Origin of the sequence: Arthrobacter globiformis (genome assembly GCF_003261175.1) — a bacterium.
Taxonomy (GTDB): domain Bacteria; phylum Actinomycetota; class Actinomycetes; order Actinomycetales; family Micrococcaceae; genus Arthrobacter; species Arthrobacter globiformis_A.
The window spans coordinates 1-56262 of the sequence record NZ_QLNP01000098.1 but is presented as its reverse complement, the minus strand read 5'-3'; the positions used below and the strand labels follow the sequence as shown (position 1 = coordinate 56262).

Sequence of the window (56262 nt, the reverse complement as noted above, 5' to 3'; positions counted from 1 at the left end):
CCGCCACCCGGAAACAGGGCGAAGAGGTTGCCGGGATGGGCGCGTCGGCGCACGCGTCGTGCAACCGCACGTGCGAACTGGGAATGACTCGGGCAACGGGCAAGGACTATCGGCATGTGCTGGAACTACTGGAGGAAGTGACGCGCTGACGGACCACGCCGGGAGGGGACCGATGCCGGACATGCTCAGCAGCCTGAGTGTGCTGGTGTTCGGTGACTTTCTCGCTGAGCATCCCATCCAGTTCGGGCAGTTCCTCGTTCAGGGTAGGGATTTCTCCGGTGAGCGCGGGGACGTATCCCAGCAGCTGCGTCTCCAGGCGGTTCAGCGTCCGGACCGGTGCGCCGCCTTGTCGGCGCACCGGCCTGTGAGAGCGGAACCCAGGGCCTCGATACGGTCAACTACAACTGGTTTTGAGCAGCGGAGCCTCCCCTAGCTCCCAGCGAACCGCCGGCCAACACCTGCGGACGACTTCAGGCCCCACCGCGACAAGCCGCGCCTCTCCTCCTACACCCGGAGCAGACGCTCGAGGCCGCCCTCATCCTGAAGAATTGGCATCCGACGAACGGTGCGGACGCGCTCATCTCGATTCGCCTACTGCGGCTGAAATCACAACAGTGTTGCACCCACAGCAACGCCGCCTGGCCAGTTCGAGGACGCAATCAGATGGACCAGTCAATGGCCGAACCCCGAAAGGTACAACAAAATACCCATTGACGGGCGAGCTGTGTCACGCCTACTCTGGTGCAACAGCGTTGCAACAGAAGCAACCCCAAGTTTATTGGTGGACACATGGAACACCCGATAACCCAACCGGCCGGAGCAGCAGAGCCGCTGACCAGCCAGCCCAACAGCAGCACAGCCCACACCGGCGACGACGTCAGCAAGGACACCCGACGCCGGGTCATCACCGCGAGCTTCATCGGCAACTTTGTCGAGTGGTTCGACTACGCCGTCTACGGCTACCTGGCCGGCATCATCTCCGCTGTCTTCTTCCCTGAAGCAGACCGCCAGACAGCGCTCCTGGCAACCTTCGGCGTCTTCGCCGTCTCCTTCTTCGTTCGGCCCCTGGGCGGCTTCTTCTGGGGCCACATCGGCGACCGGCTCGGACGGCGGAAAGCACTGTCGCTTTCGATCGTCATCATGTCCGTGGCCACGTTCTGCATTGCCCTGATCCCCGGCTACGGCACCATCGGCCTGCTGGCGCCGGTCCTGCTCCTGCTGGTCCGCGTCGTCCAGGGGTTCTCCGCCTCGGGCGAGTACGCAGGCGCCTCCGCCTTCCTGGTGGAGTATGCACCGGCACATCGCCGCGGACTCTATGCCGCCGTCGTACCCGCAAGCACCGCGGCGGGCCTGCTCCTCGGCAGCCTGCTGGCCGCACTGCTCACGTCAGTCCTCAGCGAATCCCAGCTGCACGACTGGGGATGGCGCCTGCCGTTCCTGCTCGCCGCGCCCATGGGCCTCATCGGCCGGTACATCCGGACCAAGCTCGAGGACACCCCCGCCTTCCGCGCCCTCGCCCAAGAGGACCACGGGACCAAAAAACCCGCCAGGGACATGTTCCGGAACAACCGGAAGCAGCTCATCATCGCCACCGGCGCGGTGCTGCTGAACGCCGTGGGCTTCTACGTCATCCTCAGCTACATGCCCACCTACCTCTCCGAGGAACTGGGCTTCGGCGCCAGCGAATCCTTCCTGGCCACCACCATCGCGCTGGCCAGCTACATTGGCTTCATCTTCCTCACCGGCATCGCCTCGGACAGGTTCGGCCGCAAACGGATGCTGATCACCGCCTCCGTGCTGTTCATGCTGCTGACCGTGCCGGCTTTCATGCTCCTGGACACCGGCAACTTCCTGGTGATCGTCCTGGTCCAGATCCTCCTGGGCGGCATGCTCACCCTCAACGACGGCACACTCCCCAGCTTCCTGGCCGAACTCTTCCCCACGAAGACCCGATACACCGGCTTCGCCGTCAGCTTCAACCTCTCCAACGCCCTGTTCGGCGGCACGGCCCCGTTCATGGCCACCCTCCTCATCGGCCTCACGCACAACAAGCTGGCCCCCGGCTGGTACCTCGTGGCCGCCTCCCTGGTTTCCCTCATCGCAGTGCTGTTCGCCGCGGAGACTTCCAAGAAGCCCCTGCAGCAGCACTGACAACACCCACCCAAGAAAGAAAAGGAAAAACCGCATGACTATCACCGAGAACGACGCTGTCAACGACGTCGCCAAGCTCGAGCGCCTCAAGGTCCTCAACAACGGCGAGAAGGTCGCCCTGACTTTCTCAAATGAAGAGTTCGAGCGCCGACTCGCAGGCCTGCGCAGCATCATGGTGGAGAAGGACCTGGACGCCGTCGTCCTGACCAGCTACCACTCGATCAAGTACTACTCCGACTTCCTGTTCACCTACTTCGGCCGCTCCTACGCCATGGTGGTCACCAAGGAGGACACAGTCACCGTCACCGCAAACATCGACGCCGGGATGCCCTGGCGCCGCAGCTACGGCGAAAACCTGGTGTACACGGACTGGCGCCGGGACAACTACATCCACGCCATCCAGGAAATCCTGCGCACCCGCGGCATCAACGTCCGCCGGCTCGGCGTCGAGGACGACTCCCTGCCGTTGGACAGCCGCAACAAGATCCAGGCCGCCTTCGCCTCCGCCACCTTGGTGGACGTGGCCCAGGCCGCCATGCGCCAGCGCATGATCAAGTCCGCCGAGGAAATCGAGGTCATCAAGCACGGTGCCCGGATCGGCGATCTGGGCGGCGAGGCCATCCGCAACGCCATCACGGCCGGCATCACCGAGTACGAGGTGGCCCTCATCGGCACCGAGGCCATGGTGCACGAGATCGCCCGCACCTTCCCCAACTCCGAGATCCGCGACACCTGGGTCTGGTTCCAGTCCGGCATCAACACCGACGGCGCGCACAACTGGGCCACTACCCGCAAGATCCAGGAACACGACATCCTGTCCCTGAACTGCTTTCCGATGACCTCCGGCTACTACACGGCCCTGGAGCGGACGCTGTTCTACGGCGAACCGGATGCCCGCTCCCTCGAGCTGTGGAACATCAACGTGGAGGTCCACCGCCGCGGCCTGGAACTCATCAAGCCCGGCGCCGTCTGCAAGGATATCGCCGCGGAGCTGAACGAGATCTACGTGTCCCACGGCCTGCTCGCCAACCGCACCTTCGGCTACGGCCACTCCTTCGGCGTCCTCAGCCACTACTACGGCCGCGAAGCCGGACTCGAGCTCCGCGAGGACATCGACACTGTGCTCGAGCCGGGCATGGTGGTCTCCATGGAACCGATGATCACGGTCCTCGATGGCCAGCCGGGCGCCGGCGGCTACCGCGAGCACGACATCCTGGTGGTGGGCGAGGACGGCGCCGAAAACATCACCAAGTTCCCCTTCGGCCCTGAGCACAACATCATCAGCGCCTGACACCCGGGCAACTGGGGCATGCCCTCCTCCGCCGTCCGTTGCCAGCAAGGCTTTCGTTTTGGCAGCCTTGGGTTAAGTACGACGACGGCGGGCGGCCGGGAGGGCATGCCCGCCCCCGCTTCCGCGTGGCAAATGGACCGGAAGCACAACAGCGAAGAAATATAGTGAACACCATGACTCCCCCGGCAACACCCGCGAACCCCGCCCCCGCAAGCGGCGGCCCCGAAGGCAAAGACGCAGGCAACGGAGATGCCCGCGGTGCCTCGGTGATCGTCAACGCCATCGCCGTGCTGCGCAGCTTCACCGCCGACGAGCCCATGCTCGGCGTCACCGAGATCGCCAGCCGCGTGGGCCTGCACAAGAGCACCGTGTCCCGGATCCTCGCCACGTTCGAGCAGGAACACCTGGTGGAGCGGGACCCGGACACGCGGCGCTTCCGGCTGGGCCTGGGCCTCATCGCGGTGGCCGGGCCGTTGCTGGCCGAGCTCGAGGAGCGCCGGGTGGCCTATCCGGTGTTGCGGGAGCTGACCGAACGCACCGGTGAGACCAGCGCGCTCATGGTGTGGAACGGCACCGAGTCCATGTGCGTGGAACAGATCGCCAGCCGGCAGCAGGTCAAGCACACAGCCCCGCTCGGTGCCCGCTACAACACCGCGCTCAGCGCCTCGGTCCAGATTTTCCTCGCCGCCGAACAGCCCGAGCGTGTGAGTGCCCTGCTCCGGAGCGGCAACATCACCCTGCCCGGGCTGGACGACCAGTCCCTTGACGCGTACGTGCAGCGGCTCGAGGAAGTCAGCACGCGCGGCTGGGCCATCAACTATGGCGAGACGTCCATCGAGGAAGTGGGGATCGCAGCCCCCGTGTACGACCACCGCGGCGATATCGTGGCTTCGGTCCTCATTCCGGCCCCCAAGTTCCGGGTCTCCCCGGACACCCTGCAAAGCCTCGGCGAGGCCTGCGCCGCAGCAGCCCGGCAGGTCACGCAACGCCTGGGCGGCGCGGCGCCCAAGGAGCGCAGAAGCGCGTAGCTGCCGCATCGCATGGGCGCCCCGCCCCCCACCGAGGCGGAGGCAGCACCTTGTCGAGGGCTGCCGTGGAGTTGCGGGATTGCGGGCCTACGAAGCCAACCGCTCACTTGCGTTGCGCCCGGAGCCCGCTGGTTCAACACCGGGTTCGGGCTGGTTCATCGCGGCCCACACGGCGTCGAGTGAAAGCCCCAGGACGTCCGCGATCGCAGCGATCGTCTGGAAGGCAGGGGTCGCTACCCTGCCAGACTCAATCTTGCGGAGGGTCTCCGGTGAGACACGGGCATCGAGCGCGGTCTCCAGCATCGAGCGCCCTCCCCTGGCACGACGCAACAGGGCACCGAGACGCTGTCCGCGTTCGACTTCTTCGGATGTGAGCGGCAACCTGACCATGGCTCCAATACTAATACCGGGATAATATGGCCGGTATAGTTATTGGTAGACGAGAAGGGCCGCCGCATGATCGAGATCCTCAACCCCGCCGAACTGGCCCGAGCAAAAGAGTCCGGCGCCTTGGTCGCTGACATTCTGCACACGCTGAAGAGCCGCAGCGCGGTGGGCACGAACCTCCTGGAGATCGACCGCTGGACCCAGGACATGATCCGCGAGGCTGGAGCGGAGTCCTGCTACGTCGACTACGCGCCTTCCTTCGGACGCGGGCCGTTTGGCCACTACATCTGCACGGGTGTCAACGACGCCGTGCTCCACGGGCTGCCACGCGACTACACGCTTGCCGACGGCGATTTGCTGACGCTCGACCTCGCCGTCTCCAAACACGGAGTCGCAGCAGACGCCGCCATCAGCTTCATCGTGGGTGAATCAAAGCCCGCGGAAAGCGTCGCGATGATCGACGCGACCGAACGCGCGCTGAGCGCAGGGATAGCAGCCGCCGGACCCGGGGCCCGCATCGGCGACATTTCCTATGCAATCGGCTCGGTCCTCGGCGAGGCGGGGTACCCCATCAACACCGAGTTCGGCGGTCATGGCATCGGATCAACCATGCACCAGGACCCGCACGTTCCAAATACCGGGCGACCCGGCCGCGGATACAAACTGCGGCCAGGGCTGTTGCTCGCGCTCGAGCCGTGGGTCATGGCGGACACGGCCCAGCTCGTCACTGATGCCGACGGGTGGACGCTCCGAAGTGCGACGGGCTGTCGGACGGCTCACAGCGAGCACACGATCGCCATCACGAACGACGGGGCCGAAATCCTCACCCTGCCGAGGGGCAACTAGCCTGGTCCTACTCGGCGATGTCCTCTGCCCACAGGTCCGGGTTGTTGTCCTGAAAGGTGCGCATCATGTCCACGCAGCGCTGATCGTCCAGGACCAGCACCTCAACGCCACGTGATCGCAGAAGCTCGAATTCGCCGTCGAACGTGCGCCCTTCACCCACCACCACGCGGGGAATCTTGAACTGGATAATGGTCCCGGTGCACATGGCGCACGGGGCGAGGGTGGTGTAGAGCGTGGTGTCCCGGTAGCTCGTCTGCCGGCCGGCCGCGCGAAGTGCTGACATTTCGCCGTGCGCGATCGGATCCCCGTTCTGGACCCGTTCGTTGTGTCCGCTCGCGATGACCACGCCGTCGCGGGCGAGGGCTGCTCCGATGGGGATGCCGCCTTCGCGGAGGCTTTTTTGGGCGGCTTGGTAGGCGGCTTCGAAAGCGGTGTGGTGCTGTTCGTGGGTCATGCGGTCATTTTCGCAGGTGCAAGACCAGCGCCAAGTGTCCGACCCACCGATAGCTCGGCTTCATCAGGTCAACCTTCTTGGCGCGGTCTTGCCACCCGCTCGGAGCTGCACTGGTTTAAGGTGCCGGAGCCGCCACAGGAGCCGGAGCATCAGCGGGTGCCGGAGCGGGCTCAACCACCGGAGCCGGCTCAACGACAGGAGCCGGCACAACCACTGGAGCCGGCACAACCACAGGAACCGACACGACGACCGGCGCAGGAGCCGGAACGGCCACGGGAACCGGCGCGACAACCGGAGCGGGATCAACCGCAGGAGCTGGCACGACGACCGGCGCCGGAGCTGGCACAACAACTGGAGCAGGCGCCGGCACGACGACGGGAGCAGGAGCAGGAGCAACCACAGGAGCCGGCACAACAACTGGGGCCGGAGCCGGAGTAACCACAGGAGCTGGCGTTGCCGGCTTGGGCGCGACAACCGGTGCCGGAACCGGCTTGGGCGCGACAACAGGTGCCGGGACCGGCTTGGCGGGCTTGGGCTTGGGCGCGACGACCGTCGGTGCGGGAACCGGCTTTGCCGGCTTGGGCTTAGGCGCGACCACCTTCGGTGCCGGAACCGGCCTTGCTGGCTTGGGCTTGGGCTTGGGCGCGGCCACCTTCGGTGCGGGAACCGGCGTTACCGGCTTAGGCGAGGCCACCCACTGCGCCGGACCCGCGGCCCACGAGTATGAAGGCTGCGCTGCGGAAACAGACGCGGCGGCAGCAGAGGAAGACCTAGCCGCTGAAACGGCAACGGCAGGCGATTCATGCCCTTCGACTGGCGCTGCGCGGCGGGCGCTGGCCTCCACCGGAACAGCCCAGGAGGCAGTCTCCGCAGCGGTGCCGGCCTTCCCGTAGTCGGTCATCTTGACGTTGGCAACGGGCCCCGAATGACGCAGCCGCAGCAGAGTCCAGTTGTCGGGGTCGGTGTGTTTGCCGTTCAGAATCGTTTCGAAGTGCAGGTGGCATCCGGTTGATGACCCCGTGGTTCCGACCTTGGCGATAAGTTGCCCCACCTGGACCGATTGGCCCTTCTTCACACCGATGCCCTCAAGGTGGTTGTAGGTGGTGATCAGGCCGTTGCCGTGGTCGATTTCCACCCTGTTGCCGCCGCCCCACGGATGCCACCCCACGGTCCGCACCACGCCGGAATCCGCAGCATACACGCGCGTTCCGCAGGCGGCGGAGAAGTCCTGGCCCCAGTGAAACTCACCTACGGAACCGGTGATGGGACTCGTCCGCAGACCGAAGTGCGAGGTGGGGGTAAGGACCTCCAACGGTGCCATCAGAGTTCCTGCCGCGGGGCGTTTCACCTTGCTTGATGCAGCATGGAGTTTCTGGCTCACCGGCTTTGCCGCGGTGAAGACCACCGTACGGCTGTAGGACACATACGCATCCGCCGAGGCCGACACGGCACCGGCGGTTGAGACGAAGGCGCCTGAAACGGAGCCCTCCCCAGCCGAAGCAACTGCAGCCGAGGCCAGCGTGACCGAACCGAGGGGCACGCCGACTGAGGCGTCACCGTGCACGCCTGCCGCCACCTGCCCGGAGGACACACCGGACGAAAGAACTGGGCCAGCGCCCTGGAATCCAAAAGCGTAGACCGCCAGGAATGCCGCGCCTGCGCCTATCCGGACGGCACGGCTCAGAACGGGACGGCCCAGAACGGCATGACGTAGGTCCTGAGGCGTGCGCCGGACAGCGGCAGGTGCCAGATGCTTTGACATTAGATCTCCCCATAAAAGGCCGCCGGATGCTGGAGGATGGCGGCATGCTCCTACCATGGGAGCATGCCGGGCAGGCCAACGAAACCGATTCGCCCGCACATGTGGATAAGCTCAGAAGATCTTGACCGGGCCTTTCCTTAACTGCGCAAATCTTCAGCTGAGGTTGAGAATCCCGGCTGCCTCCAGCAACGAAACCGGCCCTAGAAAATACCCGTAGTCCCCGGCATCCAACGGGAGTATCCTAGGTCGAGCCCGGCCCGTGACGCCCGGCCAGCCCCGCCAAAGCTCCGGCAAAAAGCCCCCGCCAAGAGCCAGCAAGCACCGGCGCCCCTCCCGGCAAACAGAAACCAACAAACTAGTGCACAAGTGTCAATGCAGACCGCCTAGGAGGGCACCATGCCTGCGCCCGGCAACCCCAGCAACCCCACCCAAAGCAGCAACAGCAACCGCACCCCGATCCCCCAGCCGCCGCCAAAGCCCCTGGTAGGCAACCTGCCCGATATCGACGCCAGCCAGGGAGTCATGGGCCTGATGGAAGTCGCCGAGGAGTACGGCCCCATCGTCCGCATCCAGGTTTTCAACCGCAGCATGATCGCCGTTTCCTCCCAGGAGCTCGTCAACGAGATCTGCGATGAGACCCGCTTCGGCAAGGTGCTCGGCATCTCCCTGCGCCAGGTCCGCGAATTCATCGGCGACGGACTGTTCACTGCCGAAACCGAGGAACCCAACTGGCAAAAGGCGCACCGCATCCTGATGCCCGCCTTCGGACCGAAAGCCCTGACCAAGATGTTCGCCGGCATGGACGACATCCTCGAGCAGCTCTTGCTCAAGTGGGAGCGGTTGGGCCCCGCGGCAAGGATCGACGTTGCGGACAATGCCACCCGACTGACCCTGGACACCATTGCCCTGTGCTCGTTCAGCTACCGCTTCAACAGCCTCTACCGGGATGAGATGCACCCCTTCATCGGGGCCATGGTCCGAGCCCTGAGCGAGTCCCGGGACAGGTCCACCCGGCTTCCAGTGCAGAACAAGCTCATGATCCGCAAGCGGCACCAGCTCGAGGAGGACAACGCGCTGATGCTCGAGGTGGCCGAGCAGCTCATCAGCGACCGGCGGCGCAACCCGAACCCGCCGGGCAGCGAGGACATCCTGGACACCATGCTGAATGCGGCGGACCCGGTGACCGGCGAGCGCCTGCCCGAGGACAATGTCCGCAACCAGATGGTCACCTTCCTGGTGGCCGGACACGAGACCACCAGCGGCCTGATCACCTTCATGATGTACGAGCTGCTGCGGCATCCGGAGGTGCTGAGAAAGGCCCGCGCGGTGGTGGACGAGGTGCTGGGCACCGAAGCAGCCCGGTTTGAGCACCTGCCCAAGCTGGGGTACCTGGACCAGATCCTCAAGGAAACGCTCCGGCTGTGGCCCACCGCCCCGGCGTTCAACGTGGCGCCCTACGAGGACACCGTGATCGGGGGGCAGTACGAGATCTCCAAGGGCCAGACCCTTATGGTGCTGATCCCGCAGCTGCACCGGGACAAGTCGGCGTGGGGCGAGGACGCCGAGCTCTTCAACCCGGACCGGTTCTCCCCCGAGCGCGTCGAGTCCATTCCGGCCAACGCGTGGAAGCCGTTCGGCAATGGCCAGCGCTCCTGCATCGGCCGCGGGTTTGCCCTGCAGGAGGCCCAGCTGTTCCTGGCCAAGGCCCTGCAGCGCTTCGACATCACTGCCGCGGATCCGAACTATGAGCTGCACATCAAGCACACCCTCACCATGAAGCCGGAAGGGCTGTACATCCACGTCCGACGCCGGAACGTCCGGATCGACGCAGCGGCAAGTGCCGCCGTCGGACAGGCAGACGGAGGACAGGAAAGCGGCCGACCGCAAAGGACGGCGGAGGCGCTGGCAGTTGCCACCGCCAACGGCGTTCCGGTGCGCGTCCTGTACGGGTCCAACGCGGGCACGTCCCAGGACTTCGCGCAGCGGATAGCGAACGACGCCGGGCGGCGGGGCTACAGCCCCACCATCGCCCCGCTGGACGCGGCGGCCGGCGGGCTTCCCACGGTGGGGCTGGTCGCCGTCGTGGCCTCCTCCTACGAGGGGATGCCGCCGGACAACGCCAAGAAATTCATGACCTGGACCGAGAGCCTGCAGCCGGGCAGCCTCACCGGTGTGCGGTACACGGTGTTCGGCAACGGCAACCGGGACTGGGCCCGGACGTACCAGGAGGTGCCCAAGGCCATCGACGCGCGGCTCGAGGCGGCCGGCGCCGAGCGGATCTACGAACGCGGCGAGGCCAATGCCCGCGGCGACTTCTTCGGTGATTTCGAGGAGTGGTACGCCGGGTTCTGGCCGGCGGTGGACGGCGCCCTCGGCCAGCGGACCAGTGCGCCCACCGGCAAGCCGCAACTGGAGGTCCAGTTCGTGGGCAACGTCCGGGACACGTTCCTGCGGCAAAACGATCTGGCCGTGGGCACCGTCGTCGCGAACCGGGAACTGGTGGACCTGACCAAGCCGGATGCGCGGTCCAAACGGCACGTGGAGATCGCGCTGCCGGAGGGCATGAGCTACCGGGCAGGCGACTACTTGGCAGTACTGCCGCTGAACCCCAGCGACCTCGTGCAGCGGGCGCTCACGCGATTCAGCCTGGACTACGATTCCCACGTGGTGCTGGCCATGGAGCACGGGGACACGTTCCTGCCCACCGGCACGCCCGTGGCCGTGGGCGAGCTGCTGAGCAGCTACGTGGAACTCGCGGTTCCTGCCACGCGGCCGCTACTGGAGCAGCTGGCCGAGGTGGCAGCTGACCCGGCCCAGCGTGCTGAGCTGCGGGCGCTCGCGCAGGACCGGGAGCGGCATGCGGCGGAGATCGTGGACAAGCGCGTCTCGCTGCTGGACCTGCTGGAGATGTACCCGTCGTGCCAGCTGCCTCTCACGTCGTTCCTGCAGCTGCTCACCCAGCTGACGCCGCGGCGGTACTCCATCTCGTCGTCGCCGCTCTGGAGCCCTGACCACGCGACGCTGACGTTCGCCGTCATCCAGGCCCCGGCGTGGTCCGGACGCGGCACCTTCGAGGGGGCGGCTTCCACGTACCTGGCCCAGGCGCGGCCGGGATCACGGGTGGCTGTGACGGTGCGGCCGTCGAACGCGGCCTTCCACCCGCCGGAGTCCCTGGCCATGCCGGTCATCATGGTGTGCGCCGGGACCGGCCTGGCGCCGTTCCGCGGCTTCGTGCAGGACCGGGCTCTGCGGGCCCAGGCCGAAGACATCCAGCCGGCGAAGTCCCTGCTGTTCTTCGGCTGCCGGGCACCGGACACCGACTTCCTCTACCGTACGGAGCTGGAGTCCTGGGCGGAGCAGGCCAACCTGGACCTGCGGCCGGTGTTTTCCAAGGAGCCGACCGACGGGCAAAGATACGTCCAGCACCGGCTGTGGGCGGACCGGGCGGACGTCAAGGAACTGGTCCAGCAGGGAGCCACGGTGTTCGTCTGCGGCGACGGGAAGAACATGGCGCCGGAGGTCCGCGAAACCTGCGAGCACATTTACCAGGAGGCCACCGGCGCTTCCGAAGCGGATGCTGATGCCTGGATGGACGAGGTGGAGCGCACGCACGGCCGGTACGTGGCGGACATCTTCACGTAGGAGGTGTCCCCTCCTGCTCAGGCCTGCTGCGACGATCCCCCAAAAAGCCGTCGCAGCAGGCCCTGCCCAAACGCTATCGATATTCCGGGTAGCGTTGCGCCGCTGCGACGCCCGTTTCAGTGAATTGTCACCACAACTGGTGACGGCGGATTCAGGCGCCCTCCTTGGGTTACCGTTCCCTGATCTCCACGTAGACCTCATCCTGATGCGCCGACTCATCGTAGGCGAGGATGGTTACGGCCGTCTTCGACCCGGAAGGGAGTGCCCGTCCCCGTACGAATCCCCCGCCGGCATTCTCCAGTGAGGTGCACAGCAGCGCAGACGCTTCACTCAGTACAGCGGCGGAAAGTTCTGTCTCCCGGTCATCCAGAATGTCCACCTTGACCCCACGCGCCCGTGCATTCCGGGCAGCTCGAAGCACTTCCGGTGTTGCCAGAGCGCGGCCCCTGATCTGGTCGCGGAGCTGGGCTTCCAAGAGGGCGCAGTCCTGGCGATCCTGCTCCGACAGCGAACCACTTGCGATGAGTTCCAGTGAGGGACGGGCGAGACGGTCAAGCTCTTGGGTCCACTGGGTTTGCGCCAGCCGCTGCGCTTCTTCGCGGGCCAAACGGAGGGCCGCCTCCGTCTCCTGACTGGTGTATGTCCGGGCCTGGTCAACGCAGCGACGCAGTACCTTGCTCACCGCGGTTGCAATGCCGATCCACATCAGCGGGGTGACCACCAACGCGAGCGCGTCCACAACGCTCAGCCGGTGAAGCATCGAGCCACTGAAGTCCAAAATGGCGAACAAGCTGATGCCCAGCCAGGCCAGTGCCACCCTGTTCCTCATGGCGACGGTCACCATCAGCATCTCGATGGCTCCGCAATGCCATGCAGCGTAACCGGGATGAACATCTGACGGGAGCGCGGTCATGACCAGCAGGTCCATCAGAACAACGCCGAAAACGGCCATTACCGCATGAAACCGTGGCAGGGTCCTGCCCTTGCCTGGCCACGTAACGACGGCCATTAGCACGAGGCAGATTGCCATGGCGGCCAGTGCATTCCAGATTGAGGTCACCGTGCCCAGGTTGGCCAGGCCGAGCAGAATGTGGGCCGCGGGGAATGGCAGGCCGAGGGCCAGAATGAGCGGCCGGGTAATGGCGTTATCCATGATCCGCGGGCATCCTCCACGTGAGGCGGACATGGGTTCCGCCGGCCGGGCTCGACGCGATCCGGGCTTCGCCGCCTGCCTCGCGCATCCTTTGGATAATGGACACCCGGACGCCCATCCGCTCCTGTGGAAGCGCGCCTGTGTCGAATCCTGGTCCGCCGTCAGTGATGTCAATTGCCACTTCCGGGCCCGCGGCAGCCGGCCCCCGCCGGCATGTGATCTTCACTTCCGCCGGCGCAGCGGGCGCGTGGAGGAAACTGTTTCTTACGGCTTCGGTGGCTGCCTGGATGAGTGCACGCGCGGCGCCCAACGGAATAGCCCACTGGGTTTCGGGTTCCGCAAGATCTGGATGTGACCTGATGCTGGGCCCGTACCGGGCTGTGGCTGCGCGGAGCCGACTAACGAGTTCGTCCTCACCGACGAATGCACTGTCCACGTTCGGTTCCCCGGCCAGGGTTGCCAGGTCGGACAGGGCGTCCACGGCGGCTTTCTGCGCGGCATCCACCACCTCGGGAGAACGGGCTTGCCCCGCCACAATGAGCGTTGCCATCACCGTATCGTGGATCAGCGCGTCCAGCCTGGATCTTTCAACCCTGATGGCCTCAGCGCGGGCAGCGGCAGCGAAGCTGGCAACGGCCGCAACCGATGCCCGGTCCGAAGCTGAGGCTGCCCTGCGCAGCGCCGTGATCGGCGCGATGATGACCACGGCCAAAGCAGCGGTCAGGAGCGCGTCTTGAACGGCATCGGTCCCCACCTGAGTGTTACCAGCCGTCGCCAGCGGCACCAACACAATCAGGACGCAGAACACAGTTCCATAGACGACTGCAGCCCCGACGCTGTACGCAATGGCGGCCAAGGCGATGCCAACACCGGCTACACCCCAGGACCAGGGCCTTGACCCAATCTGGCTGCCGTCGCCGAGAAGCCCCATGAACCACAAGAGATAGCTTGAGATCATCAAAGTAGCGGCAACTCCGGCAGCGATCCGAAGCCACACGAGCGATCTCCGGACGAGCATCGTCCACAGTATTGCGGCCGGGATCCCCGCCATGAAGACCAGATCCCACCACAGGTTGTGCAACGGTATTTGGGCCACGACAGCGGGCAGTGACAGGCAGTAGAGCACCAGCGCGAAGATGCTGGTGGAGCGGCCAAGGACGAAATCGATGCTGGCCCGGGAAATGGGGCCTGCGCCACCACCCGTTCGGGCGTTTATCCGCACCGTGACTCCATGCTCACAACCGTTCCGGGGGAAGGACGCCGTCCTCCACAGCCCGGTGGTAGAGCTCCAGCTTGGTGGCGGCCGGCCTCTCAGCAGCGGCGTACTTCTCGCGGATACGCTTGATATTCGTTCCTACCGTATTGGAAGAAACGTTCATTCTTGACGCGATCTGCGTCCGCGTGAAACCTGCGGCGTACAACCCCAACGTCTCGCGTTCCCTGTCACTCAACGCCACGACGAATTCGGCATCTCCGTCGATGGCTGCCGCCAAGTCCTGGTTGTCGATGGTCGCCCCGTCCGCCACCTGGCGCACGAGGTTCAGCGTGTCTCGGATGTCATCGGACTTCCTTGATACACCGGAGGCGCCGGCCGCGAGCGCCTCCCTAAGAGCGTCCGATCGGTCACCGACGCTGAAGACCAAAACGGGATACCCGGCCTGCACAATCCTGCGCACGTTGTCCCCTGGACGGGATCCGTCGGCCAGGGACATGTCCAAAGCCACCACATCGAACATCCCGTTGGAGCCAGCCAACAGTGAGCTAACCGTGTCCGCGAGCCTCACCGCAACGACCGGGACCTCCGCAGTTTTTGCCTCCACCGACGCTGCGGCCGCGAACCCAATGCGGACAGCTTCGTGATCGTCAACCCGACCCTGACAACACGACGATCCATCCACTCCCCCAAGGTCAAACTAGGAACCACCATCGGCATGCCGAGTAGCGGCTTTCAGATCAACCTATATGCAGTCAACGGATCATTCCTGATGATGTCGCGAATGGGTTTGCAGATGACGCGATGCAGGAATCTCGGTGATGATGCGGAGGCAGCAGGGTCGAGGGGACGCGGATGTACAGTTGTGCTGGCAGCAGGTTCCGCAGCGTCCAATACCGAGAAATCCGGGGTATGAGTGTGAACGAGTACGAGGCGTCGCTGATCATCAGGGCCGGAGCGGAGCTGCTGCGCGTGGCTTCGTCTGATCCCCGCTCCGAGGAAGGCTACGAGGCCGTCAAGGCCAATATCTCGGAGGCTTTGGAAGGTATAGCGGAAGCCCTAGCGAACTTTGAGGCTAGTTCGGGAGCACCCAGCCGTTCAACAGGCTGGGTTCAGGACCTGCACCGTGTGGCGGACGACATCGTGCAGAGGTAGTAGGCCACCGCCGTCAGGTCAGCGTTCAACGACGGCGGCCTGGTTCAGCTCCCACTCACTCCGGGAGATCGCGTACTCGACGTCGCCGTGCTCATCGCCCGGGATGGACACGGGCCAGTCAGCGACGAAGGAACGGACAAAGCGCATTCCGGATTTCTCCATCACCCGCCGCGAGGCGGTGTTCACTGCCATGGTCTGGGCAACCACCCGCTGCACGCCGAACTCCGCAAACCCCTTGGCGATCAGGGCCCGGGAACCCTCGGTGGCGTACCCCTTCCCCCACGCCTCGCAGCGCAGCCGGTAGCCGAGTTCGGGCTGGTCGGGCGGGTCGCCGGGGGCGGGCCGGAAGTGGAACCAGCCAAGGAAATCCCCGGTTGATTTCTCCACCGCGGCCCAGAAGCCGTAGCCCGGGAACCTCTGGTAGTAGCCCAGGAACGCCGGAAGGTAGTCGCTTTCAATCTCTTCCCGGGGTGTCGGGGCACCGCCGGTGATGTACCGCATCACGCGCGGATCGCCGTCGAGCTCCACGAGCAGGTCCGCGTCGCGGGCAGTGAACTGACGCAGCACGAGCCGCTGTGTCTCCAGGAATATGGCCATGCGGCATTCTCGCACCGGGACGGCAACAAACCCGCTACTTGGCCGTCAGTTCCTTCCGGCGGAACGTCCCGGCGATGGACAGCTTGCGGCCGTATTCGATGGAGCCGTAGCGGAACAGGTGCACGGCCAGGCGCAGGATGAGGATCCCCACGATGAAGACCTCGGCGATCACGATGGCCGATTCGACGGCGCCCAGGGTTCCGAAGCCGTTGCGGAGCAGCGCGGTGACGGGCGCGGTGAGCGGGAAGTAGGTGAAGACCTGCACGATCAGGGCTTCCGGGTCGCTGATGATGAGGCTGACGGCGTAGAACGGCACGAAGATCAGGGCCATCAGCGGGCCGAAGATGGTGCCGGCTTCCTTGGCAGTGGGCATGATCGCGCCGATGGCCACGAGCACGCCGGTGAACAGGGTGAAGCCGCCCAGCAGCAGCAGCGCCCCGGTGATCATCGGCACGGGCTCGAACACCAGGGAGGACAGGTCAAGATCGGGCAGGGCCACCGAGTCGCGGAAGAGTAAGTAGGCGGCGGCGATCGGGGCGAGGAACACCGTTATCTGGAGAAGCCCGACGGCGAACAGGGAGATGATCTTGCCGGTCACCAGGGTGGTGGGGTTCAGCGTGGTCAGGATCATCTCCGTGACCCGGTTTTCCTTCTCCTCCAGCGTGCTGTTGAGCATCTGGTTGGACAGCAGAATCATGCTGACGTAGAAAATGACGAGGAACACCAGCGGCGGTATCACTGAGCCGATGCCTCCGGAGGCCCGGCCGTCCCGGTACGTTTCGGCGTCGAACTTCACTTCCCCGCTCAGGGCGGCGGTGACTTCCGGTGAATTCACTTTGGACTGGGCCGCGGTGACCAGCAGGTGTTTGGCCACGGCCTCATACTTGCCGTTCTCAAACATGCCCTTGTCCGCGCCATAAACCTTGACCGGCTCGGTGGCGGGGTTTGCCGGGTAGGCGAAGTAGGCCTCGCTGCTCCCCTTCTTCACCGACTCGAGGGCAGCGCCGGGGTCGGACGCCACGCTCCCGCCTGCGGCCTGGGCCAGCGCTGTGGGGATGAGGCCGGAGGCGTCGGTGTAGGTGAAGGTCAGCGCAGAGTTCTTCTGCGCGTCGGCGTTTGCCGAGGTGCTGGAGTTGCTGGCATAGACGAGGGCGAAGATGATCGCGAACACCACCGGGATGGCCAGGGTGGCGATCACGAACCCGCGCTTTTTGATGGTCCGCATGAATTCGAACCCGACGACGGTGCCCAGGTTGTGCTGTTTGAATGCTGTGCGTGCCATCGTCCTAGACCTCCGCCATTTCGTGCTGTTCCCCGTACACCTGGATGAAGATCTCCTCCAGTGACGCCCGTGCCGTCGCGAAGCTGCGCACCGCGACGCCGGCGCCGATCAGTTCCCGCAGCACCGCCGTTTCGTCCGCCCCGACGGCGGGGGCCAGCTCCGCGTGCCCGTCGCCGTCGCGCACCACGTCGTACAGGTCCGAGGCGGGCAGGATGCCCTCGTAGCCCAGCCGGTAGACGGTCCCACCGAACTGGTCCTGGACTTCGGCGACCGTCCCGTAGGCCCGGGCCGTGCCGTCCTTGAGGAGGATCACCCGGTCACACAGCCGCTCGACTTCCTCCATCTGGTGGGTCACCATGATGACCGTGGCGCCGGCGAGTTTCTGCTCCTCGATGATGTCCATCAGCAGCCGGCGGTTCACGGGGTCGAACCCCTTCGTGGGCTCGTCGAGGATGAGCAGGTCGGGGCCGTTCATGATGGTGACGCCGAGCTGGACCTTCTGCTGCTGGCCGCCGGAGAGCTTGTCCAGCCGGACGGCGGCCTTGTCCGCGAGGCCGACCCGTTCCAGGTAGGTCTGCGACCAGGCGCGGGCTCCGTGTTTGCTCAGGCCCTTGAGCCTGCCGAAGTAGACCATCACGTCCAGGACGGCTTCCTTCTTGTACAGGCCCCGCTCCTCCGGCAGGTATCCAAGGCGCGCCCCGTCCCGCGGTTCGAAGACCTTCCCGCCGATGTGCAGGGTGCCGGCGGTGGGCTGGTAGATGCCCAGCAGCGCTCGCAATGTGGTGGTTTTCCCGGACCCGTTGCTGCCCAGGAACCCGAAGGTTTCACCGGCCCGGACATCGAAGGACAGGTCTTTGACGACCGTCGTCTCCCCGAAATCCATGCGAAAGTTTTTGATGTGCACAAGCGGCTCTACCGCGTCCCCCAACGTCATGGACTTAGCCTAGCCGAAGCGCTTCAGCCGTCTCGGCTCCGGCCACAATTTCCACCCCGGGAAAGTCTCGTCAGCGCCCCGGCCCCACGAGTACCTTTGTGCCATGACGGAGGACTTTGACCTCTATGCGGAGGAGTCGCAGGAAATAGCCAATGACCCGCGCCAGATCGGGTATTGGTTCTTCAGGGCGCTCCATGACAGGGCGAGGAATTTGGATGACCTGCATCTGATCGTCACCCCGGAGTCCCGTCCGTTGTGGGGGGCCTTTGAAATCGCCGCCGCACTGCTGGACTCCATCGAGGACCCCGGCATGCTCCAGGAAGCCGTCTACGCCCACGGGGACCTCGAGGTCTGCTACATGCGAGTTATCCGGGAAGCCAAGGAACATACGTTCATTACACCGGCCACAATCCTGGATGACCCGCTGTTGATCACGCTCGTGTGGCGGCCGGACCACGGCCGGTGGATGGTCCACGGCTTCGGAGACATGGTGCACCCGGACAGGGTGCCCCGCGGGGCCTAGCCCTTCATGCGGCGGGCGGTCCGGCGGAAGTCTCGGAAAGGACGTCCCTACGGATCGCCCAACGGCCGATCGCTGCCGCCGCGCCAACGGTGGCCCACGGGATCAGCAGCAAAGGCTGCCAGCCAAGGCCCAAAACACTTCCCAGCAACCAGAACGCGAGGGTGGGAACCGCGAAAAAGGCCCCGATGTGGATCTTTTGATTCCGGACTGGGCGCAGAAGGTAGGACAACACCCAGGCCAGTGGCGCCGCGAACACCAGCGAAACTCCGAAGCCATAAAAAATCACCAGGCCCAAAAGGCCCCATACGTGCCCGCCGTCGGTGCCGTCTCGCCCAGCGGCTACGCCGTAGCCTGCCGCAACAAAGATCAGCAGTATTCCTACCCAGAGCGACGTGGCAATCAACCAGCCCTTGATAAAGGCGTAGGCATCTAGGACCACCCTGCGTGGTCGAACTGCCTGCGGTTGCCCCGCGTCCCCCAACACCATGGGCATAGCCTACCGATGCAAAGGCGGCTCCGGTCGGGGTCATCCCCGCTGAGCGAGAACAGCCGCCTTACGGTTTCTCGGCCGAGTCGCCGGCAGCATCGTCGTCGACCCACTCGAGCAGGTCGCCCGCCTGGCAGCCCAGGACCCGGCACATCGCGTCCAGTGTGCTGAAGCGGACAGCCTTCGCCCGGCCGTTCTTCAGCACCGCCACGTTGGCCGGGGTGATCCCCACGCGCTCGGCGAACTCCCCCACGCTCATCTTGCGTTTGGCCAGCTCGACGTCGATGCGCACCACAATCGCCATCAGATCACCCCTTCCATGTCCGTCCGCAAGGACGTCGCCTGGCGCAGCAGATCCCGCATGACCACGATCAGGAGAACCAGCACCGCACCGATCAGCGTGGTGCCAATCAACACCATTGGCAGCCCGGGGTCGCGCAGCTCGGGGGTGAAGTAGATGTACGCGACGAGGGAACCGGCCATCGACGCCAGCACCAGCCACGCCACCACGAACGCCCACATGATCACGTCCACCCACCGCAGCGAGGCCGCGGTGAAGATCCGGTCGCGCTGCACCAGGGTCAGCAACCGCCAGATGCAGACGATCACAACCTGCAGGCAGACGGCTTCCAGTTCCCAGAAGAGCAGCATCGGCCACCGCCAAGGATCCGCCCCGGGCCCTTCCTCCGCGGTGGAGAGAAACTGGCCGGGGAACGACATGACCTGGGCCACCAGCAGCCCGAGGAAGACCATTACCAGCAGAACCCTGAGCGGGAGGACCAATCGACTAACGATAGACATGGCCTAAGGCTCTGATTATTTCTATCGAAAGTCAATATGACGTGCCGTGGTAGAAGCCCGACGGCGGGACCGCACATGCGAAAGGCAAGGGGAAACGATCCCCTTGCCACTTTCAGGATATCGCCTGCCAGGGGGCTTGCCGCAAGGGCCCCACCCCCGGCCAGAATGGTTGGCCGCGGCGAGTTTGGATTGGGGTTTCACATGTTCGACGTAATCATTAGCGGTGGCGGGCCCACGGGGATGATGCTGGCCAGCGAGTTGCGGCTGCACGGGGTGGACGTGCTCGTGCTGGAGAAGGACGCCGAGCCGACGCAGGCGGTCCGCTCGCTCGGCCTGCACCCGCGCAGCATCGAGATCATGGACCAGCGCGGGCTGCTGGACCGTTTCCTCGCACAAGGGCAGCAGTACCCGGGGGTCGGCCGCTTCGCCGGGATCGACAAACCCCTGCCGGCGGACCTGGACACCGCACACGGTTACATCCTCGGCATCCCCCAGCCGGTCACCGACCGCCTCCTGGCGGAGCGCGCCGTCGAACTCGGCGCGCAGGTCCGCCGCGGCTGCGAGGTGACGGGCTTCGCGCAGGACGACGACGGCGTGACCATCGAACTCGCTGACGGCACCCAAGAACGCTCGCGCTGGCTGGTCGGCTGCGACGGCGGACGCAGCCTGGTGCGCCGGCAGCTCGGCATCGGCTTCCCCGGGGACCCCGCCACGAACGAATGGATCCACAGCGAGATGGAGGTGACCACGCCGCCGGACGAGCTGGCCAAAATTGTGGACGAGGTCCGCAAGACGCACAGGGGGTTCGGCGTCGGCCCGGCCGGGAACGGGCTCTTCCGTTCTGTGGTGCCGGCGGCCACGGTGGCCGAGGACCGCTCGGTCCCGCCCACGCTGGAGGAGCTAAAGACCCAACTGCGGGCCCATGCCGGCACCGACTTCGGCGTCCACTCACCGCGCTGGATAACGCGTTTCAGCGACGCCACTCGGCTGGCCGAGCAGTACCGCGCGGGACGGGTGTTCCTCGCCGGCGACGCGGCGCACGTCCACCCGCCGCTGGGAGGACAGGGCCTGAACCTCGGCATCCAGGACTCGTTCAACCTCGGCTGGAAGCTCGCCGCCGAAATCAACGGCTGGGCGCAGCCGGCGCTGCTGGACACTTACTTCGAGGAGCGCCACCCCGTCGCCGAAGGCGTGCTCACCATCACCCGCGCCCAGAGCGAACTGATCTCCCCCGAGCCCGGCCCCCAGGCAGTGCGCCGCCTGCTGGCTGAGCTGATGGACTTCGACGACGTCAGCCGGTTCCTCGCCGAAAGGATCGCCTCGATCGGGGTGCGTTATGACTTCGGCGAAGGACCCGGGCTGCTCGGCAGGCGGCTGCGCGACATCCCCCTCTCGCGGGGCCGTCTCTACGAGCTCACCCGCGAAGCCCGCGGGCTCCTGCTGGACCAGACCGGCAGACTCTCCGTAACGGGGTGGGCGGACCGGATCGACCACGTCGCGGACACCAGCGGCGAACTTGACGCGCCCGCGGTCCTGCTGCGGCCGGACGGCCACGTCGCATGGATCGGCGAAGACCAGGACAGCCTGCTCCCCCACCTGGAGAGATGGTTCGGGGCCGCTTCCGAGGGCAGCGAAGACAATTAGGTACGACGGCGGCGCTTAAGTCCGGCGGCGGCCGGCCGGCTTTAGGCCGACGCCGGGCGGTACCGCAGCAGGACGTTGCCGGATCCCGGGAACGCCCGCACTTCCAACAGGGAAAGGTTTGCCGGCCGCAGGAACAGGGGCTGGCCTGACGTGAGGGCGCCCGGACTGACGGTCAGGTGCAGTTCGTCGATGAGTCCCTGGGCCAGGAGGCTGTTCCACATGATGCGGCTGGCGAAGATCAGGATGTCTCCGGTCCCGTTGAGCCTTTCCTGTTCCAGCCACGTGGCCACTTCGTCCCGTCGGATGACAGCGGTGGTGGCCACCCAGGGGTGGTCCGCAGGGACAGTCAGGGAGTCCGACACCACCACTTTGGCCACGCGGTTGTAAAGGCGGCTGAGTTCCCGGTTGTCCGGACTCAACGCGCGGTTGCTGGGGTCCTCGTCAGAGTCCCCGATGGCCGGCCAGTAGGCACCGAATCCTTCAAAGGATGTCCGGCCCAGCAACACCGTTCCCGCCGACCGCAGCCGTTCAAGGTTGTAGGCGTCGAAAGTCTCGTCCATGTTCAGCACCGTCGGGTTCCCGCTTTGATCAGCATAGAATCCGTCCAGGGAGACGATGTTGTTCACAACAGTCCGGCGCATACACGAATCCTAGATGACTCCGAGGTCCATTTGGCGGCCGGCAACGGAGAGCTAGGCAGTACTGTCCGTTGCCGGCCGGTTCAAGTCTCTGGCACCGTCCTTGGAATTAGGATGGAGTTCCTTGGAACCGTTCAGGGAGTTGTTTGGAAGGTCTCAGGGGACAGTGGTTTGGCATCGGACCCTAAGCTATCCCGACCACGGCCGCGAGGGGACCAGTTTGGTTGGACCCCCGTCAGCTCCCTAGGGTCCCGAGGGGTTTCCCTAGGGTGACGGTGCCAAGCTAACGGCATCTGGCTGGGGAGTTAGAAGTAACTCGTTCCAATCAGTGTGCCGGGTTCGGCAGAGCAGCCCGGCGGCCAACTCTCGCTTCAGAACGTAAAGGCCGCCCAGCGGCCGCGCAACTGATGCCGCGTCACAGATTGGACTGCGGAAATGCCTATCACCAGCAATGTCGCTTGGGACACGCGACTGGAATCCTTCAAGGGCAGGGACACTGCCCAGTACATCGAGACAGTCATGGGAATGGCCAGCCGCTGCGCTGCCTGCCGGCTTCCACTCGGCCCCGGCGCTGCCGTATCCCTGACTGTCGACATCACCGAAAGCCACGACTTGGAGGGCATGGTGTCCCTCACCTTCGATCCAGCTGTCTATCACCTGCAGTGTCAGGAACCTGCCCTGAGGTTGATTCAGTCGGCCGACTTTGACAGCGATCTGACCTCAGTCGGTGCGCGTCTCGTCCTGGCCAGAGGCCCAGGCAGCGAACGGAGCATTCCCGTGCTTGCCTTCACCCTGACACCGAGCTTGGTCTTCGGAGCCCCCGGCGGTGAGATGACGTCTGCCTTGGTTTCAGCCCTGCTCAACCATGGGTTCCAGATGTCATTGACCGGCAGCTATGGCGAGATCGTACGGCGATCTGTTCCCGCGCGGGACACCTGCACCTGCTCGGTGAGCGACGGCCGAGCAGGTGCGCTGCATGTGGACGGAGAACTCCTGCATTCCCAGCAGCATGATCAAACGGACGTTGGCGATGCCCTGTGGCTCGAAGGAACCACGGCAGGTCACATACTGGTCATAAGCGGCGACAACCTCGTGTTCACAGAGACCGGCCTGGAAGTGGGCGTCGCGGCGCGGCTCGGCACACTGGTCACGGGCATCGTCCCGGTGATCGCGTGACCACGCGCGAGATGACGGTCGTGGACCCGCGCCCGCCGGTGCCGCCGATGAACGAGAGCGGGCTAGAACGATTCACCGTTTCGTGTCCCCCCACGCCGGCCGAACTATCCCAAACACGGGCGTACCACCCCGAAGCGGCTGCCCCGTCCGCCCCACCAGCGCGGGGAAGTCGCCTGGAGTTCCAGCTCAGACGGCTTGTCGGTGAAATCCTCGCCCAGACGGACCTCGAACCCCATATCCGGGCGTCACTGCTGCGAAACACCGCATTGCACCCAGACAACCCTGGGCTGGCACTGCTATGCCACCTGCGCGGTGTCCACGCCCCGGAGAACCTGTAACCAGTTTCGAACCCGACGACGACGACCCCGCGGATGCGATGGACCTGTGCCGTTGGACCGCAGAAGCGGTCTCCGCCGTGCGAGGCGAAGACCGCTTCTTTCTGATTTGAATCCGCGGGAGCGGCGGTGTGAACGGTCCTGCGGGAATCAAACGTCGCGTGCCGCGCCGAGGCGGCTACCGGGGTCTACCGATGCGGGCGCTTGGGCTGGTTGTCGTGCCCTCCCTTGTGCTTGCCGTCCCGGTAGTCTCCCCTCTTGTCCTTATCCCAGTCACGGCCGTGACCGTGGCGGTCCTTGCCGTGGCAGTCGTAACCCGAGCGGTCGTAACCGCGGTGGTCGTAGCCGCGGCGGTCATACCCATTACGGTCGTAGCCGTTGCGGTCATACCCGCGACGGTCATACCCGTGACGGTCATGACCGTGACGGTCATACCCGTGACGGTCACAGCCGTGACGGTCATACCCGTGACGGTCGTAGCCAGAGCGGTCGTAGCCGTCGCGGTCGTACCCTCCGTTGTCGTACCTGTGCTGCGACGAATAGCTCTGGGTCGTCTTCGATCCAGTGTCAGCAGAAGCGGCTCCGGCAGTGAGTGCGGCGCCACCGAGAGTCAAGCCTGCGGCGAGAACAGTAGTGCTGATAACGCGAGATGCTGTGTTCATGGAAAGTGGTCCTAGCGGGTGTAGCTCATAAGGAGGCGCAGAGCTGCAGGGTGCGCAACATTGCAGCGCACATCGCATGTGCGCACTTCACCCTTGGAGGTGCTGCCTGCGTCCGTTTACCCAGGCTTTGATTCGAATTACGGCGTCGATTAACACCGCACCTGGATAGTATTTCCCATGCTCCCGATCCAACGTCATGCGATGCAATGAGCAGGCGTTGCGAGTGAGCATGTTCGAGTGCCCGGCGTTCTTTTGTTGCACTGTTATTTATTTGTCAGCGTGCGGTTTCTTCGTCAATCCGAGATTAGGCACGTCAAAGTTCTGCGTTGATGGCGTACAAAGAAAAGGATGCACGGATTTCGTTATGGTTTTATCCGCGCAAAGGCGCCCAGCTGGCCTTGCCGCGATGCCGCCCCTGTGATGTGGGGTCTTTTGGGTTGTATCTACCCTATGGGACATGCAACATGAACGCACCCCGGAAGAGTACTCGAATTTAGGTCCCATCCACTACTTACCTACCCGGGTGCCAGAGGCCAGCCATTCGGCCGCCGGCCGCCGGCCGCACGCAGCAGAAAGCCGGGCACCGCTTCGGGGAAGTCGTGCGGACAGAGGACGACGGCGGCACTTGCGGTGCCGCCGTCGTCCTCCCAGTCGCTAGTCAGTCAGCGTAAAGTCCGCGGACTCCTACTTATGGTTGTTGTTGACCCAGATCTTAACGGTGTCACTGCGGCTGAAATCGGACGAGCCGTTCCCGTTCCCGTGGCCACGATGGCCATTGTCCTCCACACGGATCCGAACAGTGTGGTAGACCTTGACGAAGTGGTCGCCCCGGTCAGCAGTTACCTTCTCCACATTGATGATCTTGTCGTGGCGGCCCGAAACCGAGACGGTATCCCAGGCGTCCCCGATTTTCTCGTTGTCCCAGCGGTTGTGCACCTGGAACATCTTCTGGTTGTAGCGAACATCGGCGTCCTTGTCGCAGTGGATCCTGAACGCGAACGCAACCCGTACATCACGGTCCTTGCGGTTGTCGCGGCTCATGGCGTTCCGCCCATTGTCCTTTTTGTACGGGTCGAGCGCCTTGACGGTGCACTCGGCTTTTCTGGAATGATCGTTCGACGCTGTAGCTGGTGCGGCCATGGCGATGGGGCCAGCGAGCAGACCCAAGGAAACTGTCGAAATCATCGCCAGCCGGGCGGCGAAGGAACGGCGGCTACGGGTCGTCGGAGTTGTAGTCATTTCTTTCTCCTGCATTTCTGCAAATTTGTTTTGTGGGCGGGCAGCGCTGGCCGATCCCTACACTGGCAGGCTGAGTCAGCCGTTTGCCCCAAATTAAAAAAGGCTCCCTTAAACTACGGGAGACCTGGAGGCCGGATTCGTTTTCAAGGCTCATTCCTTGGATCCGGTACTTCAATATAATACGCCCGACTTTCGCTGTGAGCACCTATTTCCTCAAACTTTGATTGCCCGACGATGACCAGGTCGGTACCCGTCGGGCTCAGCCGTTTCCGGACGAAACAAAGCAACGCAGCACCCACCGGAAGATGAAAGCAGCTGCCAGCCCTGCAGCCGAGGCCGGCTCGACGGGCGCGGGCGCGGGCGCCCTTTTGCCATTCACCTTCCCGGCAGCAGGCGGTACAGTTCAAACCCCGGGCACCCTTCGGATGAGGAGAACACGCCATGACCCATCTTCGGATTTCGCTCGTAATCGACATCAAGGCTGACGCCAGCGCGATTCAGGCCGCGGCCCTGGCTACCCCCCTGTACACCACGGACGAGGAGCCGGACATGACAGCCCCGGCCCAGGTGGCGCAGGACCCGGTGAATGCCGGCCACATCCTGGCGCTGGCCATCCAGAATGGCCTGGCGGACAAGATCCAGCATGGTGCCGTGACGCTTGAGAATGTTGAGATCCAGGCCACGGACGAGTGACGGGGACGCCTATCTCCAACCAGCACCTACGGCAGTCTGGCGCAGGAACAGCCCAAGCCTCGCGTCCGCTCGGGGTCAAACTCGCCGACGTTCGAGGCAGCATTCCCGCGAACGTCTTTTTGATCTTTACATTGCCGGCCTGTTCCCGGTTGGACAGCTGTTTGCTGAGCACGGAATCGCTGACCTGGATGGCGTCACGGGGGTCCTTGAAGTCCAGGGATTCCGCACGAGCCAGCGCTGCCATGATGGAAAAGCGGACCGGCGAGTGGACCAGCTCATTGAGCCTGTCCAGCGAACGTGAAGTCGCAGGCAGCGCACCGGCCGTGGTGCCAGCGGATTGTCAAGCCTAGACATCTAAGACCACGGCCGGGAACTCGTCAGTTTCACTGGCAACGCGGTCACAATAGACAAGCTAAACGCCGACGGCTCGTTCAGGACCAGCCTCATCATTCACGGCAAGGGGACGGGGGCGCAGGGCAGTAAATACGTGGTCCACTTCAATCTTCTGCTGGTCAGAGCCTCCACGGGGCTATTGACTCTCGACGATGAGAAAACAACGCTGGTCAGCATGGGGGCTACACCAAATCAGAGCGTCCGTTTCCACTTTTCTTCCGATTCACCGGACGTCATTTTTAAGGTGGACTGCAGCGGCTAGGTGCGCCCAGCATGCGAGCGTGAAGGAGCGCCGGCACAGGACCCACTAGGAAATCGACGTATTCACTGAACGCATTACAACTGCGCCGCTGGTGATGGTTCAGGACGCCGCATCCAGCGTGATGTCCGCGGTCTGCTCCTGGCCGTTGCGCTGGAAGGTGATCTTCACGGTGGATCCGGCGGCCTGCTCGCGGGCGGCTGCCGTCAGCTCGGAGGCGTCCGTCACGGTCCGGCCGCCCAGCCCGGTCACCACGTCGCCGGCCTGCAGCCCGGCCTTATCCGCCGCGGACCCGGAGGTCACCGAGGCCACCTCGGCGCCGGCGGTGAAGTCCGACGACGACCCTGACGTTTTGTCCTGAACGGACAGTCCCAGCTGGCCATGGGTTGCCTTGCCCGTGGAGATGATCTCCTCCGCCACCCTCTTCGCCTGATTGATCGGGATGGAGAAGCCGACGCCGATGTTGCCGCTCGAGCTCGACGAGGACGACGAGCCCGCCGATGCGATGGCCACGTTGACGCCGATGATCTCGCCCTGCCCGTTCACCAGGGCGCCGCCGGAGTTGCCGGGGTTGATGGCTGCGTCCGTCTGGATGACGTTGATGCTGATGGAGTCCTGCGCGGGGGCCGAGATGCCGGACTGGGAACCGAACGGGTTCTGCGACGCGCTTCCGCCCTGGGACGAGGATCCATCGGTGGTGGCGGAGGACTCCGTCTCGATGGTGCGGTTCACGGCGGAGACGATCCCGTCCGTGACGGTGCCGCTGAGTCCCAGGGGTGCGCCGATCGCTATGGCGGCGTCACCGACGTTGACAGCAGACGAGTCACCGAGGGTTGCCGGGGTCAGCCCGGCGGCATTGATCTTGATGACGGCCAGGTCGGAGAGCGGGTCGATGCCTACGATGGTGGCCTTGTAGACCTGCCCGTCGCTGGTGCGGACCTCGACGGCGGCATCCGCCGCTGCCCCGTCCAGTGTCACCACGTGGGTGTTGGTGAGGATGTGGCCCTCCGTGTCCAGGATGATGCCCGATCCGGTGCCACCTGAACTGCCGGAGCTGACGCTGATGGTCACCACGCTGGGTGAGGCCTTCTGCGCGGCGGCGGTGACGGCGTTGACGCTCTCCGTGTTGTTGACGATGACCGGGCCGATCGCCGCCTGCGCCGTGGTGGCTGCCTGTGCTGGCGCGTCGGGCCACAGTGCTGAAACACCGGAAGCCACCCCGCCGCCCAGGAGTCCGGCCGCCACAAGGCAGGTGACGAAGACTGCGGGGCCAACCCTCTTCTTGTCCCGTAGCCGGACCGGTGGAACAGGCGGCGCAGGGGGCACGGGACCAAAAGCCGACGGGGCAGTGGCAGGAGGAACCATGGGCAGAGGGGCCGTACCGTGCGGCTCGTCGGTGTGAGCGACAGGATTGTGGCTGGACTCCGTGTGCATGTGGGGCTCCTCAGGGGTACCGCTCCGATGCTTCCCGGAGCTTTCTCCCTAATCCTGTCCGCCAGGCCTTTGGCCCTTCTGTCGCCGTGCTGTGATGAGGCTGTGAAGCTCGCGATGGGCATGCACGCCAGAAGCGGCCTCCGCAGGCGCGCAAGAGACCGCTTCCTTTATTTTGATTCCGCGGGGACGCTGGTGAGAACGGCCCCGCGGAGTCAAACCTTTTGTGCGTGCTGGGTAGGTTACGCGGGGCTAGCGACGGGGCGCCGGCTTGCTCGGGTAGCCTGGCTTGTTGTTGCCGTAGCCCGGCTTGCCCGGCTTGTTGTTGCCGTAACCCGGCTTGCCCGGCTTGTTGTTGCCGTAACCCGGCTTGCCCGGCTTGTTATTGCCGTAACCCGGCTTGCCCGGCTTGTTATTGCCGTAACCCGGCTTGCCCGGCTTGTTGTTGCCGTAACCCGGCTTGCCCGGCTTGTTATTGCCGTAACCCGGCTTGCCCGGCTTGTTATTGCCGTAACCCGGCTTGCCCGGCTTGTTATTGCCGTAACCCGGCTTGCCCGGCTTGTTATTGCCGTAACCCGGCTTGCCCGGCTTGTTGTTGCCGTAACCCGGCTTGCCCGGCTTGTTGTTGCCGTAACCCGGCTTGCCCGGCTTGTTATTGCCGTAACCCGGCTTGCCCGGCTTGTAGTCACCGTACCCCGGATGACCGGGCCGATTGTGGGCCCGTCCCTTGTTGTAATGCTTGTTCCAATTACGGTCGTAGCCCTTGCAGTCCTTGCCGTTCTTGTTGTAGCCCCACTTGTCGTAGCCCCACTTGTCGTAGCCCTTGTTGTCGTAGCCGTGGCTGTCGTACTTGCTGTGCTGCGTGGACGAATAGGTCGTCTTCGACCCGATGTCCGCAGAAGCAGCTCCGGCAGTGAGGGCCGCGCCGCCGAAGGTCAAGCCTGCGGCGAGAACGGTGGTGGTGATGAGGCGAGATGCTGTGTTCATTGGAGTTGTTTCCTTGCAAGTTGTTATTCATAAGGAGCCGTAGACCAGTAGGGTGCGCGACATTGCGAATGTGCGTTATCTGGGCGCACTTCACCCTGCAGGTTTCTACGGTTATTTGTCCAAGCGATCAATTACGGCGAATCAGCACCGCACTTGGATAGTTTTCCCATGGCCGTAGAACGTCAGGCGATGAATAACTCTTGCGCCTATTGTTCTGGAGAGCCCTGGTTGCGAGTGAGCACGATACCGTGCTCGGCGGGATACCTGTTCAAGCAGTGGAGCGGTCAATGTTGACTAAACCAATGGACTGAAACAGTAGCCCAAATCTTTCCGCTTCCCCGATGTGTCTTGGGGCTAATAACTACGCTACCGACGAATTCCGATTTTGAAAAGACCCAATCTCTAATTCGGTCGAAATTTTCTTACTACCCGGCTTTGCACAATCACGGCGTCCGTCATCGCATTATGTTTCATCGACCGAAAAAGCGCATGACCAATCAGCGAGTTCTATTTGGGATCGGCTTTTTCATAATCGAAAAAGCCATGATGACCCAGCGGAATTAACGCTGCTGGGGGCCGCAGCCTTATGCGGAACTAGCGCTGCGGGTAGATGGGGTGGACCGGATCCTTGGGATGCGGGTACTTGGGTAGGTTGCCGTGGCACTTGCCCTTGTCATGATGCTTGCCTTTGTCCTTGCCCCAGTGCCTCCAGTGGCCGTTGCAGTCCTTGCCCTGGCGGTTGAAGCCGGCCTTATCAAAGCCGTCTTTGTCGTAGCTGCTGTGCTGCGTGGACGAATAGGTCGTCGTCGGCCCTGCGTCCGCAGAAGCAGCTCCGGCAGTGAGTGCTGCGCTGCCGAGGGTCAGGCCCGCGGCGAGCACAGCGGTGCTGATAAGGCGAGATGCTGTATTCATTGGAATGGTTTCCTAGCGAGTAAATATCCAAAAGGAACCGCCGAGCAGAAAGGCCCGCATCATTGCGGCGCTCTTTCGCCTGGGCGCAGTACACCCCTGGGCGCAGTCAACGGTTATTGATCCGAGCGTGCCGTCATGCTGCTTCAGCTGCACTTGGATACTTTTCCCATGCCGATCAAACGTCAGGCAGCGGACTACTTTGTGCCTGTTATTTGGAAGAGCCATGGTTGCAAGCGGCACAATTCGTGTGCCTGGTGGGATACCTGTTCAATAACAGTGGATCAGTGACTGTGACCGGAACCAATGGGGTTGAACAGCACCCCCGCCCTTTCAGTTATTCTCGGTGAAAGCGGCGTGGGAACCACCCTAACCGATGAATGCGCGAACTGAAAAGACGTTTCCTGTTTATTTCTACAAAATCTTTTTATGAGAACTTCTTGAGAATACACATTGCGTGTGTCACGCACGTGAATTCCTCGCCAGCGCATTCCGCGCGGGTCTGGAACCTCAGCGAGGCAGCCTCCGGACATCGCAAGTTCGGAGCTATTCCTGCTTTTGCTTTGATTGTGGCCGCACCTCACCGTGCAGCGTGTTGTGAAGAGTGGGCGCGGATTCCATTTCTGGTCTCTCCGCGCAGAGGCCCCCTCTGGCCTTGCCGCGATTGTGCCCCTGTGGCTAGAGGACTTTCGGACTACCTAGCCTAGGTGAGGCGCAACTATAGCGCACGCACAACGAGTACTCGTTTTTCAGCATCGCTTACTACTTGGTTCCTCGGGCGCGCGGTGACCAGCAGGTATGCTGTCACGTACCCATAATGAGGCAGATAAATGCATCGAAGCATTACGGATCGTAGGTAATACAACTAGCCCCAGGACCTGCGGCCCAGCTGTACGTTCGCGCTGTGAACTACCCCCAGCCGGCCCCCACGGCGGTCCGGCCCAGGAATCCGCCGGTCCCGCTGCCCCGGTAGAGCCATAGCGTCCCGTTGGTGTCCACGGCCAGGAGATCGGTCTTCGCGTCGCCGCTGTAGTCGCCCCGGCCGGCGATGGCGGTCATGGCGTTCCAGCCTGCGCCCGGCTTGGTCCGGGGGAACCAGCCGCCGCGGCCGTTGCCGGGATAGAGCCAGAGGGTGCCCGACCCGTCGCGGGCCAGGACGTCCGCTTTCCGGTCACCATTGAAGTCACCGGGGCCCACGACGGCGGTCATGACGTTCCAGCCGGAGCCTGCCTTCGTCTTGGTGAGCCAGCCGCCCCGGCCGTTGCCGGGATAGAGCCAGAGGGTGCCTGACGTGTCGCGGGCCAGGACGTCGGCTTTCCCGTCGCCGTTAAGGTCCCCCGGACCGACGATCGCGGTGAAGGACTGCCAGCCGGACCCCACCTTGGTCCTGGGCAGCCAGCCGCCGCGGCCGTTGCCCGGGTACAGCCACAGTTCGCCGGCCATGTCCCGGGCCAGAATGTCAGTCCGCCGGTCGCCGTTGAAGTCGCCAGGGGCAATGACCGAGCTGAAGACGTTCCAGCCGGAGCCCACCTGCTGGCGCGCCAGCCAGCCGCCGCGGCCGTTGCCCGGGTAGAGCCACAGGAACCCGGAATTTTCACGGGCCAGGACGTCCGCCTTGCCGTCGCCGGTGAAGTCCCCGGCGGCAATCACCGTACTGAAGTGAAGCACTGCACTGGCGGCGTCCAGGAGCCCGGCGCCGCAGCCCTGCGGGCAGCCGCCGGTAATGGGCCGCGCGGTGCGCTGGAGGCGGGTGACGACGGCGGCCGGTGTCGCCGTCGGGCCCATCTGCGCCATAAGCAACGCGGCCGCAGCCGACACGTGCGGTGTAGCGAAAGAGGTGCCTTCTGACCAGTAGTAATTAGTTCCCGGCGTGTCCGTTGCCGTTGTCTCGCCGTCGTTTTCCGTGGACAGAATGCCATTGGGATCGCCGCTATTGGGATCGTTAGCCGTCGTCGGCCTCATGTCGCCGCCGGGGGCGGTGATGTCGACGCCGGGACCGAAGTTTGAGTAGGGCGCCAGAGCTCCGGTGCTGCCGCTGGCAGCGACGCTGACGACGTTCCGGCAGTTCGCAGGGTTGGCGTCGGAGGCCTGGGCCATCTCGTTGCCGGCTGCCGCCACCACTACCGATCCCCTGGCCGTGGCGGTGTCGATGGCCTCCTGGAAAGTTTGCGGGCACACGCCGGGGCCGCCCAGGCTCAGGTTGATCACCCGTGCAGGATGAAGGTTTAGTGGCGCGTCGGCGACCGGCGCCCCCGAGGCCCAGAGAATGGCGTCGGCAATGTCCGACACTGTGCCACCGCACGGCCCGAGCACACGCACCGGGAGGATTTTGGCTCCGGGCGCTGCACCTGCCATGCCCACCCGGTTGTTGGTGACTGCGGCGATGATGCCGGCCACGTGGGTGCCATGCCAGGAGGAGAAAGGCGATCCCGGGACTCCCCCGCCGCACTGGTTATCAGCTGAGAAGTCACCCGGGTCTGTGGCGTCGGAGTCGCGGCCATCGTTGTCGCCGGATATGGCCGGGTCCGTGATCATGTCGTAGCCGTCCAGCACGTTCGCGTCCAGATCAACATGGCTGGTTATGCCGGTGTCGACGACGGCCACCACCTGCCCGGCGCCCTGGGTAACGTCCCAGGCCCGGGTGGCCCGGATGCCGCCCGTCTTCAGGGACAGATTCCACTGGTCGTTGAACGCGGGATCGTTTGGGTTGGCGGCTTTAGCCTGCAGCCTCACGTCCGGCTCGGCGTAGGCAACTGCCGGATCAGCCCGCAGTGCGACGAGCAGCTTGTCCGCATCGCCGTCGCCCAGTTCCTTGCTGGTGCGCACCACGCGGGCTCCGCTGGCCGTGGCGCGGACCTCCTTGGCGGTGGCCCCGAGCTTGGCGGCGGCCCGGCTGAGGGACTGGGCACGGAGTGCAGAGCCTGACCGGGCATGGTCCTTGAATTTGACGATGAACTGGTCGGTGGGCGGGGTGGCCACCGAGGGCCGGCGCGGAACGGACGCAAACGAGTGGGCCGGCGTTGGGGTTACCGGGTCATCGGCGGCCGTTGCAGGGGGCGCGATGACGGCCGTGGCCACAAGCGCGGCGATGCCGGCGGACGTCATGAGGGCAGAGAAGCGTGTTCGGCGCATGACAAACATCGAGACCATCCTGTCCGGCGTCCTTCAGGCGCTGCCGCTGGAACGCAATCCTGGGACGCGGCCCCCGCCGCGTTCAGGACGAGTCTACGCTTTGCGGCTCGCGGACAACCGCAGGTTACTCCCCGGCACGGGGGACCTTAGGGCCGTGCCGGACCGGCCCAAAAGGTAGTTGCCGAACCAGGGTGGTGTTACCGTGTCTCATCGCCACGTTGCGAACTATCACTTTTCATGGGGGAATCATGTTTAGCAATTCTGCTCCTTCAGCGCGCCTGCAGCGTGGCTGGCGACCTACCGTAACTCTCCGAGTGGTTGCCGGGATTGCCGTGGCGGCAGCAACCATAGCCACCACCGCTCCCGCTGCCGGCGCAGCTGGGTTCACGCCGAGCTCGGCGGAGAACGTCGTCCACGACAGCAACCAGCAGACCATCATCGACACGTTCAATGGGATCAACGCGTTCCGCGCCTCCAAGGGACTCAAACCGCTGACCTTCAGCGTGCCGATCTCCGCCATTTCCCAGAAGTGGTCGGACACTATGGCGGCCACGGACACGTTCTCCCACAACCCTGATTACGTTACGGGCGCCCCGGAAGGGTATGTTGCCGCAAGCGAGATCATCGCAGCGCGCTGGGACCGGTCGGGCCAGGGCCTCGTGGACCAGTGGATCAACTCGGCACCCCACAACGCCATCATGTCCCGCCCGGACATGACCACTGTCGGCATCGGTGTTGCCTACACGGACGGCAATTTCTCCACCCCAAAACGGTACGCCGCCTACGGCACCGCAAACCTGTTCAGGTACAACAGCAGTCCAGCGGGCACCTACACCTCGCCGGCTGACTACTTTGCCGGGAGGCCGCCATTGGTGAAGCCCGGCGACCTGCTGGCCATCGACACCCGGACCGGAGTCCTCTGGGACTACGGGAACAAGTCAGCAACCGGCCGCAAGTCCATCTTCTCCAGCGGTTACGCACCGGTGAAGGAGCACTTCAACGTTGACTGGAACGCTGATGGCGTCGCCGACATCCTCACGCAGTGGAAGTCCGGCAATCTGTCGGTCAGTTTTGGTTCAAATAACGGCACCCTCTCCGCAGCGAAGGTCATTGGCCAGGGCTGGGGTTCCTACGATGTGGCAGTCGGCAAGTTCACGAAGACTGACAAGTACCCGTCCATCATCGCCAAGGGTTCCGATGGCTACCTGTGGAACTACAGCAACCTGTACGGGACGGGCATCAACGGCCGGACCCTCAAGGGGAGTGGGTGGAACGCTCTTGGCGTAAGCCTCCTGGACTGGGACAAGGACGGCAGCCTCGACATCCTTGCGAAGGACAGTGCCGGCAAGCTGCTCCTGTACCGGACGGACGGCTACGGCAGTTTCAAGTCTGAGGCCCGGCAGGCCATCGGCAGCGGCTGGGGTTCCTTTTCCGTGCAGAGCATCAGGGACTACGCCGGGGCTGGCACTCAAGGACTGATCGCCAGGGACGCCAGCGGTCGTCTCTACTACTACGGGACCGGCAGGGGCGCATGGGTCCCTCGCCATTACATAGGCGCCGGATGGCTCCCGATGAACATCGCCGGATAGGGTCCCAAAGCGCAGCGAGACAAGTCCTGCAAGCGCTACTTAGCGACCAGGACCTTCTCGGGCTCCAACGTATCCGCCACCGGACCGCCGCCCGAACCCCTGTTCCGGAGCCGGGCCTCTAGGGGACGCTCAAAGAAGGAGTAGGCAGCGCCGGCCAGCGGGATGGACACCGCTATTCCGACGACGGCGAACATGACAGGCTCGGCCAGGCTCACCGGGCCGAGTTCCAGGGCTGTCCGCAGCACCAGTTCGTGGACCATGCCGCGCCTGCTCCTATTGCTGCCGCTTGTACGGCGCAGGGTTAGGCCAGGGACGAGATGCAGGTAACTTTGTTGCTGTTGTTGCCTTGTTCGAGCTGCACCACTGCGGTGGCGGTGGTCTCAGTGTGGTCGGAGTAGGTGGCAATTACCCTGATGGTGAGCTGTGAAGTGGACCTGTTGGCGACGATCATCGGCGAGGTCATGGTTAGGGCCACAGTGCTCGTGATGCCCAGGGTCACATAGTCGGAATAAGAGGGTCCGTAGGTTCCGTTGGTCTGGAGAGCAGAATAGGTCAGGGAGACGGGGGGCTTCGTTCCGGTGGCGGTCAGCGTCGCGTGCGTTTTGTTGTTGTCATTGCCACAGCTGAACCCCGTGAAGGCGGGTGCCGGCCACGTCGCCGCCGCGGTCACTGTCATGGTGGCTGTCGCGCTTTGTTGCCACAGGGCAGAGGCAGCCGCGCCTCCGAACCCCATCATGACGGTGAGTACGAAGACGCAGACGGCCGCAGCGGTCCCTGGCAGGTTCCGGAACCGGAGCATCTATTCCACCCCAGCAGGAGTCTGGCGGTTCCGCGGCCGGCGGACGGCCTTGAAGACTGTGATGGCGCCGTATCCGATGAGTGCCAGGGCGGCGACGACCGCCCAAGTGTCCCGGTCGGAGTTGCCCAGGGCGTTGGCCAGGAAACCAACGTAAGGGACAGCGTAGAAGAGCTTGCCCTTGACCTGGATGGCACGGACTGGCTCGGGATCGTTGGCGCCGTTGTTGTCGCCCCTGGTGATCAGGGTCTTTTCACCCTGCTGGGTGGCCCCGAAGCCAACAACCCGGTGGGTTTCCACCTCCGGACGGCCGGAGTACAGCTGAAAGGTGATGACATCCCCGTACTTCAGCTCGTCGAACGGCGCGGGTTTCATCACCATGAACGTCCCCGGTGGGAACTTCTGCACCATGGACTGGGTGAGGATGGTGTAGGTATGCGATCCGGTTGCCACCGGGATCACGATCAGGACCGCCGCCGCGAACAACGAGATCAGCATCGCGGACAAGCTGGCAGTGCGTCCGACGGCGGCCCCTGCCCCGCCGTCCTTTCCCCCGCTGCCTGTAGCCTTCGACGGCGACGGTTCGGCCGTGCGGGTTTTCTTGCGTGAAGTGCGTTCCGAAAGTTCCGGCCGTGCTGTCAGGTCAGCAGACACCGGGCACCCCGCAGAGCTGACTGGCGGTGAGCGTCAGGGGAATATTCACTGCTTGTCCTTTCACAGATGGCGGGGCGTTCGAACTGAGTGTGATCTGGAAGCAGAGGACCGTGGATCCGCCTTTTATCACGGGGGGAGAGACCAGCCCGGACGCTCCGAGGACTGTGTAGCCGGTGGCGATGCTGCAGTCCGCCGCCGAAGTGCCGAGTTTGGCATTGACGCTGACATTCAGTGCCAGGCTTCCGTCTCCGGTACTGGTCACTATTCCCTTTGTGGCCGTGATGGCCGTATCAAAGGATCCGCCGGCGTTGGTGTTGTTCGTGACCACCACTCCCCCATATGCCGATCCGCCCGGCAGCAGCGTGCTGGTGGGAGTAATGGTCAGGTTGGCGGGCTTATCGTTTGCCAGCGTCATGTTCGTGGTGATCTGGCTGTTCGGCGTGGCGGTCATCTTCACATCGAATGATGCCGACGAGACAGTTCCAGGGGCTGTTGACGCGGTCGCGTTCCAGAGGGCGTAAGTCCCCTGCACGGTCAGGAGGCCCAGGACCACTGCTGCGGCGATAAGAGCCGCCGCCTGCAGAGAGCGCTTGATGCGCATGCGTTCCTCCTGGTCCTAATTCCGATCGTCAGCTGGCGGGTGACCGTTCAGCCACCCGCCGCCATCAGACTACGGGGCGGCGACCAGGCCAGCTCCGGCAACAACCTGCTGCACGGTGTACTTTACGTTCCCCAGGTTGTAGCTGGTGTTGATGTCGGAGCGTGTGCCCGTAGCGCTCTTGAATTCGAAGCTGGTGGATGCGGTCACGGCCTGCGTGGGGCTGCCGACAACGGGCAGCAAGCGCGATGCCGCGGTGCCATCGCTGTTCTTGAGCTGCAGAGCGGAGACGATGACGTTGTCCGCCGTGAAGTTGTTGGCGGAGTCTGCACCGGTCAGGGTTATGTCGGCTGCCATTTTGTTGCCGACGAGCTTAACCGTGAGCGTCTGGGTGTAGGTCAGTTTGTCGCCGGGTACAACCTTGTAGGTGCTGATATCGATGGTAGCTCCGGCGCGGTCAGTCCAGACACCGGCTGCTGCCGTAACGTTCAGGTCGCCGGAAACGATGGTGCCCGGAGTCGCCGTAGCTTCGGCGTTCCATGCGGCCAGGGTTCCGCCGCCGCCCAGCAGCAGTGCTGCGCCAACGGCGATAGCTGCGGTTCCCTTGATCAGAGTGCTGTTCTTCATGATGTGTCCCCTCAGACTTTGTGGTGGCTTGGAAGTTGTCTTGCTGGAACAAGAATGCGCGGTGAATCTCAGGAACTGAGGGTGTAAAGAATCAAGGATTGCTCAATTTGTTTGAACCTACATCTTTGGTCTGCGCGGCGGCGCGTCGCTTACAAACAGAGGGCAGAAGGCCACAATTAGTCGGATCACGGCCCCCGCCCGTGTCTGTGCGCGGCGTCGGAACCGCAGCGGTTTCCCGCCGATCCCCGAGGAGCGCTCATGACCATCCTGATAATGACGCCGGAAGCCGAGGCGTCAGGACTGACGGCGGAAATTTACGATGATGACCGCCGCTCGCTCGGCTACGTGCCCAGCCATACGAAGGCCCTGAGTCTGGATCCGGAGGCCTACATGGCCTGGGAGTCTCTGGTCGGGGCAATCAGCTCCTCTTTGGGCCTCCGCCGGTACGAGCTGGTTACCCTGGCTGCTGCCTAGGGCATCGGGCGCAGGATTTGGACACGGGTCCGTCCCGGCACAAGGAGCAACGGCCCCCCATAAACGCCGTTGGCATCCTTGGACCTTTCGAGAGGATAGCCAGCCGGACCGACCCGGTCATCACCGCGCCGAGCTAACAGCAGTGATTGTCACCGGAAGTGGGGACACAGGAGCTGGATGAAGACACGCCCTGGGCCAAAGGTGATTCCGCGCCGGAACTGCCTCTAGTGGTCTACCAGGACCTTCCCCGGTACGGGCTTATCCGCCACAGGCCCGCCACCCGATCTCCGAGTCCGCAGCCGGGCCTCGACGGGACGCTCAAAGAATGCGTAGGCGGCACCGGCCAGCGGGATGGACACTGCGACTCCGACGACGGCAAAAACCACACGTTCGGCAAGGCTCTCCGGGCCGAGTTCCAGGGCAGTCCGCAGAACGAGCTCGTGGATCAGGTAGAGGGCGAACGACCATTCGCCCAGCTTCACCACGGCAGGCGACATGGCGAAGGTGGGGCGGCCGCCGCAGCGGTCACGGTCCGCATGGGCAGCAATCAGGAGGGCGAAACCCGGGATGCAGAGCGCGCCCGCCAGCGGCCCCGCCGTATGCCAGGGCGCGATGCCGTCGACGATCTCGAGAATGAGGAACGAACCGATGGCTGCGGCAGCGCCGACGCCGATGCCGAACCTGGGCTTCCAGCCTTTCCGCATGGCGATGGCCAGGCACACGCCCACAAGGAACTCGGCAATCCTGAAGGCGGGGAACGTGTAGAACAGGGCGCCCCAGTCGAAGCCGGGGACGAGCGCGAGCAGGACGGCAAGGAAGGACACGGCAGCAACGAAGACCGTGGCGCCGAGGCGGAAAAGCTTCCCCGGTTCGAGGCGTGAAAGCCGCACCGCCAGAAACGGGAACACCGCATAGAAGAACGCTTCACACGAGAGCGACCACGACACACCGTTGTAGGCATAGACCCAGTGCTGGTCGCCGAGCCAGCCCTGAATGAGGAGAAGGGAGGCAAGGAGCTGGGGAGCGGACTGGTCACCTTGGGTGGCGAAAACAAGGACGACGGCGGCCAGTGCCGTGAGCGCGTGCAGCGGCCAGATCCGGGCGAACCGGCGCCAGTAGAACTCTCGTTTGGTTGTGCGTGGGTTCATGGACCAGGCGAGCACGAACCCGGAAAGCATGAAGAAAAACGTCACGCCGGTCTGACCCATGGACACGAGCGGGTACATCTCGGGCACCAGCGTCACTGCCGCGTGGTACGAAACCACGAGCATTGCCGCGATGAACCGCAGACCTGTCAGTGAATCCAGCCGGGTGCGTGAAATAGTTCGTTCTCCCTCGGTGAGACGGTGGCGAAAGGTCTAGTTTAATCAGGACAAGAGTATTTATCACAAAAAGATAACGATCGCTCGGTCTCGCCGAGATTCAAATGGGACACGTTCGAGTGAACAAAATGCCACTTATGCCAGCGCCTTCGCTGACCAGTCGATCACCTACAACACGGACGGAACGGTGGCGTTCGTGACCGAGGGCGGGATCACCACGACGTACACCTACAACACGGATGGCACGGTAGCCACGGACACCTGCCTCGGCGTCACCCGGACGTACACCTACACCGATGGCAACCTGACTGGAATTGAGGCCGCCTGATGGACCCCGTAACCCTCGGCATGGGCAAAGCCAACGCCCGTATCCACCTTCCGCGCCCCCAGACCATCGTCTACCACGGCGACTCCCACACCGCTGACGGCGGCTACGCCCGTGACAATAAACTCCTGACAGGCGTCGCAACAACTCCTACCTCGGTATCGGATACGCCACCTGGGCGCAGGCCCTCTCCGGCCACCGTCTCCAGCTTCTGGGAAACACCGGCAAGGGCGGCTGGACCACGGGACAAATCCGGGACACCATCGGCGACGTGCTCGCACTCAAGCCCGGCTGGGTGCATGAGCTGTCCGGGACGAACAACCTTGTCAGTGACGCGCTGGTGGCCCAGGCCAAGGTGGATAAGCTCGCCATGTGGGATACCTACGAACGCGCCGGCATCCGCGTCATCGTCGGCACGCTGCCCCCGTATGGCATCTACACCGGGTCGATGCGGGTCTGGCTGGATGACCTGAACGAGTGGATCAGGCAGCAGGCGCAGAAACGCCCCAACATCGTTCTCGTGGACTACTTCGAAGTCCACGCGGGAGAACTCGGGAACTACGAAATCGGGTACAACCGCGACAACACCCACACCAACCCCATCGGGGCAGCGGCGTCCGGCAGGCTACTGGCCAACGTCATCAAGCAGCTCGTGCCGCCGCGCCGGGTTGTATCCCACGCGCAGGGCGACTCCGCCAACCTCGTCACGGCCGGAAGGTCCAAGGACGGCGGCGCGGGCACGGTTCCGACACTCTGGTCAACGCCGAACCTCGCCGCTGGGGCTTTCAGCAGGATCGCCCGCACGGACGGCGTGAATGGTCGGTGGCAGTCCATCACCGTCGCCAACGGGTCCAACGGGTCCAACGGGTCCAACGGGTCCAACGGGTCCAACGGAACCATCCAGCACAACATCGCCGTGAACGGCACAACGCTCAGCGTCGGAGATGTGGTGATCAGTGCCATCGAGTTCGACATCTCGAACCCGGACCCGGCAGCCGCCGCCAAGACGCAGGGCTTCTCCACGCGCCTCCAGGCGTACAACGGTTCCACCACCACCGACCTGGCTCAGTCGATGTGTTTCGCCCCGACCTCGACGGACAACTTCCCGTCCTGGTCCCGCTCGGGCATCCTGGTCACGCCACCGGCGACCATCCCGGCAGGGACGACGACTCTGCTGTTCCAAGTGCTGTGCAACGGCGGAGGAACCTACAACGTGGACCGGGCCACCGTGAGGAACCTGACCAAGCTCGGCCTTCCGACCAACCTCGGCTAGCTACTTGCTGGCGCTCGTCACGGCTTTCTTGATGACGGGCGCCAGCCGGTCTGCCATGTAGACGTGACCGGCGTCCGTCGGGTGCTTGCCGTCCTTGCCGATATACTGCGTTGCTTCGCCCATAAACCACTTGTCCGCGATCGGGTCCACGAACGTTGCCCTACTTGCTGCCGCGGCGTTCCGCAGCACGTCACGAATGGCCAGGACTTCAGGTGTGGGATCGTCGTTCATCCATGAGGGGCCGACGACGATTAGCTCCGCCTTGGGTGAAGCCTTCAATGCGGCGGCGTAGAGGTCGCGGGCAGCCTTGTCCACGCTGGTCACGTCCGCGGGCTGGTCGTTGATGGAGCCGAACACGAGCACGACGTCATATGGTGCGCCCTTTGCGGAGGCCAGGGCTTGCTGGAAGTTCTGGCCGGTGGGGCCGACGAGCACATAGCCGGAACCGCCGCGGGCCTGAAGATCGAGATGAAGCCGGGAACCGTCAGACGTGACTTGCGTCTGGGCCAGCACTGGCCAGCCCTTCTCTTTGTTCCCGCCCTCGTTGCTGCCGCCCGAGTACGAGTCACCGATCACCAGCAGCCGCGGCATCTTCTTCGGAGCGATAGTCGTAGTCGGGACAGGCTGCGTAGTCGCTACGGGCGCCGGGCGCATCAACGCGGCCCCGGCAACGGCGAACGCAGCAATCGCGAGCACGGCAAGCAACAGATACTTCCAACGGCGCACAAGTCCCCCAAAAAGCAGATACGGAATGCCAACATTCTACGGCCCTGAAAGAAAGTCAGCGTTACCGTCGCGTGAGAGAAGCCGCCATTTCGCCAAGCTGCCTTGCGACACCTTGCATGACGACAGGGTTTACAGCGTCCTGGAACGTTTCTCTACCCCACTCCACAGGCACGGCCCCGTTTTTTACGAGTTCATCGAACAGCGCCGAGGCCCGGACGGCAAACTTCTGCTGCCACTTCGCTCTCGTCGCCTGGCTGAATCTGTGCAGGCGGCTATTAGAGCGCTCCCAGTCTTCCCAGTCCAGTTCCGTGGTGGGATCGTCATGTGTCCGTTCCTGCAGCCAGGCCATCATCTCTCCGGACAACGCATGAGCATCCGCTGCGATGAGCATGCGCTTCGGTCGGCGCCCAGGCAAAGGCCAGTGGCAAATTGATCCAAGCCCCGCCTATGCGCCCATCGATACCGAGAGCGCGCCTATGACCCACCAGTTAGCGGTGCCTGGTGCCAAGCCGGCGGCGAACATCCCGGTCGCTGCACCCAGCAGCACCCCGCCTACACGGGCATACACCTGCCCAGCTCTGTCGGTCATGACAGGAAGCATATAGGGCTCCATAAGACCGGTGAAGTGCCCTTACAGCGGTGAGCTTGGTGACGAGGCCGACCCCGCAGGACGCCATACAGTGCGCCGTCAGTGACCGGACTCTACCGGTACCCGTCCACGATCGCAGCAGCAATCTCCTTGTACGCGCGGCGTGTCTCCGGCTTCAGGTGGTCCAGGGTGACCAGGTCGCCGTCGGCTACTCCCCTGTCATGCGGCACCGCGATCAGCTCGCGGCACATTCCGGCTAGGTGTTCCTCGATGGCGTCCTTATCCACCCGGGAGGAAACCTCGTCCTTGTCCGTGATCACCACGATCGCGTTGCGGGCGAGTTCCTCGTACCCGTGGCCGGCGAGCCACTGCAGGGTGCTCCGGGCGCGCTTTGCGCCGCTCACGGCATAGCCGGCCGCGATGATCAGGTTGTCCGCGGACTGCAGGATGCCGCTCATCGCGTTGTGCGTGACACCCGTCCCGCAGTCCGTCAGCGCCACGGAGTAGTAGCTGGAGATGAGCTTGCGGATCCGCAGGTACTCCTCAGCGGTAAGGGAATCGGACACCTCGGGGTCCTGCTCCCCGGCGATCAGGTGCAGCCGGCCGGAGTGGTGCATGTAGCGGGACAGTTCGGTAAGCGAGCTGACCGAGTCAATGTTCTTAAGCAGGTCCGTGATGGTCCGCGGGGTGGCCTTCTGGTAGATGCCCTCGCCGAGGGCGCGCTCCACGAGGTCACCCGAGTCCGGGTTAGCGTCGATGGCGCAGGGCGGGTCGCCGCGGAACTCCGCGAGGGTGAGGCCCACGCCCACTGTGGTGGACGTCTTGCCGATACCACCCTTCAGGCTGAGCACGGCGGTGTTGAAGCTGCCCTGCAGCTGGCGCGAGATCCGGCGTGCCAGCTCGTCTTCCTCACGTTCATGGGCGCTGGGGCCGAGGTTCCAGGAACCGCCGCTGGCCCGGTACAGGAAGCCCCGGAAGCCCTTCTTCGGGCGCGGCTTCTGCTCGCGGACGAACGACGTCGGCAGTGCGGTGGCATCCGCTTCTGCAACTTCGGGTTGTACCCGGCTCTCCGGGTCGCGCGACGGCGGGGCAGCCGCCGGGCGGCGGAGCGGCGTCGGCGGGGCAGCAGGCGCAGGAGGGGCGTCGCTAAGTGCGTCCGCGACGGCCGCCGCCTCCGCCCAAGACGAACTGCGGACGGGCAACGGCGGTGCGGCGGGTTCGGGTGTCACGGCGGGAAAGGTTCCTGTCCAAGCGTCGGAGCCGTCATCATTGCGGCGGCGGTAGCGGCGGCGGCGGAGCTCGGGCTGCTCCTCGTCGGTGTCGGCCTCGGCTAATCGGTCATCCACTGGTCTGGGCATGTTCGGTCCCCCCGGGACTCGCAGCAGCGTCCCGCTGCGGTGGTCATTCGGTCTGGTTCAAATAGCTATTCTAGGTGCTGGCGGAGCGCGAACTGGCCAGCACCCTTGCTAACCCCATTAGTCAGCCGCCGAAGAACACCTCTTCAGACATGCATGAGAGCAGCGGCCACCACTGACACCGTGACCACCAAGAGAATCCCCAACGCGACATAGCTCCACCACTTGGGTCGACTGCGGTGAGGGTTGATGTCGATGTAAGGCACGCCTACTTCACCGGCCCCGGGGCCACGGCGGGTACCCTGACCGCAGAGGGAGTAACGGCGCGGCGCCTTACCCGCAGCATCCAGTACAGCCCGGCGAAGGGAAGGAGCAGGCTGCCGAGCAGGCCGGACAGCGCAAGAACAAAATCTGTGAAAGCCACGGTGCAGACCTCCGTACGCGGCAGTACTTTCGACGCCTCCAGAGCAGCACTGCTCTGGGTGCGGCAAACTGACTGGAAGTGGATCCCCCATTTTCGGATCGTTCGCCAGCCTACTTAGCATTTAAGGGCGCTGTCCAATCGGACACGCCCGCCTCGCCAAGTCAGTCAAATATTCACTTATCGAGCCGGACCAGACCGGCTGTGTCGCTATCTCCGAAGGGCCAACACCACCACCACAGCAGTTGTCGCCGCCAGGGCTGCGAGCCCAATGTAGGACAGCGCACGAAGCCGGCGGCTGCGGAGCTCCCTCCGCGATCCCCTACCGTACCGAGCACCCCCATATGTCCTCACGCAAGAGATGGTAGATACCCAAGCTCAAGGAAAGCTCAGGCAATCCTCAAGAATGGCTCAAGGAGCGCACTGGCACCCAGGAGTAGTCAACTGCCGTCGCGGGTAGCGATGGTGGCATCGTGGCTGCGGGTTCTCCGCCGCAGTGGCTGAGGGTGCCGAGCTGAACGGTCGAGGAGTGGCGGGAGCGGCTCCACTGGCAGTCCGGCTACGGCCGCCCTTGAGCGCTGCTTCACTCGGGGCATGTCCTGCTGGTCCAGCCAGGAGCGCTCTGGGAATGGGTCATCAGCCACGACGTATTGCTCGACGAAGCGGCGAAAGGCTCCACTGATTCCGGTGTTCATGAAGCAAACCTAGGGAGGTTTGTCGCGTGCCCCCAGCGTAGTTACTACCTGTCTTTCCGTGTGTCAGGTACCCGAAAGCAGGGAGTACTCGGATCAGTGCTGCGAGCGGGTCTCTTGCAGCCGCTTGATGAACCAGCGGGATTGCTCAGGTCCGTACGGCAGAACCGGAATGGCCTTGGTGGCGTCTGCAGGAGTGTCACGGATTGACTGCCGCGCCTGCCGGACGGCCGTAGTCATGGTGTCGGCCATGGTCTTCACGAACCGGTCGCTACAGGGTTCGCCGTGCCCCGGGACTAGGAACTCGTAGCGGTGCCGGAGAGCCGAGAGGTGCCGGAGCGCGTCGGCCCACTCCTCCGGGTAAGAATCTTCGAAAGACGGGTACGACCCCTGTTCTACGAGGTCGCCAGCGAACAGGGTGGTGGTGGTACCCACCAGGAGGTCACCGTCTGTATGCCCGCGGCCCAGGTGGAACAGCGTGACAGTCTGCCCCCCGAGGTCCACGAGCACGGGCTGGTCACGGACGATTGCGTTGGGGACGACGATCTCCACGTGCTCGCCGTCGCCAGCAGCCATTTCAGGTTCGGTCTCCGTGACCTCACTGCGCTGTGCTTCGCCGTCCTCACCGATCTCCTCGGCGCAGTTCTCGTGCGCCCAGAACTCCTCGACGCCGGCCTCGGTGAAGACCGCGTTGCCAAAGAAGTGGTCATAGTGTGCGTGGGTGTTCACCACCACAAGCGGCAGCCGGGTCTTCTCCCGCACGGCGTCCAGGATTTCCTTGCCTTGCCTCGGTCCACATCCAGTGTCGATCACCATGGCCCGTTCGGTTCCTACGATCAGGCCGGTGTTGAGCTTTGAACCTTCAGTCACCAGCACATAGTTGTCCGCGCCGACGTCGAGCCATCGTGACATTGTTTCTCCATACATCAGGGGACCATCTGCGATCTTCTGGCCTCGATTGTACTCATCTAGCTTGGGATTATCAGGGAAGCGCCTATAGCGCCAGACCGGCGGGAACCCAGCGCGTAGCCGCAAATTCACTCATTCGAAACACCGCGCTAGGTATAATCTGGCCATGGGGACTAAACAACAGAAGCACTTCTGCGAGACCTGCAATACGATCACCAACCACGTCACGTCATACAAGGATGACGGAAGAGGGCTCGTGGCTCTCGTAAGGTGCAGCGACCACTCAGACACAACGCTGTAGGACCTACAGTCCTTCGCCGCCGAAAGCGGCGGCGAAGGACCGATCACCTGAATGCCGATACGTTCGTTTTATAAATCGGCCAAAAGCGAAGTCGGGCCCTCGATCGCATCCGCAACATAACGAAGGAATCCGGCTGCCGTACCGCCATCGCAGACGCGGTGGTCAAAGGTCAGCGTCAGCTCAGTGACTTTGCGGACGGCAAGGTCGCCTTCGACGACCCACGGCTTGTCGATAATCCTGCCAATTCCGAGGATAGCCACCTCGGGATAATTGATGATTGCCGCCGAACCATCCACGCCAAACACGCCATAGTTATTAAGCGTGAAGGTTCCGCTGCCCAGTTCCGTTGGGGTCGCCTTGCCGTCGCGCACGACGGCGGTCAGCCGCTTAATTTCTTCGTCGAGTTTGCTTGCACTCAGTTTCTCAGCGTTGCGGATAGAAGGCACCACCAACCCCCGGTCCGTTTGAGCGGCGAACCCTAGGTTCACCCCATCAAACGCCAGGATCTCCTGGGACTCCCCGCCAGAGGTGTCCTCCCTGCTGACGAAGCGGGTGTTCAGCTCCGGATACTTCTTCAAGCCTGCGGTGACAAAGCGGGCAATGAAGGCAAGCAGCCCTGGGGTACCACTCGGGCCGGATTTCTTGAGTTCCGTACGTAGGTTCACAAGGGCCGTGGCATCAACGTCGACCCAAACTGTTGCTTCGGGTATTTCCGAGCGGCTTCGGGACATGTTGGCAGCTACGGCTTTGCGGACGCCTCGTACAGGTGTGCGACTGGTGATTCCCAGGCCAGTGCGAGTGTCGATGGCGTGCGTTGCTTCAGCTGGCCTGGTTTCGCCAGGCTCAACTGATGGGGCCTCGGCTGGCTTGGCTTCGACAGGCTCGATGACCCGCGCATTGATTGCCGCCTCGACATCACGTCGCAGGATCAGACCGCTGTCCCCGGAGCCGTGCATGGGCCCGAGGTCTACGCCGTGCTCCTTGGCCATTCGGCGGACAAGCGGAGAGATGACAGCACCGAGTTTCCCGGGGACTCGGGTGCGCAGGAGGAGAGCATCGTCTGCTGGGCTGGTGAGCTTATTCTCGGAGTCCGGGCGCTTGGTTTCGACAGGCTCAGCCGGCCGATTTACGCGGCGTGGCCGGGTTCGCCGGACAGTTGCCGTGCCGCCAGGCGTTCCGTAGCCAATGAGGACGTTGCCTGAGCCCGCCCTTTCTTCAGTCCGGTAGGTTTCGGCTGCCGCGGTTTCCGAGGCTTCGACAGTCTCAATGACGGGGGTTTCGCTTGCGGCCGCTTGGAATTCGACGGGTTCGGCCAGTGGGGTGCTGGTTCCGAACGGCTCAACCAGCGGCGCCAATGGAGTCACGGAGATCAGGGGCTTGCCTACGTCCAGGGTTTGACCCGGTTCACCATGCAGTTTGGCGACGGTGCCGGCGTACGGAGAAGGGACCTCCACCACTGATTTTGCGGTTTCCACTTCGGCGATGGGCTGATCCACTCGGATTTCGTCGCCGACCGCCACGAGCCAGTTCAAGAGCTCGGCTTCTGTCAGCCCTTCGCCGAGGTCGGGCAGGAGGAATACCTTCGTTTCCGTCATTTGATCAGTCTTCCCACTGGAGGTCGTCTACGGCGTCGAGGATGCGGTCCACGCCGGGCAGGTAGTGGTGCTCGAGCTTTGGTGCCGGGTAGGGAACATCAAAGCCCGTGACTCGGCGGATGGGCGCGGCCAGGTAATGGAAGCAGCGTTCCTGGATACGGGCCACGATCTCGGAGGAGACAGAGGCGAAGCCGTGAGCCTCCGCGATCACCACAGCCCGGCCGGTCTTCCGGACGGAAGCGGCCACCGTGGCGTCGTCGAACGGCACGATGGTCCGGATGTCGATGACCTCGAGCGATCGCCCTTCTTCGGCGGCTGCTGCGGCGGCGGCAAGTGCCGTCGGGACAGAGGGACCATATGCGATGAGCGTCGCGTCGGTGCCCGAGCGGGCGACAGCGGCGCGGCCCTCGGTGGCCTCGCGGCCGTCGGCCTGCCGCCCGTACTCCGCCCGGAGCGCATCCAGGTCCACCAGGTCCTTGGACCAGTAGAGCTTCTTTGGCTCCATGAACATCACGGGGTCGTCAGAGTCGATGGCTTCCCGGAGCATGCGGTAGGCGTCGGCCACCGTGGCCGGTGTGTAAACCTTCAGACCGGCGGTGTGGGCGTAGTAGGACTCGGAGGAGTCACAGTGGTGCTCCACTCCCCCGATGCCGCCGGCGTAGGGAACGCGGATGACCATGGGCAGCTTGACCCGGCCCTTGGTGCGGTTGTGCATCTTGGCCACGTGGCTGACGATCTGCTCGAAAGCCGGGTAGGCGAACGCGTCGAACTGCATTTCGATGACCGGCCGCATGCCGTTGATGGCCATACCCACGGCCATACCGACGATTCCCGACTCAGCCAGGGGCGTGTCGAAGCAGCGCTGTTCGCCGAAGGTTTTCATGAGTCCGTCGGTGATGCGGAAGACACCGCCCAGCATGCCGACATCCTCGCCGAAGACCAGGACAGAATCGTCCGCGTGCATGGCATCCGCCATCGCAGTGTTCAGCGCCTTCGCCATGGTGACAGGCTGTGGTCCGGCTTCCTCGGCGTTTGCCGCAGCGGAGGCAGCAGCGCGAGCGGTGGCCGAGCTGACGTTGCCGTTGGCCTCGGACGAAGTGGTGATTGTGGGGCTCATTTATCGGTTTCCTCTTCGGATATTGCACCGGCAGCATCGCGGGCGAGCTCGTCCGCGAGCAGAGCCGACTGCTGAGCGAGTTGCGGCGTCGGCGTTGCAAAGACATGTTTGAACAGGTCCTGGGGGTCGACGCGGACGTCTTCGCCGAGGCCGGTACGGAGCTGCGTGGCAACTGCCTCTGCCTTTTCGGCAATCCGGGCGTCACCGCCGTCGTCCAGCACTCCTTTGTCTGTGAGGTATTTCTTCATCCGTGTGAGCGGATCTCTGGCAACCCATTGGGCCACCTCGGTGTCCTGGCGGTAGCGGGTGGCGTCGTCCGCGTTGGTGTGGGCCTGCATGCGGTAGGTGTGGGCTTCGACGAGAAGCGGGCCGGAGCCTTCGCGGGCGAGCTTGACGGCGCGGTCCAGCACGGCGAGAAGGGCGACGACATCGTTGCCGTCCACGCGTTCCCCCGCCATGCCGTAGCCCACGGCCTTATGGGCGAGTGACGGTGCGACGGACTGGTGGGCCAGGGGCACGGAGATGGCGTACTGGTTGTTCTGCACGAAGAAGATCACCGGCAGGTGGAAGACGGCGGCGAAGTTCAGGGCTTCGTGGAAGTCGCCTTCGCTGGTGGCGCCGTCCCCGCACATGGCCAGCACTACCGTGTCCTCGCCGCGTAGCTTGGCCGCGTGCGCGACGCCGACGGCGTGGAGCAGCTGCGTGGTGAGCGGCGTGCACTGGATGCCGACTTTGTGCTTCAGCGGGTCGTAGCCGCCGTGCCAGTCTCCGCGGAAGATGGTCATGGCCTCGATCGGGTCCACGCCGCGGGCCATGACGGCAACCGCGTCTCGGTAGGTGGGGAACATCCAGTCACCTTCTGCCAGGCAGAGGGCCGCCGCGATCTGGCAGGCCTCCTGGCCGTGGCTGGAAGGGTAGACGGCCATGCGGCCCTGGCGGACCAGCGCGGAGTTCTGGTCGTTGACCCGCCTTCCGACAACGAGCTGTTCATAGGCGGCCAGCAGTTCCTCGTCCCCGGGCAACGGGTACTCATGACCCGGTTCAGCGCCCTGCTCGGAGTGGTGCTTCAGGTTGCCTTCCTGGTCCACCATCTGGATCTGATGGCGGGCCGGCAGCATGTAGTCCTCTGCGGTGATGCCAAACTTGCGCACGGCATCGACAGCCGCCCCTGACAGATATGTGGCCTCGGCCTGTTCCGGTGCCGGTTGGTCCCCGCTCATTTCACCACGAGCACTTCGGTCTGCGGAGATCGTCATCGGTCCGTCCTTCTGTAGCCACTATTCGCTTTCAGTATGGAACGGGAGATTGTTTCGTATCCAGCCTCACAGCGAATCATGGAGAAGTACGTTCACTTCGCCTAGTCTGAAAGACGAATCGCATTTGTGAGCTAGGTAACCGGGAGAGTTGTAAACACATGGCCGAGACGGACGACGAGCAGACGGCTGTGCCGCTTGACGACGTGGACCGCAACATCATTGCCGAGCTGACACGTGACGGCCGGATGTCCGTTACACACGTTGCGGAGAACGTCCATATTTCCCGGGCCCACGCCTATACGCGGATTGCGCGGCTGACGGGCCAGGGTGTGCTGACGAAGTTCACGGCCCTGGTTGATCCGATAAAGGCCGGCCTGAAGTCCTCTGCCTACGTGACTCTCAAAGTGCAGCAGCATTCGTGGCGGGAACTGCGGGAGCAGCTTCGGGTGATTCCCGAGGTGCACCACATCGCTTTGGTGGGCGGGGACTTCGACGTCATCCTGCTGGTGCGGGCAGTAGACAACGTGCACCTACGGCGGGTGATCTTTGATCTGCTGCAGTCCATGCCGGGAGTGCTGGATACGCAGACGTTCTTGGTGTTTGAAGACGTAGATACGCGGTGATTACGTTGTGGAGACGGATTGCGGCTGCAAAGGCGCCGAAGCTGTCGTGGATTCAGCGACGTTAGGCGCTTCAGATAAGTTGAGAGGCTCCCTAGCCATCAGGCTACTACTACCGCAGGTCAGGTAAGAGCCTGACCCACAAACGCCGTGCCGGTTCCGCGCACCCGACGGACGCTGGTAATCGGAATCCGTCATTGGGTGGGTAGAATCAAGGTGCTCGCATGCAAATGCCTTTATCGTGGCTTGCCTCTATGGCTGTGCCAGTCAGTGCTTCAGGGGGACCCCGGTTTGGATCTACACGAATACTTGAGAATCCTCAGCCGCAATTGGATCTTGATTGCTGCGACGGCCTTGGTTGGAATACTCATAGGCGGCGCAGCCTCGGTACTAGCGAAGCCGGTCTATACGTCCGAGACCCAGCTTTTCGTGGCCATCCAAAGCTCAGGTTCGGTTCAAGAGCTCCAACAGGGTAATACGTTCAGCCAGGCTCGTGTTCAGTCCTACGTTAAAACAGTTGAATCCCCGATTGTGCTACAACCGGTCGTAGATGCACTGGGCTTGCCTCTGACGGCAGACGAACTCGCTACCCGCGTTACTGCAACCACGGATCTTAACACCGTACTGATTAACATTGCCGTAAATGACACATCTCCGGTTCAGGCAGCTGCAATAGCTCAAGCTACCGCTGACAGCCTCGTCAAAGCAGTCGACACACTTGAAAAGCCCAAGGCCGGTGGTGAATCGCCGGTTAGCCTATCAATAATCAAGCCAGCAATAGCGCCGACGTCGCCCTCAGCTCCGAACACACGCCTGAACTTGCTTTTTGGCCTGCTCGCTGGCTTGGGAATCGGGCTGGGGTCTGCAGTGCTACGGTCGACCCTAGACAACAGGGTCAGGAGTGAAGCGGATCTCCGACGAGTAACCGATGCCCCATTGCTGGGGGGTATCTCCTTTGACCAAGATGCAACGAAGAGGCCCCTGCTTACGCAAGCGTCCCCCCAAAGCCCCAGGGCGGAGTCATTCCGTCAACTGAGGACGAACCTTCAGTTTGCCAACGTCGCGGGCAGTGCCAACACCCTGCTGATAACTTCTTCCCTGCCGGGAGAGGGCAAGAGCACAACTGCTACAAACCTCGCTATAGCTTGTGCCCAAGCCGGGCAGAGCGTCTGCCTCGTCGATGCCGATCTGCGGCGCCCCATGGTGAATGACTACTTGGGACTAGAAAGAAATGTTGGACTCACGACTGCACTTTTGGGCACAGCAGACGTGAATGACATCATCCAGCCATGGGGGGATGACAACCTTTATGTGCTGGCGTCCGGTCGCATTCCCCCCAACCCTAGTGAGTTGCTCGGCTCCGATGAGATGCGACAACTAATTCTTCGTTTGGAAAGTGTGTTCGACATCGTCATCCTGGATGCTCCACCCCTTCTCCCGGTGACAGATGCAGCCGTCCTTTCACAACATGTTGGCGGAGTGGTTGTCGTCGTAGGATCCCAAAAACTTCGCCAGAACGATCTCGAAAAATCGTTGACCGCCCTCGAGCTGGTCGGCGCTAAAGTGCTCGGCATCGTACTGAACAGGCTCCCGTCCAAGGGACCGGACGCTTACAGGTACGGCTACTACAGCCACGACATGGAGCCGACGCGGAAACAGTCACGTAAGATGAATGGGCGAAGCGAGGTTTTCGTGCCTAGGTCTGCTGACCGAGCTAATGATGTGGTCGGGCACTAACCCTCGTTTTCGAGGACAAAACAATGAATAGGCGTGCTGTACTTGCAACAACCAGAAAGCACATTCCAATGAGGGTCCAAGTTCATTGTTCGAGGCCTCATAACTGCACCGGAATAAACGAGAGATATCGTCCAACTTTATTCAAATATGCTCGCTTCCAGGGTTCGGGAACCTGATGAAGCACCCGCGCGGGGTATCGCCTCAACCCCAACGGTTTCGGCGGCCCGTTTGGATCACTGTCTAATAGGGCAAGACTTCTTCATAGTTGAGTTGGGGCTGCTCGACGCGCCGGCGGCCAGGTGGGGCGACGGCTCGCATCCAGCCCAGATCGTTTGTACAAGCCAACACCCTTGGGGAGGCGCTCGTACAAGGCGTACGCCTCTAACAGCCCAAGCTGGCTGAGTCAGCTGCGGACGTATAGCAGAACAGCCAAAAGCAGCATGGAAGGGACGAGCGGCCAGAGATCAGGACTTTGACCTGCCGTTCGTTGAGGCTAAGTGTTTGTACCAAGAGAGCGAAGACTTGGGGCGCGATATCGCGCTTGAGGCAGCGCATGATCTCTCGCTTATCGAGGCCTTCAGCCGTTCGTCTGGCGGCGTAGTCTTTGGTGCGCTGGTCGTATCTCATTCTTACTAACACGATGTGGTGAAGCGCGGAGTTGGCCTTCCGGTCGCCGCCCCGATTCAGACGGCTCCGATCTGTCTTCCCCGACGAAGCAGGCCGGGGACAAGTTCAGGTCAGGGCCGCGAACTGGTTTTCGCTTCTCAGTCGCGCAATGTTGTCGCCAGCGGTGATGAGCAGTTGGTCGCCGGTATCGGTGCCGGCACCAAAGACGTTCATGATGCCAGGTGCATAGGCCTTAAGGAGGCGGTCGATTTGAGCTGAGAGATCCCGAGCCTGCTCATCGAGTTCCTGGTAGCGCCTGGCCAACAGGCGCAGCGCGTAGCGGGTGCATTCTTCTGAGGTGACTGGCCGCCGCTGATGCGGGTGGCAGCCAGCGCCGCGACGAGCCGCGGTGTTGTCAACGACCTGGATGGTGAGCGTGCATTATCAGGGGAACTGATGAGCATAGCTTTGATCTGGTTGATGGTTGCCGTGCGATCCCGCAAGGCAGATTCTCGAACCGTCCTCAGGCTTCGCAGGGCTTCGACGAGCCCGTTGCGGCCCTTCGGTGCAGCGCTTGCTCGGCCGCTCATGACTGCTTCCGCAGCGCTGGAAGCGTCGAGCTGATCCGTCTTCCCCCGCCGCCTGCGTTGATCACGGTAGGGCTGATTGACCTCGACGACCTCAAATCTTGCTCGCGCCAGCTGCCGGGCTATTACTGCGCCATAGCTGCCCGTGCATTCAACTCTGATGCTAGGAGCGATGCCGTTGGCGCGGATGAACTTGATGCTCCTCCGGTATCCACCGGCGGTCGCTGGAAACTCCTGGTCTGTCAGCTGTCAATGGCCAGTAGTTTGTGCCCACGGGCGGCCAGTTAATGTGCCCGCTGGTGGCCAGTAAAACTGCCCGGTGATGGCCAACAGATCTGCCCACTGAAGGTTTCGGCGGGGTTGGCCATCGTGGGGTCGTGTCAGTTCAGTTGGGTGACTCCTTTTCCCGCGAGGGCCTGGGTGAGGCGGATGGAATCGCCGCTGGTCTGGCAGACATGGGCGTGGTGCAGCAGCCGGTCCACGGTGGCGGTGGCCAGGGTTTTGGGCATGAGCTCGTCAAAGCCTGCCGGGTGAAGGTTCGATGAGATCGCGACGGAGCGCTTTTCGTAGGCTGCGTCCACGACCCGGTAGAGGCCTTCGGCGGCGTCGGTGGCCACCGGCAGGAGCCCGATGTCATCGATCACGACGAGTTCGGCGCGTAGGATTCTGGCGACGGCCCGGGTGACGCTGTCGTCGGTGCGGTGGGCCCGGATCAGGGCGCCGAGGTCCTCGAGCCTGAACCAGGCCACGCGCATGCCGGCTTCGACGGCTTGCTGGCCGAGGGCTTCGAGGAAGAATGTTTTCCCCGTGCCGGACGGTCCGCAGACGACCAGGTTCTCCCGCCGGCCGATCCATTCCAGGGTGCGCAGGGCCTGCTGGGTCGGCGCGGGGATCGAGGAGACGGCGGGGTCCCAGGCGTCGAAGGTTTTCCCCGTGGGGAAGCCTGCTGCCTTGCGCCGGGTGGCGAGCATGGACCGGGCCCGGCCGGCTGTTTCCTCGGTGAACAGTGCCTTGATGATCTCTGCCGGTTCCCAGCGCTGGGCGCGTGCGGTCGCAATCAGCTCCGGGGCCAAAGCCCGGGCGTGGGGCATTTTGAGCTGCCGCATCAGTGCTTCGAGTTCGGCCGGCAGGGGCGGGGCGGTCGTGTTCGTGGTGCTGACAGGGCTCATCGGTTCTGCTCCTTCACAGGGGCGGGTTCAGTGCCCAGGCCGGCCCATGCACTGGTGCCCTGGGTCAGGGACCGGGTCTCGTCCGCGGCGTGGGTAGTGGTGCGTCGGATGTTGGCGTTCAGGATCGAGGCCAGATCGCCGTGAGCGAAGCGGCCATGAAGCGCGGCGTCACCCAGGGCCCGGTCCACCGCCTCGGCGCCGGCGATTTTGGCCAGCGTCACGGCCTCAGCCATTTTCACGTTCATCCGGGCCGTCCCGGTCCCGGCGGCTTCCACGAGCCAGGTCCTCGCGCCCTCGCCGATGGCAAGGAACTCGGCCTCACCGGCGTTGCGGGCCTTCACTGCGTAGTCGCCCGGGATCCTGGTCCTGGTTCCGGGAAAGTGCTCTTCGATGATCGCGGGGCTGCCGGGCCTGGCCCGGTGATGACGGGCGACCTCGACCGGACCGGCGGAGCCGTGGTGGACGATGATGACCTGTTCATCGGGCCCGGTGCCGTGGGAGCGGACGAACACCCTCGCGCCGAGCAGATGCGCGGGCACGGAGTACTGGGCGTTCTCGAAGGTGACCATCGGGGTGTTCTCCGGGACGGTGCGGGCCACTCCGAACGCGACCGTGTGCGCGGTCTCCGGGATCCGGTGCAGCCGGAGCTGTTCCTCTGCCAGCACCGCTGCCGGTTTGCGCCGGATGGTGCGGTGCTCCCGGTTGTTCACCTCGTCCATGAATGCCTCGCAGGCCGCCTCGAGAGCGGTGAAGGAACCGTAGTCCGCCCGCAGGTTGGTCTCTTTTGGGACGATATCGGCCTTGGCTAGCTTCACGGACGCTTCGACCCCGCCCTTGGTGGCGGGGTCCGCCGGCTGGCAGGTCAGCACTGTGACCCCGTAGTGGCGGGCGAAGTCCAGGGTTTGCTGGTTCCGCACCGGCACCCCGGCCACGTGGGCCGTGGTCACAGTTTTCTCGTTGTCCGTGAGGACATAGGTCGGTGCCCCGCCCAGGATCCGGAAGCAGCGGTCCAGAGCGGCGAACACGCTCGGCGCGGTCCGGTCCCGCAACGGGATCACGATCCTGAACCTCGAGAACGCCAGCCAGGCCACGAACAGGATGGTCTTCACCCCGCCGATCCGTGGTCCGTCGCCGAAGTCGTACTGCAGCCACATCCCGGGCTCGGTGATCCACGGTCGGTGAACGCGGGTGTGTCCCAGCCGCCACGCGGCCTTGACCTGCGCGATCGCCCGGCGGGTGGATCGCTCGGACCCCGCGTAACCCATGGCGAGGAGCTTCGCGTGGGCTTTATCGGCACGGATCCGTCCTTTGGACGCCTCGACCCATTCCTCGATCTTGGGCAGGTAAGTGTCCGTGACCCGGGGCCTGGGCGCGGGTTCGGCGATCGGCCGGCCGGCGTCCCGTGCCGCTACATGCCTGGCTACAGTGTGGTGCGAACAGCCCGTGAGCTCGGCCGTGGCGCGCAACGATCCGGTCAGATCGTAGGCAGCAAGAATTTCCATGATTTCTCCGTCATGCTTCATACAGGGCCTCTTCCTGGGACGACATTTGGTGCGACTAGACACCGTCATCAAATCCCGGGGAGAGGCCCCCACCGCTTAAGACGCGGCAGGTTCAGTAAGGAAGTGGGCAGATCTCATGGCCACCAACGGGCAGTTCTACTGGCCGTCAGTGGGCATTTCCGTGGCCGCCTACGGGCAGTTTTTCATGGCCGCTAACA

At 63.8% G+C, this 56262-nt stretch carries 54 protein-coding genes and 2 pseudogenes (1 of these 56 only partly in view); 17 read left to right on the top strand and 39 right to left on the bottom strand.

Translation table 11 applies throughout. The features are described 5' to 3' along the window. The 4 genes from DBZ45_RS16840 to DBZ45_RS16820 form a co-directional block, all read left to right on the top strand. Nucleotides 1-149 carry the 3' portion of an FAD-binding and (Fe-S)-binding domain-containing protein gene (locus DBZ45_RS16840; protein WP_111905024.1) on the top strand. The gene continues 2701 nt to the left of window position 1, outside the view, so 149 of the gene's 2850 nt are visible here — the last part of the coding sequence; its start codon lies beyond the left edge, outside the window; the stop codon is at nt 147-149. Between the two features lie 640 nt (nt 150-789). Then, complete coding sequence (locus DBZ45_RS16830; RefSeq protein WP_111905022.1) at nt 790-2151, top strand: MFS transporter; 1362 nt, start codon at nt 790-792, stop codon at nt 2149-2151. Nucleotides 2152-2185: 34 nt separating this feature from the next. Continuing rightward, complete coding sequence (locus DBZ45_RS16825) at nt 2186-3442, top strand: aminopeptidase P family protein (RefSeq protein ID WP_111905021.1); 1257 nt, start codon at nt 2186-2188, stop codon at nt 3440-3442. 173 nt (nt 3443-3615) lie between these two features. Next, nucleotides 3616-4470, top strand: a complete 855-nt coding sequence (locus DBZ45_RS16820; protein WP_111905301.1) for an IclR family transcriptional regulator — start codon at nt 3616-3618, stop codon at nt 4468-4470. Between the two features lie 87 nt (nt 4471-4557). Here the strand turns inward: DBZ45_RS16820 and DBZ45_RS16815 are convergent, their stop codons facing one another. Beyond that, nucleotides 4558-4860 carry a helix-turn-helix domain-containing protein gene (locus DBZ45_RS16815; RefSeq protein WP_111905020.1) on the bottom strand — a complete coding sequence of 101 codons (303 nt, stop codon included), beginning with the start codon at nt 4858-4860 and terminating at the stop codon, nt 4558-4560. Between the two features lie 66 nt (nt 4861-4926). Between DBZ45_RS16815 and map the strand changes: the two genes are divergently transcribed. Then, a complete protein-coding gene (gene map, locus DBZ45_RS16810) occupies nt 4927-5703 on the top strand; it encodes a type I methionyl aminopeptidase (RefSeq protein ID WP_111905019.1) in 777 nt (258 codons plus the stop codon). A gap of 7 nt (nt 5704-5710) precedes the next feature. On the opposite strand, the gene DBZ45_RS16805 is transcribed toward map, so the two are convergent. After that, the gene (locus DBZ45_RS16805; protein WP_111905018.1) at nt 5711-6157 is read right to left on the bottom strand and encodes a nucleoside deaminase; all 447 of its coding nucleotides are present in this window, start codon (nt 6155-6157) and stop codon (nt 5711-5713) included. A 115-nt stretch (nt 6158-6272) separates the two neighbouring features. Continuing rightward, complete coding sequence (locus DBZ45_RS16800; protein WP_223257130.1) at nt 6273-7919, bottom strand: M23 family metallopeptidase; 1647 nt, start codon at nt 7917-7919, stop codon at nt 6273-6275. A 396-nt stretch (nt 7920-8315) separates the two neighbouring features. On the opposite strand from DBZ45_RS16800, the gene DBZ45_RS16795 reads away from it, so the two are divergent. Continuing rightward, entirely contained in the window at nt 8316-11561 is a 3246-nt protein-coding gene (locus tag DBZ45_RS16795; RefSeq protein WP_111905016.1) for a bifunctional cytochrome P450/NADPH--P450 reductase, read from the top strand. Nucleotides 11562-11730: 169 nt separating this feature from the next. On the opposite strand, the gene DBZ45_RS16790 is transcribed toward DBZ45_RS16795, so the two are convergent. From DBZ45_RS16790 to DBZ45_RS16780, 3 genes are read right to left on the bottom strand one after another with little or no spacing between them, the layout of a single operon-like run. Beyond that, entirely contained in the window at nt 11731-12714 is a 984-nt protein-coding gene (locus DBZ45_RS16790) for a hypothetical protein (RefSeq protein WP_111905015.1), read from the bottom strand. Further along, a complete protein-coding gene (locus tag DBZ45_RS16785) occupies nt 12707-13936 on the bottom strand; it encodes a sensor histidine kinase (protein ID WP_111905014.1) in 1230 nt (409 codons plus the stop codon). Before DBZ45_RS16785 ends, DBZ45_RS16790 begins: the two co-directional genes overlap by 8 nt. Before the next feature lie 13 nt (nt 13937-13949). Further along, nucleotides 13950-14534 carry a helix-turn-helix transcriptional regulator gene (locus DBZ45_RS16780; protein WP_111905013.1) on the bottom strand — a complete coding sequence of 195 codons (585 nt, stop codon included), beginning with the start codon at nt 14532-14534 and terminating at the stop codon, nt 13950-13952. Between the two features lie 305 nt (nt 14535-14839). On the opposite strand from DBZ45_RS16780, the gene DBZ45_RS16775 reads away from it, so the two are divergent. After that, the gene (locus tag DBZ45_RS16775; RefSeq protein WP_223257129.1) at nt 14840-15082 is read left to right on the top strand and encodes a hypothetical protein; all 243 of its coding nucleotides are present in this window, start codon (nt 14840-14842) and stop codon (nt 15080-15082) included. Nucleotides 15083-15100: 18 nt separating this feature from the next. On the opposite strand, the gene DBZ45_RS16770 is transcribed toward DBZ45_RS16775, so the two are convergent. From DBZ45_RS16770 to DBZ45_RS16760, 3 genes are read right to left on the bottom strand one after another with little or no spacing between them, the layout of a single operon-like run. Further along, entirely contained in the window at nt 15101-15679 is a 579-nt protein-coding gene (locus tag DBZ45_RS16770; RefSeq protein WP_111905011.1) for a GNAT family N-acetyltransferase, read from the bottom strand. Nucleotides 15680-15713: 34 nt separating this feature from the next. Then, nucleotides 15714-16961 (bottom strand): ABC transporter permease, encoded by a 1248-nt coding sequence (locus DBZ45_RS16765; RefSeq protein WP_111905010.1) that lies wholly within the window; start codon nt 16959-16961, stop codon nt 15714-15716. 4 nt (nt 16962-16965) lie between these two features. After that, a complete protein-coding gene (locus tag DBZ45_RS16760; protein WP_111905009.1) occupies nt 16966-17895 on the bottom strand; it encodes an ABC transporter ATP-binding protein in 930 nt (309 codons plus the stop codon). A 103-nt stretch (nt 17896-17998) separates the two neighbouring features. Here DBZ45_RS16760 and DBZ45_RS16755 point away from each other — a divergent pair, with 103 nt between their 5' ends. Next, nucleotides 17999-18418 carry a hypothetical protein gene (locus DBZ45_RS16755; RefSeq protein WP_111905008.1) on the top strand — a complete coding sequence of 140 codons (420 nt, stop codon included), beginning with the start codon at nt 17999-18001 and terminating at the stop codon, nt 18416-18418. 4 nt (nt 18419-18422) lie between these two features. Here DBZ45_RS16755 and DBZ45_RS16750 read toward each other — a convergent pair whose 3' ends face one another. The 3 genes from DBZ45_RS16750 to DBZ45_RS16740 all read right to left on the bottom strand — a co-directional run bounded on the left by DBZ45_RS16750 (nt 18423) and on the right by DBZ45_RS16740 (nt 19706). Further along, nucleotides 18423-18905, bottom strand: a complete 483-nt coding sequence (locus tag DBZ45_RS16750; RefSeq protein WP_146617535.1) for a hypothetical protein — start codon at nt 18903-18905, stop codon at nt 18423-18425. Between the two features lie 67 nt (nt 18906-18972). Beyond that, nucleotides 18973-19209, bottom strand: a complete 237-nt coding sequence (locus tag DBZ45_RS16745) for a helix-turn-helix domain-containing protein (protein ID WP_111905006.1) — start codon at nt 19207-19209, stop codon at nt 18973-18975. Next, nucleotides 19209-19706, bottom strand: a complete 498-nt coding sequence (locus DBZ45_RS16740; protein WP_111905005.1) for a DUF2975 domain-containing protein — start codon at nt 19704-19706, stop codon at nt 19209-19211. Before DBZ45_RS16740 ends, DBZ45_RS16745 begins: the two co-directional genes overlap by 1 nt. 201 nt (nt 19707-19907) lie before the next feature. On the opposite strand from DBZ45_RS16740, the gene rox reads away from it, so the two are divergent. After that, on the top strand, nt 19908-21350 hold the full coding sequence (gene rox / locus DBZ45_RS16735; protein WP_111905004.1) for a rifampin monooxygenase: 1443 nt from the start codon (nt 19908-19910) through the stop codon (nt 21348-21350). Nucleotides 21351-21391: 41 nt separating this feature from the next. Here the strand turns inward: rox and DBZ45_RS16730 are convergent, their stop codons facing one another. Continuing rightward, a complete protein-coding gene (locus DBZ45_RS16730) occupies nt 21392-21991 on the bottom strand; it encodes a dihydrofolate reductase family protein (protein ID WP_111905003.1) in 600 nt (199 codons plus the stop codon). A gap of 432 nt (nt 21992-22423) precedes the next feature. Between DBZ45_RS16730 and DBZ45_RS16725 the strand changes: the two genes are divergently transcribed. Beyond that, nucleotides 22424-23164 (top strand): hypothetical protein, encoded by a 741-nt coding sequence (locus DBZ45_RS16725; RefSeq protein WP_111905002.1) that lies wholly within the window; start codon nt 22424-22426, stop codon nt 23162-23164. Between the two features lie 523 nt (nt 23165-23687). On the opposite strand, the gene DBZ45_RS22735 is transcribed toward DBZ45_RS16725, so the two are convergent. Together DBZ45_RS22735 and DBZ45_RS16715 are read right to left on the bottom strand one after the other, a co-directional pair. Then, nucleotides 23688-24161 (bottom strand): hypothetical protein, encoded by a 474-nt coding sequence (locus tag DBZ45_RS22735; protein WP_146617534.1) that lies wholly within the window; start codon nt 24159-24161, stop codon nt 23688-23690. Nucleotides 24162-24845: 684 nt separating this feature from the next. Beyond that, nucleotides 24846-25400: a hypothetical protein gene (locus tag DBZ45_RS16715; RefSeq protein ID WP_111905000.1), complete on the bottom strand. Its 555-nt coding sequence runs from the start codon at nt 25398-25400 to the stop codon at nt 24846-24848. A 441-nt stretch (nt 25401-25841) separates the two neighbouring features. On the opposite strand from DBZ45_RS16715, the gene DBZ45_RS23300 reads away from it, so the two are divergent. Continuing rightward, nucleotides 25842-26093, top strand: a complete 252-nt coding sequence (locus DBZ45_RS23300) for a hypothetical protein (RefSeq protein WP_223257128.1) — start codon at nt 25842-25844, stop codon at nt 26091-26093. A 61-nt stretch (nt 26094-26154) separates the two neighbouring features. Here the strand turns inward: DBZ45_RS23300 and DBZ45_RS23295 are convergent. The 5 genes and pseudogenes from DBZ45_RS23295 to DBZ45_RS16690 all read right to left on the bottom strand — a co-directional run. Then, nucleotides 26155-26340: pseudogene (locus tag DBZ45_RS23295) on the bottom strand (transcriptional regulator); the annotation flags it as partial. 507 nt (nt 26341-26847) lie between these two features. Next, a complete protein-coding gene (locus DBZ45_RS16705) occupies nt 26848-28179 on the bottom strand; it encodes a S1C family serine protease (RefSeq protein ID WP_111904998.1) in 1332 nt (443 codons plus the stop codon). Nucleotides 28180-28428: 249 nt separating this feature from the next. Beyond that, nucleotides 28429-29163 carry a hypothetical protein gene (locus DBZ45_RS16700; RefSeq protein ID WP_111904997.1) on the bottom strand — a complete coding sequence of 245 codons (735 nt, stop codon included), beginning with the start codon at nt 29161-29163 and terminating at the stop codon, nt 28429-28431. Nucleotides 29164-29757: 594 nt separating this feature from the next. After that, complete coding sequence (locus DBZ45_RS16695; protein ID WP_111904996.1) at nt 29758-30075, bottom strand: hypothetical protein; 318 nt, start codon at nt 30073-30075, stop codon at nt 29758-29760. A 906-nt stretch (nt 30076-30981) separates the two neighbouring features. Next, complete coding sequence (locus DBZ45_RS16690; RefSeq protein WP_223257127.1) at nt 30982-33222, bottom strand: S8 family serine peptidase; 2241 nt, start codon at nt 33220-33222, stop codon at nt 30982-30984. Between the two features lie 314 nt (nt 33223-33536). On the opposite strand from DBZ45_RS16690, the gene DBZ45_RS16685 reads away from it, so the two are divergent. Continuing rightward, the gene (locus DBZ45_RS16685; RefSeq protein WP_190243167.1) at nt 33537-34793 is read left to right on the top strand and encodes a CAP domain-containing protein; all 1257 of its coding nucleotides are present in this window, start codon (nt 33537-33539) and stop codon (nt 34791-34793) included. Nucleotides 34794-34828: 35 nt separating this feature from the next. On the opposite strand, the gene DBZ45_RS16680 is transcribed toward DBZ45_RS16685, so the two are convergent. The 5 genes from DBZ45_RS16680 to DBZ45_RS16660 all read right to left on the bottom strand — a co-directional run bounded on the left by DBZ45_RS16680 (nt 34829) and on the right by DBZ45_RS16660 (nt 37468). Continuing rightward, nucleotides 34829-35053 carry a hypothetical protein gene (locus DBZ45_RS16680; protein ID WP_111904993.1) on the bottom strand — a complete coding sequence of 75 codons (225 nt, stop codon included), beginning with the start codon at nt 35051-35053 and terminating at the stop codon, nt 34829-34831. Nucleotides 35054-35094: 41 nt separating this feature from the next. Next, nucleotides 35095-35592, bottom strand: coding sequence for a hypothetical protein (locus tag DBZ45_RS16675; protein ID WP_111904992.1), 498 nt, complete (start codon nt 35590-35592; stop codon nt 35095-35097). Continuing rightward, a complete protein-coding gene (locus tag DBZ45_RS16670; RefSeq protein ID WP_111904991.1) occupies nt 35593-36243 on the bottom strand; it encodes a signal peptidase I in 651 nt (216 codons plus the stop codon). It abuts the gene before it with no gap. Continuing rightward, the gene (locus tag DBZ45_RS16665; RefSeq protein ID WP_111904990.1) at nt 36233-36844 is read right to left on the bottom strand and encodes a hypothetical protein; all 612 of its coding nucleotides are present in this window, start codon (nt 36842-36844) and stop codon (nt 36233-36235) included. The genes DBZ45_RS16670 and DBZ45_RS16665 overlap by 11 nt, the downstream gene beginning before the upstream one ends. Nucleotides 36845-36913: 69 nt before the next feature. Next, nucleotides 36914-37468 carry an alternate-type signal peptide domain-containing protein gene (locus tag DBZ45_RS16660; RefSeq protein ID WP_111904989.1) on the bottom strand — a complete coding sequence of 185 codons (555 nt, stop codon included), beginning with the start codon at nt 37466-37468 and terminating at the stop codon, nt 36914-36916. Nucleotides 37469-37726: 258 nt separating this feature from the next. On the opposite strand from DBZ45_RS16660, the gene DBZ45_RS16655 reads away from it, so the two are divergent. Continuing rightward, on the top strand, nt 37727-37942 hold the full coding sequence (locus tag DBZ45_RS16655; protein ID WP_223257126.1) for a hypothetical protein: 216 nt from the start codon (nt 37727-37729) through the stop codon (nt 37940-37942). A 224-nt stretch (nt 37943-38166) separates the two neighbouring features. On the opposite strand, the gene DBZ45_RS16650 is transcribed toward DBZ45_RS16655, so the two are convergent. Further along, a complete protein-coding gene (locus tag DBZ45_RS16650) occupies nt 38167-39240 on the bottom strand; it encodes an acyltransferase family protein (protein WP_262982873.1) in 1074 nt (357 codons plus the stop codon). Nucleotides 39241-39460: 220 nt separating this feature from the next. Between DBZ45_RS16650 and DBZ45_RS23410 the strand changes: the two genes are divergently transcribed. After that, entirely contained in the window at nt 39461-39592 is a 132-nt protein-coding gene (locus DBZ45_RS23410; RefSeq protein WP_262982868.1) for a hypothetical protein, read from the top strand. A gap of 157 nt (nt 39593-39749) precedes the next feature. Continuing rightward, nucleotides 39750-40862, top strand: a complete 1113-nt coding sequence (locus DBZ45_RS23290; protein ID WP_223257152.1) for an SGNH/GDSL hydrolase family protein — start codon at nt 39750-39752, stop codon at nt 40860-40862. On the opposite strand, the gene DBZ45_RS16640 is transcribed toward DBZ45_RS23290, so the two are convergent. The 9 genes from DBZ45_RS16640 to pdhA form a co-directional block, all read right to left on the bottom strand. Beyond that, nucleotides 40863-41588 (bottom strand): SGNH/GDSL hydrolase family protein, encoded by a 726-nt coding sequence (locus DBZ45_RS16640; protein ID WP_146617533.1) that lies wholly within the window; start codon nt 41586-41588, stop codon nt 40863-40865. It lies immediately after the preceding gene. 61 nt (nt 41589-41649) lie between these two features. Then, complete coding sequence (locus DBZ45_RS16635) at nt 41650-41979, bottom strand: reductive dehalogenase domain-containing protein (protein ID WP_111904985.1); 330 nt, start codon at nt 41977-41979, stop codon at nt 41650-41652. A gap of 54 nt (nt 41980-42033) precedes the next feature. Beyond that, nucleotides 42034-42177 (bottom strand): hypothetical protein, encoded by a 144-nt coding sequence (locus tag DBZ45_RS23005; RefSeq protein WP_190243165.1) that lies wholly within the window; start codon nt 42175-42177, stop codon nt 42034-42036. Nucleotides 42178-42290: 113 nt separating this feature from the next. Further along, nucleotides 42291-43535, bottom strand: coding sequence for a MinD/ParA family ATP-binding protein (locus DBZ45_RS16630; RefSeq protein ID WP_223257125.1), 1245 nt, complete (start codon nt 43533-43535; stop codon nt 42291-42293). A 265-nt stretch (nt 43536-43800) separates the two neighbouring features. Next, nucleotides 43801-43956, bottom strand: a complete 156-nt coding sequence (locus DBZ45_RS23000; protein ID WP_190243164.1) for a hypothetical protein — start codon at nt 43954-43956, stop codon at nt 43801-43803. Nucleotides 43957-44741: 785 nt separating this feature from the next. Next, nucleotides 44742-45557: an MBL fold metallo-hydrolase gene (locus tag DBZ45_RS16625; RefSeq protein ID WP_111904984.1), complete on the bottom strand. Its 816-nt coding sequence runs from the start codon at nt 45555-45557 to the stop codon at nt 44742-44744. A 366-nt stretch (nt 45558-45923) separates the two neighbouring features. Then, on the bottom strand, nt 45924-47450 hold the full coding sequence (locus DBZ45_RS16620; protein WP_111904983.1) for a dihydrolipoamide acetyltransferase family protein: 1527 nt from the start codon (nt 47448-47450) through the stop codon (nt 45924-45926). Between the two features lie 4 nt (nt 47451-47454). Next, nucleotides 47455-48567, bottom strand: a complete 1113-nt coding sequence (locus tag DBZ45_RS16615; protein ID WP_111904982.1) for an alpha-ketoacid dehydrogenase subunit beta — start codon at nt 48565-48567, stop codon at nt 47455-47457. Then, the gene (gene pdhA / locus DBZ45_RS16610; protein WP_111904981.1) at nt 48564-49823 is read right to left on the bottom strand and encodes a pyruvate dehydrogenase (acetyl-transferring) E1 component subunit alpha; all 1260 of its coding nucleotides are present in this window, start codon (nt 49821-49823) and stop codon (nt 48564-48566) included. The genes DBZ45_RS16615 and pdhA overlap by 4 nt, the downstream gene beginning before the upstream one ends. Nucleotides 49824-49981: 158 nt before the next feature. Here pdhA and DBZ45_RS16605 point away from each other — a divergent pair, with 158 nt between their 5' ends. Continuing rightward, nucleotides 49982-50446 carry an Lrp/AsnC family transcriptional regulator gene (locus DBZ45_RS16605; protein WP_111904980.1) on the top strand — a complete coding sequence of 155 codons (465 nt, stop codon included), beginning with the start codon at nt 49982-49984 and terminating at the stop codon, nt 50444-50446. Between the two features lie 288 nt (nt 50447-50734). Beyond that, nucleotides 50735-52180 carry a polysaccharide biosynthesis tyrosine autokinase gene (locus DBZ45_RS16600; protein ID WP_111905299.1) on the top strand — a complete coding sequence of 482 codons (1446 nt, stop codon included), beginning with the start codon at nt 50735-50737 and terminating at the stop codon, nt 52178-52180. A gap of 381 nt (nt 52181-52561) precedes the next feature. On the opposite strand, the pseudogene DBZ45_RS23690 reads toward DBZ45_RS16600, so the two are convergent. From DBZ45_RS23690 to istA, 4 genes and pseudogenes are all read right to left on the bottom strand, one after another. After that, a pseudogene (locus tag DBZ45_RS23690) lies at nt 52562-52897 on the bottom strand (transposase); the annotation flags it as partial. A 119-nt stretch (nt 52898-53016) separates the two neighbouring features. Continuing rightward, nucleotides 53017-53619 (bottom strand): IS110 family transposase, encoded by a 603-nt coding sequence (locus DBZ45_RS23685; RefSeq protein ID WP_111904978.1) that lies wholly within the window; start codon nt 53617-53619, stop codon nt 53017-53019. A 134-nt stretch (nt 53620-53753) separates the two neighbouring features. Further along, nucleotides 53754-54542 carry an IS21-like element helper ATPase IstB gene (gene istB, locus DBZ45_RS16585; RefSeq protein ID WP_111902704.1) on the bottom strand — a complete coding sequence of 263 codons (789 nt, stop codon included), beginning with the start codon at nt 54540-54542 and terminating at the stop codon, nt 53754-53756. Continuing rightward, a complete protein-coding gene (gene istA / locus DBZ45_RS16580; RefSeq protein ID WP_190243005.1) occupies nt 54539-56065 on the bottom strand; it encodes an IS21 family transposase in 1527 nt (508 codons plus the stop codon). Before istA ends, istB begins: the two co-directional genes overlap by 4 nt. Nucleotides 56066-56262 lie beyond the last annotated feature (197 nt).

What these genes read in the sequence shown, in the direction of transcription:
- DBZ45_RS16830 (WP_111905022.1), top strand. Translation starts at nt 790, where the DNA reads ATGGAACACCCGATAACCCAACCGGCCGGAGCAGCAGAGCCGCTGACC.
- DBZ45_RS16825 (WP_111905021.1), top strand. Translation starts at nt 2,186, where the DNA reads ATGACTATCACCGAGAACGACGCTGTCAACGACGTCGCCAAGCTCGAG.
- DBZ45_RS16820 (WP_111905301.1), top strand. Translation starts at nt 3,616, where the DNA reads ATGACTCCCCCGGCAACACCCGCGAACCCCGCCCCCGCAAGCGGCGGC.
- DBZ45_RS16815 (WP_111905020.1), bottom strand. Translation starts at nt 4,860, where the DNA reads ATGGTCAGGTTGCCGCTCACATCCGAAGAAGTCGAACGCGGACAGCGT.
- map (WP_111905019.1), top strand. Translation starts at nt 4,927, where the DNA reads ATGATCGAGATCCTCAACCCCGCCGAACTGGCCCGAGCAAAAGAGTCC.
- DBZ45_RS16805 (WP_111905018.1), bottom strand. Translation starts at nt 6,157, where the DNA reads ATGACCCACGAACAGCACCACACCGCTTTCGAAGCCGCCTACCAAGCC.
- DBZ45_RS16800 (WP_223257130.1), bottom strand. Translation starts at nt 7,919, where the DNA reads ATGTCAAAGCATCTGGCACCTGCCGCTGTCCGGCGCACGCCTCAGGAC.
- DBZ45_RS16795 (WP_111905016.1), top strand. Translation starts at nt 8,316, where the DNA reads ATGCCTGCGCCCGGCAACCCCAGCAACCCCACCCAAAGCAGCAACAGC.
- DBZ45_RS16790 (WP_111905015.1), bottom strand. Translation starts at nt 12,714, where the DNA reads ATGGATAACGCCATTACCCGGCCGCTCATTCTGGCCCTCGGCCTGCCA.
- DBZ45_RS16775 (WP_223257129.1), top strand. Translation starts at nt 14,840, where the DNA reads ATGAGTGTGAACGAGTACGAGGCGTCGCTGATCATCAGGGCCGGAGCG.
- DBZ45_RS16770 (WP_111905011.1), bottom strand. Translation starts at nt 15,679, where the DNA reads ATGGCCATATTCCTGGAGACACAGCGGCTCGTGCTGCGTCAGTTCACT.
- DBZ45_RS16765 (WP_111905010.1), bottom strand. Translation starts at nt 16,961, where the DNA reads ATGGCACGCACAGCATTCAAACAGCACAACCTGGGCACCGTCGTCGGG.
- DBZ45_RS16760 (WP_111905009.1), bottom strand. Translation starts at nt 17,895, where the DNA reads ATGACGTTGGGGGACGCGGTAGAGCCGCTTGTGCACATCAAAAACTTT.
- DBZ45_RS16755 (WP_111905008.1), top strand. Translation starts at nt 17,999, where the DNA reads ATGACGGAGGACTTTGACCTCTATGCGGAGGAGTCGCAGGAAATAGCC.
- DBZ45_RS16750 (WP_146617535.1), bottom strand. Translation starts at nt 18,905, where the DNA reads ATGGTGTTGGGGGACGCGGGGCAACCGCAGGCAGTTCGACCACGCAGG.
- DBZ45_RS16745 (WP_111905006.1), bottom strand. Translation starts at nt 19,209, where the DNA reads ATGGCGATTGTGGTGCGCATCGACGTCGAGCTGGCCAAACGCAAGATG.
- DBZ45_RS16740 (WP_111905005.1), bottom strand. Translation starts at nt 19,706, where the DNA reads ATGTCTATCGTTAGTCGATTGGTCCTCCCGCTCAGGGTTCTGCTGGTA.
- rox (WP_111905004.1), top strand. Translation starts at nt 19,908, where the DNA reads ATGTTCGACGTAATCATTAGCGGTGGCGGGCCCACGGGGATGATGCTG.
- DBZ45_RS16730 (WP_111905003.1), bottom strand. Translation starts at nt 21,991, where the DNA reads ATGCGCCGGACTGTTGTGAACAACATCGTCTCCCTGGACGGATTCTAT.
- DBZ45_RS16725 (WP_111905002.1), top strand. Translation starts at nt 22,424, where the DNA reads ATGCCTATCACCAGCAATGTCGCTTGGGACACGCGACTGGAATCCTTC.
- DBZ45_RS22735 (WP_146617534.1), bottom strand. Translation starts at nt 24,161, where the DNA reads ATGAACACAGCATCTCGCGTTATCAGCACTACTGTTCTCGCCGCAGGC.
- DBZ45_RS16715 (WP_111905000.1), bottom strand. Translation starts at nt 25,400, where the DNA reads ATGACTACAACTCCGACGACCCGTAGCCGCCGTTCCTTCGCCGCCCGG.
- DBZ45_RS23300 (WP_223257128.1), top strand. Translation starts at nt 25,842, where the DNA reads ATGACCCATCTTCGGATTTCGCTCGTAATCGACATCAAGGCTGACGCC.
- DBZ45_RS16705 (WP_111904998.1), bottom strand. Translation starts at nt 28,179, where the DNA reads ATGCACACGGAGTCCAGCCACAATCCTGTCGCTCACACCGACGAGCCG.
- DBZ45_RS16700 (WP_111904997.1), bottom strand. Translation starts at nt 29,163, where the DNA reads ATGAACACAGCATCTCGCCTCATCACCACCACCGTTCTCGCCGCAGGC.
- DBZ45_RS16695 (WP_111904996.1), bottom strand. Translation starts at nt 30,075, where the DNA reads ATGAATACAGCATCTCGCCTTATCAGCACCGCTGTGCTCGCCGCGGGC.
- DBZ45_RS16690 (WP_223257127.1), bottom strand. Translation starts at nt 33,222, where the DNA reads ATGGTCTCGATGTTTGTCATGCGCCGAACACGCTTCTCTGCCCTCATG.
- DBZ45_RS16680 (WP_111904993.1), bottom strand. Translation starts at nt 35,053, where the DNA reads ATGGTCCACGAACTGGTGCTGCGGACAGCCCTGGAACTCGGCCCGGTG.
- DBZ45_RS16675 (WP_111904992.1), bottom strand. Translation starts at nt 35,592, where the DNA reads ATGCTCCGGTTCCGGAACCTGCCAGGGACCGCTGCGGCCGTCTGCGTC.
- DBZ45_RS16665 (WP_111904990.1), bottom strand. Translation starts at nt 36,844, where the DNA reads ATGCGCATCAAGCGCTCTCTGCAGGCGGCGGCTCTTATCGCCGCAGCA.
- DBZ45_RS16660 (WP_111904989.1), bottom strand. Translation starts at nt 37,468, where the DNA reads ATGAAGAACAGCACTCTGATCAAGGGAACCGCAGCTATCGCCGTTGGC.
- DBZ45_RS16655 (WP_223257126.1), top strand. Translation starts at nt 37,727, where the DNA reads ATGACCATCCTGATAATGACGCCGGAAGCCGAGGCGTCAGGACTGACG.
- DBZ45_RS16635 (WP_111904985.1), bottom strand. Translation starts at nt 41,979, where the DNA reads ATGCTCATCGCAGCGGATGCTCATGCGTTGTCCGGAGAGATGATGGCC.
- DBZ45_RS23005 (WP_190243165.1), bottom strand. Translation starts at nt 42,177, where the DNA reads ATGACCGACAGAGCTGGGCAGGTGTATGCCCGTGTAGGCGGGGTGCTG.
- DBZ45_RS16630 (WP_223257125.1), bottom strand. Translation starts at nt 43,535, where the DNA reads ATGCCCAGACCAGTGGATGACCGATTAGCCGAGGCCGACACCGACGAG.
- DBZ45_RS16625 (WP_111904984.1), bottom strand. Translation starts at nt 45,557, where the DNA reads ATGTCACGATGGCTCGACGTCGGCGCGGACAACTATGTGCTGGTGACT.
- DBZ45_RS16620 (WP_111904983.1), bottom strand. Translation starts at nt 47,450, where the DNA reads ATGACGGAAACGAAGGTATTCCTCCTGCCCGACCTCGGCGAAGGGCTG.
- DBZ45_RS16615 (WP_111904982.1), bottom strand. Translation starts at nt 48,567, where the DNA reads ATGAGCCCCACAATCACCACTTCGTCCGAGGCCAACGGCAACGTCAGC.
- pdhA (WP_111904981.1), bottom strand. Translation starts at nt 49,823, where the DNA reads ATGACGATCTCCGCAGACCGAAGTGCTCGTGGTGAAATGAGCGGGGAC.
- DBZ45_RS16605 (WP_111904980.1), top strand. Translation starts at nt 49,982, where the DNA reads ATGGCCGAGACGGACGACGAGCAGACGGCTGTGCCGCTTGACGACGTG.
- istB (WP_111902704.1), bottom strand. Translation starts at nt 54,542, where the DNA reads ATGAGCCCTGTCAGCACCACGAACACGACCGCCCCGCCCCTGCCGGCC.
- istA (WP_190243005.1), bottom strand. Translation starts at nt 56,065, where the DNA reads ATGAAGCATGACGGAGAAATCATGGAAATTCTTGCTGCCTACGATCTG.